The sequence below is a fragment of the Streptomyces sp. NPDC024632 genome (assembly GCF_055559175.1).
Genome location: NZ_JBVHLD010000026.1, coordinates 77081 through 134751 on the forward strand (window position 1 = coordinate 77081; position 57671 = coordinate 134751).

General features: G+C 72.3%; 47 protein-coding genes and 2 pseudogenes (2 of these 49 running past the window's edge). 17 read left to right on the top strand and 32 right to left on the bottom strand.

All coding sequences use genetic code 11. From position 1 onward, the window contains the following. On the top strand, nt 1-332 hold the 3' end of the coding sequence (locus ACZ37P_RS36460; RefSeq protein WP_391051837.1) for a GNAT family N-acetyltransferase. Its footprint begins 622 nt before the window's first position; only the last 332 of its 954 coding nucleotides appear in the window; its start codon lies off the left edge, out of view; the stop codon is at nt 330-332. 123 nt (nt 333-455) lie between these two features. Here the strand turns inward: ACZ37P_RS36460 and ACZ37P_RS36465 are convergent, their stop codons facing one another. Both ACZ37P_RS36465 and ACZ37P_RS36470 read right to left on the bottom strand, forming a co-directional pair. Further along, nucleotides 456-1682, bottom strand: coding sequence for an FG-GAP-like repeat-containing protein (locus ACZ37P_RS36465; protein ID WP_467350738.1), 1227 nt, complete (start codon nt 1680-1682; stop codon nt 456-458). 159 nt (nt 1683-1841) lie between these two features. Beyond that, nucleotides 1842-6131, bottom strand: coding sequence for a glycoside hydrolase family 3 C-terminal domain-containing protein (locus ACZ37P_RS36470; RefSeq protein WP_467350739.1), 4290 nt, complete (start codon nt 6129-6131; stop codon nt 1842-1844). A 451-nt stretch (nt 6132-6582) separates the two neighbouring features. Between ACZ37P_RS36470 and ACZ37P_RS36475 the strand changes: the two are divergent. From ACZ37P_RS36475 to ACZ37P_RS36485, 3 genes and pseudogenes are all read left to right on the top strand, one after another. Beyond that, nucleotides 6583-7032, top strand: a pseudogene (locus ACZ37P_RS36475) (glycoside hydrolase family 78 protein); the annotation flags it as partial. A gap of 579 nt (nt 7033-7611) precedes the next feature. Then, nucleotides 7612-9843: pseudogene (locus ACZ37P_RS36480) on the top strand (family 78 glycoside hydrolase catalytic domain); the annotation flags it as partial. 171 nt (nt 9844-10014) lie between these two features. Beyond that, a complete protein-coding gene (locus ACZ37P_RS36485; protein WP_401314110.1) occupies nt 10015-10317 on the top strand; it encodes a DUF1330 domain-containing protein in 303 nt (100 codons plus the stop codon). Nucleotides 10318-10348: 31 nt separating this feature from the next. On the opposite strand, the gene ACZ37P_RS36490 is transcribed toward ACZ37P_RS36485, so the two are convergent. Then, nucleotides 10349-10888: a hypothetical protein gene (locus ACZ37P_RS36490; RefSeq protein ID WP_467350742.1), complete on the bottom strand. Its 540-nt coding sequence runs from the start codon at nt 10886-10888 to the stop codon at nt 10349-10351. A gap of 124 nt (nt 10889-11012) precedes the next feature. On the opposite strand from ACZ37P_RS36490, the gene ACZ37P_RS36495 reads away from it, so the two are divergent. After that, a complete protein-coding gene (locus tag ACZ37P_RS36495; protein ID WP_391164328.1) occupies nt 11013-12236 on the top strand; it encodes a cytochrome P450 in 1224 nt (407 codons plus the stop codon). Here the strand turns inward: ACZ37P_RS36495 and ACZ37P_RS36500 are convergent. Beyond that, complete coding sequence (locus ACZ37P_RS36500) at nt 12217-14592, bottom strand: FUSC family protein (RefSeq protein ID WP_467350743.1); 2376 nt, start codon at nt 14590-14592, stop codon at nt 12217-12219. The genes ACZ37P_RS36495 and ACZ37P_RS36500 overlap by 20 nt on opposite strands. Nucleotides 14593-14717: 125 nt before the next feature. Between ACZ37P_RS36500 and ACZ37P_RS36505 the strand changes: the two genes are divergently transcribed. Continuing rightward, the gene (locus tag ACZ37P_RS36505; protein ID WP_467350744.1) at nt 14718-15314 is read left to right on the top strand and encodes an HD domain-containing protein; all 597 of its coding nucleotides are present in this window, start codon (nt 14718-14720) and stop codon (nt 15312-15314) included. Between the two features lie 172 nt (nt 15315-15486). After that, the gene (locus tag ACZ37P_RS36510) at nt 15487-16467 is read left to right on the top strand and encodes an AraC-like ligand-binding domain-containing protein (RefSeq protein WP_391051911.1); all 981 of its coding nucleotides are present in this window, start codon (nt 15487-15489) and stop codon (nt 16465-16467) included. A gap of 567 nt (nt 16468-17034) precedes the next feature. Here ACZ37P_RS36510 and ACZ37P_RS36515 read toward each other — a convergent pair. Next, entirely contained in the window at nt 17035-17307 is a 273-nt protein-coding gene (locus ACZ37P_RS36515; RefSeq protein ID WP_401314103.1) for a hypothetical protein, read from the bottom strand. Between the two features lie 10 nt (nt 17308-17317). Between ACZ37P_RS36515 and ACZ37P_RS36520 the strand changes: the two genes are divergently transcribed. Further along, nucleotides 17318-17941: a thaumatin family protein gene (locus ACZ37P_RS36520; RefSeq protein ID WP_467350746.1), complete on the top strand. Its 624-nt coding sequence runs from the start codon at nt 17318-17320 to the stop codon at nt 17939-17941. On the opposite strand, the gene ACZ37P_RS36525 is transcribed toward ACZ37P_RS36520, so the two are convergent. The 4 genes from ACZ37P_RS36525 to ACZ37P_RS36540 form a co-directional block, all read right to left on the bottom strand. After that, nucleotides 17914-18711, bottom strand: coding sequence for an alpha/beta fold hydrolase (locus tag ACZ37P_RS36525; protein ID WP_467350748.1), 798 nt, complete (start codon nt 18709-18711; stop codon nt 17914-17916). The two genes, ACZ37P_RS36520 and ACZ37P_RS36525, sit on opposite strands and share 28 nt — an antisense overlap. A gap of 207 nt (nt 18712-18918) precedes the next feature. Then, nucleotides 18919-20157: an alginate lyase family protein gene (locus ACZ37P_RS36530; RefSeq protein ID WP_467350749.1), complete on the bottom strand. Its 1239-nt coding sequence runs from the start codon at nt 20155-20157 to the stop codon at nt 18919-18921. A gap of 220 nt (nt 20158-20377) precedes the next feature. After that, a complete protein-coding gene (locus tag ACZ37P_RS36535; RefSeq protein WP_467350751.1) occupies nt 20378-21565 on the bottom strand; it encodes a glycoside hydrolase family 88 protein in 1188 nt (395 codons plus the stop codon). Between the two features lie 237 nt (nt 21566-21802). Then, nucleotides 21803-22216, bottom strand: a complete 414-nt coding sequence (locus ACZ37P_RS36540) for a hypothetical protein (protein ID WP_467350753.1) — start codon at nt 22214-22216, stop codon at nt 21803-21805. 214 nt (nt 22217-22430) lie between these two features. On the opposite strand from ACZ37P_RS36540, the gene ACZ37P_RS36545 reads away from it, so the two are divergent. Next, nucleotides 22431-22802 carry a YciI family protein gene (locus ACZ37P_RS36545; RefSeq protein ID WP_391164335.1) on the top strand — a complete coding sequence of 124 codons (372 nt, stop codon included), beginning with the start codon at nt 22431-22433 and terminating at the stop codon, nt 22800-22802. After that, nucleotides 22799-24055 (top strand): RNA polymerase sigma factor, encoded by a 1257-nt coding sequence (locus ACZ37P_RS36550; RefSeq protein ID WP_467350755.1) that lies wholly within the window; start codon nt 22799-22801, stop codon nt 24053-24055. Before ACZ37P_RS36545 ends, ACZ37P_RS36550 begins: the two co-directional genes overlap by 4 nt. Nucleotides 24056-24104: 49 nt before the next feature. Here the strand turns inward: ACZ37P_RS36550 and ACZ37P_RS36555 are convergent, their stop codons facing one another. The 17 genes from ACZ37P_RS36555 to ACZ37P_RS36635 all read right to left on the bottom strand — a co-directional run bounded on the left by ACZ37P_RS36555 (nt 24105) and on the right by ACZ37P_RS36635 (nt 44091). Beyond that, a complete protein-coding gene (locus tag ACZ37P_RS36555) occupies nt 24105-24866 on the bottom strand; it encodes a MerR family transcriptional regulator (protein ID WP_467350756.1) in 762 nt (253 codons plus the stop codon). Between the two features lie 108 nt (nt 24867-24974). Beyond that, complete coding sequence (locus ACZ37P_RS36560) at nt 24975-28082, bottom strand: alpha-mannosidase (protein WP_467350757.1); 3108 nt, start codon at nt 28080-28082, stop codon at nt 24975-24977. A 137-nt stretch (nt 28083-28219) separates the two neighbouring features. Next, nucleotides 28220-28753 (bottom strand): LacI family DNA-binding transcriptional regulator, encoded by a 534-nt coding sequence (locus tag ACZ37P_RS36565; RefSeq protein ID WP_467350758.1) that lies wholly within the window; start codon nt 28751-28753, stop codon nt 28220-28222. A 754-nt stretch (nt 28754-29507) separates the two neighbouring features. Then, complete coding sequence (locus ACZ37P_RS36570; protein ID WP_467350759.1) at nt 29508-31004, bottom strand: class I adenylate-forming enzyme family protein; 1497 nt, start codon at nt 31002-31004, stop codon at nt 29508-29510. A gap of 24 nt (nt 31005-31028) precedes the next feature. After that, the gene (locus tag ACZ37P_RS36575) at nt 31029-31340 is read right to left on the bottom strand and encodes a hypothetical protein (RefSeq protein ID WP_467350760.1); all 312 of its coding nucleotides are present in this window, start codon (nt 31338-31340) and stop codon (nt 31029-31031) included. 109 nt (nt 31341-31449) lie between these two features. After that, nucleotides 31450-32274 carry an enoyl-CoA hydratase/isomerase family protein gene (locus tag ACZ37P_RS36580; protein ID WP_467350762.1) on the bottom strand — a complete coding sequence of 275 codons (825 nt, stop codon included), beginning with the start codon at nt 32272-32274 and terminating at the stop codon, nt 31450-31452. A 74-nt stretch (nt 32275-32348) separates the two neighbouring features. Next, entirely contained in the window at nt 32349-33485 is a 1137-nt protein-coding gene (locus tag ACZ37P_RS36585) for a thiolase C-terminal domain-containing protein (RefSeq protein ID WP_467350763.1), read from the bottom strand. Beyond that, nucleotides 33482-33904, bottom strand: coding sequence for a Zn-ribbon domain-containing OB-fold protein (locus tag ACZ37P_RS36590; protein WP_467350764.1), 423 nt, complete (start codon nt 33902-33904; stop codon nt 33482-33484). The genes ACZ37P_RS36585 and ACZ37P_RS36590 overlap by 4 nt, the downstream gene beginning before the upstream one ends. Then, the gene (locus ACZ37P_RS36595) at nt 33901-34758 is read right to left on the bottom strand and encodes a MaoC family dehydratase (protein ID WP_467350766.1); all 858 of its coding nucleotides are present in this window, start codon (nt 34756-34758) and stop codon (nt 33901-33903) included. The genes ACZ37P_RS36590 and ACZ37P_RS36595 overlap by 4 nt, the downstream gene beginning before the upstream one ends. Before the next feature lies 1 nt (nt 34759). Continuing rightward, nucleotides 34760-35692 (bottom strand): SDR family oxidoreductase, encoded by a 933-nt coding sequence (locus ACZ37P_RS36600; protein ID WP_467350767.1) that lies wholly within the window; start codon nt 35690-35692, stop codon nt 34760-34762. Between the two features lie 65 nt (nt 35693-35757). Continuing rightward, nucleotides 35758-36978, bottom strand: coding sequence for a CaiB/BaiF CoA transferase family protein (locus tag ACZ37P_RS36605; RefSeq protein WP_467350769.1), 1221 nt, complete (start codon nt 36976-36978; stop codon nt 35758-35760). A gap of 141 nt (nt 36979-37119) precedes the next feature. Continuing rightward, complete coding sequence (locus ACZ37P_RS36610; RefSeq protein WP_467350770.1) at nt 37120-38313, bottom strand: thiolase family protein; 1194 nt, start codon at nt 38311-38313, stop codon at nt 37120-37122. Further along, nucleotides 38310-39452, bottom strand: a complete 1143-nt coding sequence (locus ACZ37P_RS36615) for an acyl-CoA dehydrogenase family protein (protein ID WP_467350772.1) — start codon at nt 39450-39452, stop codon at nt 38310-38312. Before ACZ37P_RS36615 ends, ACZ37P_RS36610 begins: the two co-directional genes overlap by 4 nt. Nucleotides 39453-39530: 78 nt before the next feature. Next, nucleotides 39531-40652, bottom strand: a complete 1122-nt coding sequence (locus ACZ37P_RS36620) for an acyl-CoA dehydrogenase family protein (protein ID WP_467350774.1) — start codon at nt 40650-40652, stop codon at nt 39531-39533. Continuing rightward, nucleotides 40652-41674, bottom strand: coding sequence for a DUF2889 domain-containing protein (locus ACZ37P_RS36625; RefSeq protein WP_467350776.1), 1023 nt, complete (start codon nt 41672-41674; stop codon nt 40652-40654). Before ACZ37P_RS36625 ends, ACZ37P_RS36620 begins: the two co-directional genes overlap by 1 nt. A gap of 130 nt (nt 41675-41804) precedes the next feature. Next, nucleotides 41805-42842, bottom strand: coding sequence for an LLM class F420-dependent oxidoreductase (locus tag ACZ37P_RS36630; RefSeq protein WP_467350778.1), 1038 nt, complete (start codon nt 42840-42842; stop codon nt 41805-41807). A 37-nt stretch (nt 42843-42879) separates the two neighbouring features. Beyond that, nucleotides 42880-44091, bottom strand: a complete 1212-nt coding sequence (locus tag ACZ37P_RS36635; RefSeq protein ID WP_467350780.1) for an MFS transporter — start codon at nt 44089-44091, stop codon at nt 42880-42882. 192 nt (nt 44092-44283) lie between these two features. Here ACZ37P_RS36635 and ACZ37P_RS36640 point away from each other — a divergent pair, with 192 nt between their 5' ends. Then, nucleotides 44284-45423, top strand: coding sequence for an MBL fold metallo-hydrolase (locus tag ACZ37P_RS36640; RefSeq protein WP_467350782.1), 1140 nt, complete (start codon nt 44284-44286; stop codon nt 45421-45423). A 282-nt stretch (nt 45424-45705) separates the two neighbouring features. Then, nucleotides 45706-45948: a VOC family protein gene (locus ACZ37P_RS36645; RefSeq protein WP_467350815.1), complete on the top strand. Its 243-nt coding sequence runs from the start codon at nt 45706-45708 to the stop codon at nt 45946-45948. A gap of 105 nt (nt 45949-46053) precedes the next feature. Here ACZ37P_RS36645 and ACZ37P_RS36650 read toward each other — a convergent pair whose 3' ends face one another. From ACZ37P_RS36650 to ACZ37P_RS36670, 5 genes are all read right to left on the bottom strand, one after another. Further along, nucleotides 46054-47103 (bottom strand): enoyl-CoA hydratase/isomerase family protein, encoded by a 1050-nt coding sequence (locus tag ACZ37P_RS36650; protein WP_467350784.1) that lies wholly within the window; start codon nt 47101-47103, stop codon nt 46054-46056. Nucleotides 47104-47118: 15 nt separating this feature from the next. Continuing rightward, entirely contained in the window at nt 47119-47685 is a 567-nt protein-coding gene (locus ACZ37P_RS36655; protein ID WP_467350785.1) for a DoxX family protein, read from the bottom strand. A 98-nt stretch (nt 47686-47783) separates the two neighbouring features. After that, the gene (locus ACZ37P_RS36660) at nt 47784-48935 is read right to left on the bottom strand and encodes an amidohydrolase family protein (protein WP_467350787.1); all 1152 of its coding nucleotides are present in this window, start codon (nt 48933-48935) and stop codon (nt 47784-47786) included. A 171-nt stretch (nt 48936-49106) separates the two neighbouring features. After that, complete coding sequence (locus ACZ37P_RS36665; protein ID WP_467350789.1) at nt 49107-50555, bottom strand: amidohydrolase family protein; 1449 nt, start codon at nt 50553-50555, stop codon at nt 49107-49109. Then, entirely contained in the window at nt 50552-51940 is a 1389-nt protein-coding gene (locus ACZ37P_RS36670; protein ID WP_467350791.1) for a CoA transferase, read from the bottom strand. The genes ACZ37P_RS36665 and ACZ37P_RS36670 overlap by 4 nt, the downstream gene beginning before the upstream one ends. A 210-nt stretch (nt 51941-52150) precedes the next feature. Here ACZ37P_RS36670 and ACZ37P_RS36675 point away from each other — a divergent pair, with 210 nt between their 5' ends. The 5 genes from ACZ37P_RS36675 to ACZ37P_RS36695 all read left to right on the top strand — a co-directional run bounded on the left by ACZ37P_RS36675 (nt 52151) and on the right by ACZ37P_RS36695 (nt 56902). Further along, the gene (locus ACZ37P_RS36675; RefSeq protein WP_467350793.1) at nt 52151-52567 is read left to right on the top strand and encodes a Zn-ribbon domain-containing OB-fold protein; all 417 of its coding nucleotides are present in this window, start codon (nt 52151-52153) and stop codon (nt 52565-52567) included. After that, nucleotides 52564-53718 (top strand): thiolase family protein, encoded by a 1155-nt coding sequence (locus ACZ37P_RS36680; RefSeq protein ID WP_467350795.1) that lies wholly within the window; start codon nt 52564-52566, stop codon nt 53716-53718. Before ACZ37P_RS36675 ends, ACZ37P_RS36680 begins: the two co-directional genes overlap by 4 nt. A 100-nt stretch (nt 53719-53818) precedes the next feature. Then, nucleotides 53819-54724 carry an SDR family oxidoreductase gene (locus ACZ37P_RS36685; RefSeq protein WP_467350796.1) on the top strand — a complete coding sequence of 302 codons (906 nt, stop codon included), beginning with the start codon at nt 53819-53821 and terminating at the stop codon, nt 54722-54724. Nucleotides 54725-54782: 58 nt separating this feature from the next. After that, the gene (locus ACZ37P_RS36690; protein ID WP_467350798.1) at nt 54783-55973 is read left to right on the top strand and encodes a CaiB/BaiF CoA transferase family protein; all 1191 of its coding nucleotides are present in this window, start codon (nt 54783-54785) and stop codon (nt 55971-55973) included. Nucleotides 55974-56173: 200 nt separating this feature from the next. Next, on the top strand, nt 56174-56902 hold the full coding sequence (locus ACZ37P_RS36695) for a TetR family transcriptional regulator (protein WP_467350800.1): 729 nt from the start codon (nt 56174-56176) through the stop codon (nt 56900-56902). 13 nt (nt 56903-56915) lie between these two features. Here the strand turns inward: ACZ37P_RS36695 and ACZ37P_RS36700 are convergent, their stop codons facing one another. Further along, a protein-coding gene (locus ACZ37P_RS36700) for an acyl-CoA dehydrogenase (protein WP_467350801.1) crosses the window boundary here: on the bottom strand, nt 56916-57671 show its 3' end. Its footprint extends 1431 nt past the window's final position; the window shows 756 of its 2187 coding nt (coding positions 1432-2187); its start codon lies beyond the right edge, outside the window; it ends in the stop codon at nt 56916-56918.

Consider the following 57671-nt stretch of genomic DNA (forward strand, 5'->3'; position numbering starts at 1 on the left):
GGCGGGCGACGGGCTACCGCGCGGATCTGCACCTCCTGGTGGAGGCGCCGGACGCGACGATGGCGTCCTCGACCATCATGTGGTTCGACGAGGCGAACGCGACCGTCGAGTTCGAGCCGGTCGGCACCCATCCGGACTACCGGCGTCTGGGGCTGGCCAGGGCGATGCTCCTGCACGGCATGCGTCGCGCGCGGGCCGCCGGGGCCACGCACGCGACCGTCGCCTGCCTGGGCGCGCCGGGCTATCCGGCGGCGCGCGCCCTGTACTACGGCGTCGGATTCCGGGAGTTCTCGCGGGACGCGCCGCTGATCAGGGTCCGCGCCTCCGGCTGAGCGGTCCGCGCCGGGAGTCACCGGACCAGCGCGGCGACCGGCGCACCGACCGCCGCGCGCAGCCTCCTCGACTCCCTGGCGGGCCGTCCGCCGGACGCACCCGTCCGGTGACTCCCGGCGGGATCAGAACAGCGCGTCGCCCTCGGACAGGCTCACGCGCGCCCCGGTGTCGAAGACGCCCTCCGACGTCCCCGCCGAGTACACGCGCATCTGCCCGGTGGTGGCGGCCACGAGATCGGGCAGCAGGTCACCGGTCAGGTCGCCGATGCCGAGGAGCGTGGTGAAGGGCGTCCAGCCGCCGGTGCCCGCCAGGACGCGGGCGCCGAGGCGGCCGTGTCCGTCGCCCGGATAGAGCCACAGCTTGCCCGTGGACAGCTCGGTCACGACGAGGTCGGGGCGGCCGTCGCCGGTCAGGTCGCCGGGGGCGGCGAAGGCGCCCATCACGTTCCAGCCGGGACCGACGAGCAGGCGGGTGCCGAAGGTGCCGTCGCCCCGGCCGGGGTACATCCACAACTGGCCGGTGGTGTCGCGGGCCAGCAGATCGCCCTTGCCGTCGCCGTCGAGGTCTCCGGCGGCGGTGACGGCGGTCATCGTGTTCCAGCCGGGACCCACCAGGAGCCGGGCGCCGAAGGTGCCGCGGCCGGTGCCCGGGTACATCCACAGCCGGCCGGTGGTGTCGCGGGCCAGCAGGTCCTCCGTGCCGTCGCCGTTGAGGTCGCCGTGCCGGGTCAGCGCCGACATGGAGTTCCAGCCGGACCCCTCAAGACCCGCGGTGCCGTCGCCGGGCAGCCGCCACAGCTTTCCGGAGTACGTCCGCAGCAGCAGGTCCTGGCGGCCGTCGCCGTTGAGATCGCCGAACGGTTGGGCGGGGCGTTTGAAGACTCCGTACGGCGCGAACCACGGCAGGTACTCGGGGCCTCCCTGGCACTCCCGCAGGGTGTGCGCCCAGCGCAAGGAGCTGAGGTTGTGGTCGAGGGTGGCGCCCGGGCTGGTGAACCGCGACAGCTCCCAGCGGTCGTCGCCGGTGCCGGTGGTGTCGGCCTCGACGTCGTGGACGGCGTCGAGGTACTGGTAGTCGGCCAGGCTGTACATGCACAGGGCGTGGTAGCCGGTGCGGTTGTAGACCGAGGACGCCTTGTCGTCCCACGCGCCGAGGGTCGGCTGCGCGGCGGTATAGGACGTCATGGTCCCCTGGCCGCCGGGCTGGTCGAACAGGCACAGGGCGCCCTGCGGGCACCGGTCGTAGCCGGTCGCGGCTTGCGCGGGGGCGACTCCCCCGGCCACAAGTCCGAGCGCGACGGCGGTGGTCAATAAGGTGGCGCGCAGTGAGGCGCGCAGTGAGATACGCATGACGGTCCCCCCAAGGAACATCCGGCCCGCCGGGCGGGTGCGGGCCGGGCACACCTTAGTCGTGCCCGGCCCGGCGTGTACGGCACTCGGCGGTACCGTTCCCCGCCCGGGAGGGGTGGACGGGGAACGGCGGTCATGGTCCGGCGGGTCCTGTCGGTCCTAGGTGACGGTCATGCCGAAGACGTGCAGCCGGGTGCCCGCCTGATCGCCGGTGACCGTGGTCGGCAGGGTGACGTACGCCAGCGTCCTGCCCGCGGCCAGCGGGATCTTGGTGGCGTACAGGCTGACGGCGGTGTCGGCCGGATAGCCGCTGTTCGGCGGACGGTTCCAGCGGGGTGCGGTGGCGACGGGTTCGTCCTCGGGGAGCGGGGTGCTCGGGGTCCAGTTGGTGAGGGCGAGGGTGAACGGGGCGGTGCTGCCGTCGGTGTACGTGAGGGTGCCGGTGCCCGATCCGCTGCCGTTGTTCGCGGCGCCGAGGAACCACAGGGCGGATCCGCTCGTGTCCACCGCGATGTGCTGTCCGGCCGCGACCACGTTGTCCGCGCCGCCCGGTGCCGGGTCCGGCCAGGTGAAGGTGGCCGGGCCGTGTGCGACGAGCTGGCCCGGCTTGACGCCGACGTCGGCGAGGGCCTGGGCGGAGTAGCTGAATCCCGCGCCGTCGAAGTCGGCCCCCCCGGGTGCGGTCTCGTCGCCGACCCCGGTGTTGTCGTAGGCGGCGGCGAGTGATCCGTACAGCAGGGGCAGTGCGAGCGATCCGCCGTCGAGCGGGTGGTCGTGGCGGGCCACGGTGGCGGTGCCGGTGAGGTCGAGCGCCGCGGAGGTGGCGTTCGCGCCGACGGTGACGGTCAGCTTGGTGGTGGCGGTGGCGCGGGGGCGCAGGGTCACCCCGGCCCGGGACGGTGTGACGGTGACGCCGGTCGGCGCCTTGATGTCGGCGGCGACGGTGACGGTCTGGTCGGTCGCGTTGCGCAGGGTGAGGGTCGCGGGGAACACTGTGCCGGTGCGTGCCAGCTCGGTGGCGGAGGTCAGTCGCGCGGCCACCAGCGGCGCGGTGGTGACCTGTTGACCGCCGGAGACGCTGAATCCGCCGCTCGCCGTGGCCGTCGCGGTGAGCCGCCACAGGCGGTTCTGCGCGTCGGCGGGCGGGGTCACCAGCCATGAGGTGCGCGGGCGGGTGCGGGGGTCGACACGGTTGAAGGTGGCGGGCGTCAGGGCCCGTACGGTCCATCCGGCGGGTACGTCGAGGCCGAGCCGGACGTGCTGGAGCGTGCGCGTGCCGCCCGCGGTGAGGGTGGTGGTGACCACGTTGCCGTGGACGGGGTCGAGCGCGGCGGGGACCTGCGCGGTGACGGTACGGGCACCGGTGGTCGTGGTGAGGGTGTGGGCGCCGGTCAGCGGCAGATCGCGGGAGGAGTTACCGACGTAGATCCGGTACGTGCCCGGAATCGTCGTCCAGGCATGGGCCTTGGAGTCCCAGGTGCGCAGGTCGTCGGGCGCGAGGGTGAAGGTGACGCGCCGCGACTGTCCGGCCCGGAGGGTGACGCGCTGGAATCCCTTGAGCTGCTTGGGGGGTTCGCCCGCGCCCGCCGGGTCGCCGACGTAGAGCTGAGCGACCTCGGAGGCGGTACGGGTGCCGGTGTTCTTCACCGTCGCGGAGACCTTCACCGGCCCGGTCGTGCCGGTGACGCCCGGTGAGACGGTGAGCCCGCTGAAGGAGAAGGACGAGTAGGTCAGGCCGTAGCCGAACGGGAAGAGCGGGGTGAGGTGGTGGGCGTCGTACCAGCGGTAGCCGACCTCGAGTCCCTCGCTGTAGTGGTAGTCGGTGGTGTTGGTGGCCACATCGACGTTGCCCGGGTAGCGGGACGGGTCGGCGGTCGGCAGTTGCGCCATGCTCGCGGGCCAGGTCTGGGGCAGCTTGCCCGAGGGATTGACGTCGCCGAACAGGACGGAGGCCAGTGCGGCGCCGTTCTGCTGGCCGCCGTACCAGGACTCGAGGACGCCGTCGACCTTGCCGAGCCACGGCATGAGCACGGGCGCGCCGGTGTTGAGGACGACGATCGTGTGCGGGTTGGCCGCGGCGACGGCTTCGACGAGGTCGTCCTGCGCGCCGGGCAGGGTGAGATTCTGCCGGTCGCCGTCCTCGCTCTCGTCGTCGTTGACGACGACCACGGCGACGCTGTCCTGTCGGGCGGCGGCCGCCGCGGCGGCGATGGCCGCGGTGTCGGGCACCTGCCAGCCCAGGGTGACCGAGCCGTTGCCCGGCGGGCTGGTCGGCGTCCCGGCGACCGGTCCCGTGGGGCCGTTGACCGGCTGGTAGTTCTCGACCGTGATCGGGGTCCGCACGCCGCCCTTGAGGCGGATGGCGGACACGCCGGGGCCGTACTGCGCCCAGTCCTGGAAGACCGGCTGCCCGTCGAGGGTCATCCGGATGCCGCCGGTGTTGGCCATCGAGAAGGTGTACGTGCCGGTGACGGGTGCCGTCAGGTAGCCCTTCCACCGCACGGAGAATCCGGCCGGGTTGACACCGGGGCCGGGCGCGGCCGTGTAGTGGTCGTCGACGGTCGGCTCGACGCGGGTGAGCGCGGGAGCGCCGGACAGGTCGAGGTTGTTGAAGTACTGCGTGGTCAGGCCGGGTCGGCCGTCGGCGGTGGTGAAGGTCGCGGCCGGTACGGTCGGCAGCTTGTCGGTCACGCCGGGGACGTCGACTCCGGTTCTGCCGATGGCGGCCTGGGCGCCGGTGCCGTCCGCGCCGAAGGCGGTCAGTTCGGCGATCGACCACCAACTGTCGGCGGTGCCGGTCTGTTCGATCCTGATGTAGCGGGCCTGCCGGGCGGCGAAGGTCGCGGTGACGACCTGTCCGGTGCCGGCGCCCTCGGCGACCGGGTCGCCCCATGTGGCGCCGTCCGCGGAGAGCAAGACGCGGTAACCGCGGGCGTAGTCAGTGCTGTTGCCCGCGTCCAGGGTGACCCGGTCGATGCTGTGCGAGGCGCCCATGTCGACGCTGACCCACTGGCCGTCGGCCATCGGGGTGCCGCTGGACCAGCGGGTGCCTGCCTTGCCGTCGACCATGTTGTGCGGCTGGTCGGAGGGGCCGGCCGAGGAGGACGCCCGGGCGGCCCAGGAGCCGAGGTAGTCGACGCGGCCCTTCGTCCCGAGCCGTTGGGCGATGCCGTCGGCGACGGTGACGACGGACGAGGCGTCCACGGGTACGTGCGAGCTGCCGCCGCCTCCGGTGATCGGCGCGTCCTTGGCGGCGGCGCCGATCACGGCGACCGTGGGCGTCCTGGCGGGGTCGAGCGGGAGCAGCCGGCCCGCGTTCTTCATCAGGACGGTGCCCTGCGCCGCGATGTCGCGCGCGGTGGCGATGTGCGCGGGGGTGGTCGCGGTCGCGGAGGGCGAGCCCGGTGCGGTGTCGAAGAGGCCGTAGGCGAATTCCTCGGTGAGCAGCCGGGCGACCTTGTCGTTGAGCACGGCCATGCCGACCTGCCCGGAGCGGACGGCGTCGGCGAGCGGCTGGCCGAAGTTGCCGGGGGCGGGCATGGTGAGGTCGAGACCGGCGTTGGCGGCCCGGACGGTGCTGCGGGCGCCGTCCCAGTCGGTGACGACGAATCCGTCGAAGCCCCAGTCCTGCTTGGCGGTCCGGTTCAGCAGATACGCGTCCTCGTTGGAGTGGACGCCGTTGACCAGGCTGGTGGCGGCCATGATGGAGGCGGCGTCGCCCTGCTGGACGGCCTGCTTGAACGCCGGGTAGTAGATCTCATTGAGGGTGCGTTCGTCGACGATGGCGTTGCCGTTGTTGCGGTTCTGCTCGGTGTCGTTGGCCGTGAGGTGCTTGAGGTCGGCCATCACGCCCTGGGACTGGACGCCTTGGACGTACTTGGTGGCCATCGCGCCGGACAGGTAGGGGTCTTCACCGGCCATCTCGAAGACGCGTCCGCCGCGCGGGTCGCGCTCCAGGTTCACATCGGGTCCGAGGTTGACGCTGACGCCCTTGGTCTTCGCCTCGGCGCCGACGACCTGTCCGTACGCGGTCTCCACGGCCGGGTCCCAGGTGGCGGCGGCGGCGACCGGAGCGGGCATGGCTGTCGTGCCGCCCATCACCACGCCCGCTCCCCCGTCGTTGAGGTTCAGCGCGGGTACGCAGAGCCGGGACAGGGGGGCCACCACGCCCGCGTAGCCGGGGAGTTGGCTGCCGTGGGTCATCGACAGCTTCTCGTCGGTGGTCATCCGCGCGAGCACCTGCGCGGCCCGCTGTTCCGGGGCGGCCTTGGAGTGCAGCCAGGGGCAGGCGGCCGTGCCACTGTCGGCCGCGGCCTGTCCGGTGACGGCGGGCAGCAGTCCGGTGGCCGAGGTGAGCAGCAGGGCGGCGGTCAACGCCCTTACGAGCCTGGCCGGTCGGGCCCGTGCGGGCCGTCCGCCGTCGGGCTGCGCTGCGGGGTGTGCGGTCATCGGTGTCCCCTCTGGAGTACGTCGCGCGGTGCGCGGCCGTGGTGCGGCGCCACCTGCCCGGTCAATCGATTCATTCCGTCGTCGCGCCGAACGGGCCCGCCTCACAGGGGCGGTGCGGGGCCGGTCGCCGGGCGCGGGCCACGGGGGACGCGCCGTATCCGAAGCGGGGCAGACCGTATAACGATTCAACAGGAGCCGTGGAGAACCTAAGTCCATCTCAGCAGCCGGTCAATAGGCGTGCGCCCGGAATTACCCGAAAGCCCACGACCAGGAAATTGAAACGTCTTTCAATGTCGACAACGATGTCCGATCCGATGGATCGGGTACACACCCCCGGATGGCGGCTGCACGCAACCGGGCCGCGTCAGAAGTATTGACGCCCCGCCGGGCGTTCTCATACGTTTCTCACGCCTCAATGGAGTGAATCGTTTCACTCACCGCAAGGAGTCCGATGTCCGGTTTTGCGCGGGAAAAACTGTCGTACGGGATCACCGTCGCGGTGCTGGTGACGTCGCTGTCCCTGGGCGGCGCGCCCTTCGCTCGCCCCCCGGCCGCGCAGGCCGCGTCCGGCGGAATCTCCGTGGGTGAGCTGACCGCTGACGCCACGACGGATCCGCTGGGCATCGACGATCCGCGTCCCGCGCTCGGCTGGAAACTGCGCGCCGCGGCCAACGGCCAGCGGCAGAGCGCCTATCGGGTGCTGGTGGCGAGCGACCCGGCCCGGCTGAACTCCCCGAAGGCGGATGTCTGGGACAGCGGCCGGGTGGCGACGGGCGATTCGACCGGCGTGCCCTACGGCGGTCCCGCGCTGGAGTCCTCGCGCACCTACTACTGGAAGGTGCAGGTCTGGGACGCCTACGGCCGGGCGTCGGCCTGGAGTCCGGTCGGGCGCTGGGAGATGGGCCTGCTGAACTCGGCGGACTGGAAGGGCGCGCGGTGGATCACCCCGGACACCGGCGGCGCCGACTCCTGGTCGGACTTCACCCTGGACACGGACTTCACCATCAAGGCGGGCGCGGCGAGCGTCCTGTTCCGCGTCAAGGACAGCCGCGACTACTACATGTGGCAGATCAACGCGGCCTCGACGCCCGGCAAGGTGCTGCTGCGCCCGCACGTCAAGAAGGACGGCTCCTTCGCCACCCTCGGTGAGGTCGACCTCAGCCCGGTGGTCACCACGGCGAACGCCGGAGCGCCCCACCACCTGACCGTCCGGGCGGACGGCGCCACGATCACCACCTCGGTCGACGGCACGCGGGTGGACACCCGGACCGACACCGCCTTCACCGCCGGCACCCTGGGCTTCCGCACCTCGACCACCGGCCATGTCGCCGAGGACGCCCTTTACGACAACCTCGTGGTGCGCGGCCTGGACGGGGCCACGCTGTTCTCCGACGACTTCTCCGCCTCGCCCGACCCGTCCTTCCCCGACTCGGCGGTCACCGACGGGCAGCTCGAACCCAAGGGCGACCCGGCACTGCTCGACCCGAACCCCGCGGCGCCCCTGCTCCGCAAGGGCTTCGCCCTCGACGGCCGGAAGAAGGTCACCAGGGCGCGGGCGTACGTCTACGGGCTCGGCTTCTACGAGATGCACCTGAACGGCGCGAAGGTCGGCGACCGGGTGCTCGCACCGGCGAGCACGCCGTACGACCAGCGCGATCTGTACGCCACGTACGACATCACCGGCTCCCTCAAACAGGGCGCCAACTCGGTGGGCCTCTGGCTGGGCAACGGATACGGGCCACGGTTCAGCCCGTACGGCTTCCGCTGGACCGGGCCCAAGCAGGCCGTCGTGCTGCTCGATGTCCGCTACTCCGACGGCACCCGGCAGAGCGTCGTCAGCGACGACTCCTGGAAGTGGTCGACCGGCGCCGTCACCGCCAATGACCTCTACGCGGGTGAGAGCTACAACGCCCGCCTGGACAAGCCGGGTTGGGACCGCGCCGGGTTCGACGACTCCGGCTGGCAGCCGGTGCGGACGGTGGCGGCGCCCTCCGACAAGCTCGTCGCGGACACCATGCCGCCGGTCAGGGTGACGGACACGCTCCGCGCGGTGGAGCTGACGCAGCCTCAGCCCGGCGTCTACGTCTACGACTTCGGGCAGAACATCGCGGGCTGGGAGCGGCTGCGGGTGACGGGTCCCGCCGGGACGACCGTGAGGATGCGGACGGCGGAGGAGGTCGGCGCGGACGGGACGCTGGACACGGCCACCAACAGGTCGGCGGCGTCCACCGATTCCTACACTCTGGCGGGCGCCCGTACGGCGGAGACGTACGAGCCGCGCTTCACCTACCACGGCTTCCGCTATGTCGAGGTCACCGGCTTCCCCGGCAGACCGGCCCTGAGCAGCCTGGACGCGCGCGTGGTGCACGCCGACGTGGCCTCCACGGGCACCTTCTCCTCCTCCGACGCGCTGCTGAACCAGATCTGGCGGAACAACCGGTGGAGCGTCCTCAACAACTCGATGAGCGTCCCGACCGACAATCCGGTCCGCGACGAGCGGACTCCTCCCGGCATGGACGTGCAGGCGTATCACGACGCGTCCACCCGTGAGTTCGGCATGGACCGCTACTACGCCAAGTACCTCCAGGACATGCCGCCCGGCACGGCCCTGCCGAACGACGCGGGCAACGCGCAGCAGCCCGACATGGGCGGCGACCAGATCACGCTGGCGTGGACGCTGTACGAGCAGTACGGCGACCGGGCGACGCTGGCGGCCACGTATCCGGCGATGAAGGCGTTCGTCGACAAGAACGCCGCCGATGTGCCGGGGCACATCTGGCCGAGCGACCGGGGCTTCGGCGACTGGTGTCCGCCGGACCGCGGCGCCAACGCCAACGGCGGTCGCGGCGGGCCGAACGCGGGTGCCTGCACCAGCGAGGTGTCGGTGGTGAACACCGCGCTGTCGTACCTCCAGGCGGTGGATGTCGCCAAGTCGGCGACGGCGCTGGGCCACAGCGCGGACGCCGCCCGTTACGGGACGCTGGCACGGGACATCAAGGACGCGTTCAACGCCGCGTTCCTCAACGCGGCGGGCGACACCTACGGGGACGGGCGGCAGACCACGAGCGTGCTGCCGCTGGCCTTCGGCATGGTGCCCGCGGCGCATGTGGCGGCCGTCGGACGGCAACTGGTCGCCACCATCACCGAGAAGGACGGCGGACACCTCGACACCGGCATCTTCGGCACCCGCTACCTGATGGACGCGCTCGCCGCGATCGACCGGATCGATGTGGCGATGACGGTGCTGGACCAGCGCACCTACCCCGGCTTCGGGTACGAGATCGGCCAGGGCGCGACGAGTTCGTGGGAGCAGTGGACGTACTACTCCAACATGGAGACCCACGACCACGCGATGTTCGCCGGTGTCAACGCCTCGCTCTACACGCGGTTGGCGGGCATCGAGCCGACCGGGCCGGCCTACCGTACGGTGACGGTCGCGCCGCGTATCCCTGCGGGGATGCGGCACGCCGCGGCCTCGATCGCCACCCCGCGCGGCACGGTCGCCAGTTCCTGGACCGTCGCGAACGGCCGGACCACGCTCGACGTCACGGTGCCGGTCGGCTCGACCGCGGCCGTCCATCTGCCGCTGCCCGGCGCACGGCATCCGCGGGTCGAGGCCACGCACGGCGCTCGGCTGCTGCACAGCGACGGCGAGGAGGCGGTCTACGCGATCGGTTCCGGCCACTGGCGGTTCACCGCGGCGGGCCGGTGAACCGATCGCGGACCGGAGCGTGACAGTCACGCCAATTCCCGCACGGCACGGGGACTTTGGGACCATTGCGCGGCCGTCCCGAATTCGGCATGCTGAGCGCCGGATCACATGTGATCCACAGCGTTCCACGTCATGTGACGTATTTCGCAGCCGAATTCGGGGAGACCGCAGATGACCGCGTATGTCCTGCTGGAAATCCAAGTGACCGACATGGCCGCCATGGCGGACTACCGGGAGATCGCCCAGAAGGCGGTGGCCGAATTCGGCGGCGAGTACCTGATGATCAACGCCAGGCCCGAGGCGGTCGAGGGCACGTGGGACGGTGCCAAGGGCCTGACGCTGCTGTCGTTCAGCAGCGTGGAGCAGGCGCGGGCCTGGTACACCTCGGACACCTACGCGCCCGGCATCGAGATCGCCAAGAAGGCGACCGTGCGGCGCCTCGCCATTCTTCCCGGCTTCGGCGAATCGGTCTGACCGGTTCGGCGCTGTATACGGTCGGCGGGGATCAGGGCAGTTCGAGCATCGGCTCGCCGCAGGACTGGCATTCGGCGTACACATCGAGGTCGTTGAGGATTTCGGCGTATTCGCCGTGTCCCTTGAGCGCGGCCGTGGCCGCGAGCAGATAACCCGTGGTGACCTGGTCGTGCTCGCCCGCCACCAGCGTCTCCCCGAGCAGGGCCAGTGCCTCGGGGAGCGCCTGCCGGTACGCCTGCGCGAGGTCGTCGGGCAGGCCGTCCCAGACCTGTCCGTACTCGCCCGAGCACATGGCGACGAGCCCGATCACGTACAGGTAGTCGTCCCTCTCGGCCGCCGGAAGGCCGCGCGCGATGGTGACGATGTGCGGCACGGCGGCGTACGCGGCGGGCCAGGCGGTGCCCTCGGAGCAGAGGTACGGCCACAGGTCGTCGAAGCGTTCGCGGTCGGCGGGGTGGTCGATCAGGTGGCGCAGTTCGTCGGGCACGCAGGGGGCGTCGGAACCGCCCTTGCCGTTCGACCGGTCGCGGTGGTCGAGCGTGGTCCAGCGGGGGTCGTCCAGAGGCAGCATGGCCAGGAGTGTAGAGGTCCGCACAGGGCGCGAAAGCGCCTAGGTGCGGCTGCCCGCCGTGCCCTAGCGTCGTGACCGCCCGCATGCCGTACGCGCCCGTGAGCAGGGAAGCAGAGGACGTATCGTGACCGTCATACCGCAACCGCCAGACATCCTCTCGCCGCAGTTCGCCGCCGACCCGTATCCGGCCTACCGCGTCCTGCGGGAGCACTACCCCGTCGTCTTCCACGAGGGCACCGGCAGTTGGCTGCTGTCGCGGTACGAGGACGTCGAACGGGCCTTCCGCGACCCGGTGTTCACCACCGACAACTACGCCTGGCAGCTCGAACCGGTGCACGGCGGGCGGACCATCGTGCAGATGAGCGGGCGGGAGCACTCCGTCCACCGGGCGCTGGTGGCACCGGCCTTCCGCGGCCGGGAGTTACGGGAGCGGTTCCTGCCGGTGATCGAGCGCAACGCGCGCGATCTGATCGACGCCTTCCGTGACGCCGAACAGGCGGACCTGGTCGATCAGTTCGCGACCCGCTTCCCGGTCAATGTGATCGTCGACATGCTCGGGCTCGACCGCGACGACCACGACCGCTTCCACGCCTGGTACGCCGCCGTGGTCGGCTTCTTCGCCAATCTCGCGCAGGACCCCGAGGTAGCCGAGGCCGGGATGCGCGCGAGCCGGGAGCTGGCCGCGTATCTGGTGCCGATCGTCCACCGGCGGCGGGCCGAGCCGGGCGAGGACCTGCTGTCGTCGCTGTGCACGGCGGAGATCGACGGCACGGTGATGACCGACCAGGACATCACCTCGTTCGTGAGCCTGCTGCTGTCCGCGGGCGGCGAGACCACCGACAAGGCGATCTCCGGGATGTTCCGCAATCTGCTGGCCAACCCCGAGCAGTTGGAGGCCGTGCGGGCCGACCGCGACTTGGTGGCGGCGGCCTTCGCGGAGTCCCTGCGGTTCACTCCCCCGCTCCAGATGATCATGCGGCAGCCGGCCCAGGACGTCACGCTCCACGGCGTCACCATCCCGGCGGGCGCGACGGTCACCTGTCTGATCGGCGCGGCCAACCGGGACGAGCGGCATTACGACAGGCCCGACACCTTCGACATCCACCGCACGGACCTGACCACCGCGAACGCCTTCAGCGCCGCCGCCGACCACCTGGCGTTCGCGCTCGGGCGGCACTTCTGCGTGGGCGCGCTGCTGGCGAAGGCCGAGGTGGAGGTCGGCGCCAACCAACTCCTGGACGCCTTCACCGAGATGGGCTTCGCCGACGGGACGCCGGCCCCGGACAGCGGGGTGTTCGTCCGCGGTCCGCAGCGGCTCGACCTGAGCCTCACGCCCGCGACGACCTGACCCGCAGCGCCGGACGCGGGCCGAACGGGCCGCGGCCCTGTCGCAGGGTCGCGGCGGCCCGCGCCGGGCGCAGGATGCCCGCCTGGAGGCGGCGGGCCGCGTCGGTGTGGTCGAAGGTCCAGATCATCTTGACGGCGGTGGAGGTGCCGCGCCCGTCGTCGGCGGTGAGGTCGCGGCGTACGGCGTCGAGCAGCCGCCCGTCCGCGGCCTCGTCGCGGGCGGCACGGTCGGGGACGGCGCCGGAGCCCGCGAGGGCCCGCGCGGCGGCCTCGTACCAGTCGACCAGCAAGGTGCCCGCGTAGAGGATCTCGCCGCGGGCCGCCGTCCTGTCCTCCTGCGAGGTGACGGTCTCGCGCTCCCACAGGTCGAGGATCGCGTCGGAGGTGAGCCGCAGTGCGGCGACGCCGGTGATGAGGGTCGTCACGTCGGCCAGCGGGATGTGCTTGGTGCCGCGCTCGGCGAGGAAGCCGCGGAAGGCGTCGTCGAGGCGGCGCGAGGCGGCGGCGGCCCGGCGCCGCTCGTCCTGCGGGGTGGCGGGCGCGGGGGCGGCGGCGTCGCAGCGGGCGACGCCGTACTGGATGGCGCCGCGCAGATAGTGGGCGCCTTCCTCGTAGGCGTCGGCCAGTGCCTGGCCGAGGGCGCGTCCTGCCCCGCGTGGCCAGAACAGCGCCCCGGCCACCAGGGAGACCCCGCAGCCGAGGGCGACGTCCTCGACGCGGACGAGCCCGATCTGCCAGCCCGCGGGCTCGATGATGTTGTAGAGGATGAGCAGGACGGTGGTGAATCCGGCCTGTCCGGCGGCGAAGGAGATGGCGGCGGGCGCGAGTCCCGCGAAGGCCACGGCGAAGGGCAGCAGCAGCCACAGGGCGGTGGTGTGGGTGCCGACGCCGTAGACGATGCCGCCGCCGATGACGAAGCCGACGCCCGTGCCGAGCAGGCCGCGCAGCGCGTTCTGGCCGGTGCTCAGGGCGTTGGAGCGCAGCACCGCGAGGGTGCCGAGGACGACCCAGAACGAGTGCTGGACTCCGGTCGACTCGGCGAGCAGGACGGCCAGGGCGAGCGCGATGGCGCCGCGGACGCTGTTGTGCAGCCAGACGGAGTGGCGCTCGACGTGGGCCCCGGCGCGTTCCTGCGCGGAGGACAGGAAGGACGGCACGCCCGAGGGCCCGCGGCCCAGGACGTGGTCCCACCAGCCGCGGCGCAGGGCGGCGACGGTGAGGCCGATGTTGGTGGCCATGGCGGAGATCGCGAAGCTCATCTCCTGGGCGCGGAAGCTCGGTTCGAGGGCGCCGAGGATTCCGGCCATGGCGTCGTCGGCGGCAGGGGTGTCGGGCGCGCCGGACGGGCCCGGCGCGTCGGCGGAGCCTGACTTCGTCGTCCGGGGCCGGTGCAGCGGCAGATCGCCGGTGACGGCCGTCTCCATCGCCTCGCGGGCGGCCTCCAGCCGCCGCAGGTCGCGCTCCAGCTCCGCGGAGCTGTCGGCGACCGACTCCAGGCTGGCCGCGCCGTGTTCGAGCAGGGTCGCGGCGGCCACCTTCACGTCGCAGACGACCGCGTCCGTCGGCCCGGGCTCCTCGTCGAGCGGCATGCGCTCCAGGATCGCGTCGAGCCACACCACCTGGTCGACCAGCCGGACGAGCGTGCGCGCCGACGTGGACAGTCCCGTGGGGCGGTACGGCGTCCCGAAGAACGAGGTGCGCAGCGCGGCGACGGCGGCGCCCGCCTCGTCGGACAGCGCCCGGTACTCGGCCGCGCCGACCGGTCCGAAGCCGCCGCGGACGCAGTCGACCTCGGAGCGCAGCCGCCGGGCCAGCAGCGCGCACGCCGTGGCGGTGGCCAGCCGCAGCGGTTCGCGCCGGGGCGCGGGCCAGAGCAGGCCGACGGCGATCACCGACGCCGCGCCGGCCAGCAGCCAGCCCGCGAGCCGGTCGGGCAGCGCGCTCACCGGGGCGGGCAGCGTCACCGGCAGCACGAAGGCGACCAGCAGCGCGGTCGAGGCGCTGGCCAGCACCGAGCTCACGACCCCGGCGAACAGCACGAGGAAGCCGACGACGAGGGTGACCAGGACGGCCAGCCACGCCGTCCGCGACGCGAGCGTCCCGACGGTGACCAGGACCGCGCCCGCCGCCACCAGACCGGTCTGCGCGGCGAGCCGTTGGCCCATGGCGCCGCTGAAGTCGACGAAGAGCAGGCCGGACAGCGCGCCGAACGAGGCGAAGGTGGCCATGGCCGGGTTGCCGACGACCTTGTCGCACAGGGCGAACAGGGCGGGCATGACGATCGCGGCGCGTCCGGCGCGGCGCAGCGCGGACAGGTCCGCGTCGCGGGTGCGGAGCCAGTTCAGGACGTTCAGCACGGGGGTGCCCCGTGTCGTCGTGCCCGCCGCGCCGCGTCCGGTTCTGTGGTCATCAGCAGAGCATCGCACTCCGTACGGCCGCCCGCGGGCCCCCGGCGCGGGGTGTCGGGTCATACGCTGCGGAAGTGAATCTTCCCACCGCCGAGAGCGTGCGCGCGCTGCACGAGAAGTACGCTCCGACCCGTGAGTCCCTGTCCCTCGTCCGCACCCACTGCGAGATCGTGGCGCGGATCGCCCTCGACCTGGCCGCGCGTTCGCCCGAGCCGGTGGACACCGGGCTCGTCGAGACCGGTGCGCTCCTGCACGACATCGGTGTCTACCGGCTGGGCGACGACGCGTACGTCCGGCACGGTGTGCTCGGCCACGAGCTGCTGCGCGCGGAGGGCCTGCCGGAGGAGCTGTGCCGTTTCGCCTCCCACCACACCGGCGTCGGGCTGACGCGCGCCGACATCGAGCGACAGCGGCTGCCCATCCCGCCCGGTGAGTATGTCGCCGAGTCCGTCGAGGAGCGGCTGGTGATGTACGCGGACAAGTTCCACTCGAAGTCGAGCCCGCCGAAGTTCCTGGACGCCGCCGCGTACGCCGGGAAGGTGGCGCGGTTCGGCCCGGACAAGGTGGTCGCGTTCCGCGCGCTGATCGCCGAATTCGGTGAGCCGGACCTCGACCCACTGATCGCCGAGTACGGGCACCGCGTCCTGCGCGGTGACGCGCGAAGGACCTGACCGGAGGGTGTGCCGGGGCGGCGGCCCGGCCGGGTGCCGTGCGGGGCTCGCCGGGGCGCATGGCAAACTCACCGGGGTCGCCGACGCGGCGCCGTACGTTCCGCTTTCCGGGACGGCCGGGGCGGGCACGACGTCGGCGGCGCGATGTCGCGGTGCGGAAGTGGGTGTGGCGATGCTGGCGGAGACGGTCTTCCGCAGCGAGGACCTGGCGGTCGAGGACCGATTCGACGCCTGGCGCGAGTGCATGAACCGTACGCACGCCCCGATGCGGCTGGAGAGCGAGTGCGCGGCCGACTTCAAGGCGCATCAGCGGCTGATCGGGCTGGGCGCGGTGTCGATCTGGCCCGCGACCTTCGAGCAGCTGGTCTTCCTGCGCACCCCGAAGCTGATCCGGCAGTCCGACCCCGAGGTCTACCACCTCTCGCTCCTGCTGAGCGGTGAGGCCGGGGTGTCGTGGGGCCGGGAGGAGAACTCCTACGGCGCGTTCGACATCCACACCAACGACTCCTCGCGGCCGTACGAGATCTGGACCGGGCACGGCTCGATCTCCTCGGTGGGCGTCGAGATCCCCAAGGTGCTGCTGCCGCTTCCGCAGCACCGGCTGGACAAGGTGATCGGGCGGCACATCACCGGACGCGAGGGCGTGGGCGCGCTGCTCGCGCAGTTCCTCACCCAGCTCGCCGCGGACACCGTGCCGTACGCGCCCTCCGACGGTCCTCGGCTGGGCGCCGTGCTGGTCGACCTGGTGGCGGCGCTCCTCGCGAACGCCCTGGACGCCGAGGCGGCGCTGACACCGGAGACGCGGACCCGGGCGCTCACCTTGCGGGTGAAGTCCTTCATCCGGCAGAATCTCCACGACCCAGAGCTGACGCCTCGTCATATCGCCGCGGTGCACCACATTTCGCGCAGTTACCTGCACCGGCTCTTCCAGGCGGAGGACGAGACGGTCGCCTCGTACATACGCCGCCTGCGGCTGGAGGGCGCACGCCGCGACCTGGCCGATCCGGCGCTGCTGGAGACGCCGATCCATCTCATCGCGGCCCGCTGGGGCTTTCCGCGGGCGGCCGACTTCAGCCGCGCCTACCGCGCCGTCCACGGGGCGGCGCCCACCGACCACCGCCAGCGGTCCGTACGTCCGGGTGCGGGTTCCTAGGGCGGCTCCGGCCGTTGTGGACGCATTGCCAAGTCGTCAGGCGACCGGCTGCTAACGACAGGCAGGTGCCGTGACCGGCAGGCTTGCCCGTGCATGCCCCAGGTCGGACCCGCCACCCGCGGACCCCGGCCACGGGGCGGCCCGTCCGTCGCCCATGAGGGCGGTCCACGGACGGTTCGCCGACAGACAGGAACCGATCATGCACCTCGACACGCCGAAGGCGGCCCGCCGCCGCGCCAACTGGCTCCCGTTCCACGACGACGAGACCTAGCGGAATCCCGGACGGCAGGCGCCGGCCCTTCCTCCGCGCCTCGGCCGGACGGCCGGGGCGCGACGGCGGTTGCGGTCCGAATGACAGGGGCGGGAGCCACGGGGGTGTTCCCGCCCTTCGCCATGCCGTCGCCGGACGGTTTGTGTTATCCGGCCGCGTCCCACGGGGTCTCCGACGTGTACCGATGCACGTGGCACGGCTGGAGGCGGCACGATGGGACGCAGGCGGCGGACGAGATCCGTACGGGGCTGGTGGGGGCTGGTCGTGGCCGCCGTGGTCGCGAGCGGGGTGGTCTACTACTGGCCGTCCTCGCCGGGTGGTGACGGGTCCGCGAGTACGGAGGCGGTGACCCGCCAGGCCGCGGCTTCGGCTCCGGCGGCCCCGACCGTGTCCGGGTCGCCGACGGCGTCCGCGACCGCGACCCGCGCGTCCGCCTCGCCGTCGGCGACCGCGCGCCCGTCGCAGCGGCCGAGTCCCAAGCCGTCGTCGCCGAAGCCGTCCGCGCCGAAGTCAGCGGCGGCCGGGGCCGGTTCGGGCGGCGGGCGGACGATCACCGTCGTCAACCGCACGCAGGAGACGGTGTGGGCGATCGTCACCGGCACCGCCGCGTATCCGAACGGCCGGGAGCTGCGGCCGGGGCAGAGCACGTCCCTCACCGTGGGCAACAAATGGGGCGGCCGGATCTGGGGCCGTACCGGCTGCACGTCCGGCGGTCAGGGCGCGTGCCTGACCGGGGACTGCACGTCGCAGTGCTCGGGCGCCAACCCGCCCACCACACTGGGTGAGTTCACCTTCGACGCGTACGCCGGGCTCGACTTCTACGACGTCAGCATGGTCGACGGCGCGAATCTGCCGATGTACATCAACATCTCGCACACCGTGACCGCCGATCCGGTGAGCGCGACGGGCTGCTACAAGGGCGCGTGCACCAAGCCGGTGGACTGCCCCAGCGCCATGCGGGCCATGTCGGGCGGCCGGGTCGTCGGCTGCAAGCCGCCGTGCGCGGCCTTCGGCGGGGACACCTACTGCTGCCAAGGCTCCTGGGCCGGGCGGGAGAACTGCGTGCCGTCGAAGTGGCCGGTGGACTACACGCAGGTGTTCAAGAAGGCCGCGCCGTACGCCTATTCGTACGCCTTCGACGACGCGGCGACGATGTCGTGCAAGGGGCGGTGCGACTACCGGGTGACCTTCGGCGTCACCTGAGCCGCGCGCGGGTTCTCGCTCCACCGCTCCCCCAGGAAGTCCTTCAGCAGGTGGGTGACGGCGGCGGGCCGTTCCATGCTGGGCAGGTGTCCGGCCCAGGGCAGTTCGAGGTGGTCGGCGTCGGCGAGCAGTCCGGGCAGCCGGGCGGCGATCTGCCGGAAGTCCGCCAGGTCGTGGGCGCCGGAGACGACGAGGGACGGCGCCCGTACCGCCGCGAGGTCGTACGGCGGGCGGAGCTGGTCGAACTCCTCGGCGGCGAGCTGGACTTCGTAGGCGTTCCGCTGCTGGACGCGTACGGCCTGCCGGGTGGCCTCGTCGCCCTCGGGGCCGATCCAGGTCTCGACCATCAGCTCGACGGCGCCCGCGAGGTCGCCCGCCTCCAGCAGCGCCTCCTCGCGTTCGTCCAGCGCGTCGAGTTCGGCGGAAGCTTCGTGCCCGGCCATTCCCGGGCACAGCAGCACCATCGCGCCGACCCGCTCGGGGTGGCGCGCGGCGATCTCCAGCGAGGTCTTGCCGCCGTAGGAGGCGCCGACGAGCGCCGCCTGACCGATCCCGAGCGTGTCGAGGAGTCCGATCACGTCGTCGGCGTTGTTGTACGGCGCGTCCGGCGCGGGGGTCCGGCCGAAGCCGCGCAGGTCGCAACGGATGACGCGGTAACCGGCGTCGGCCAGCGGCTGCCATTGCGGGTCCCACATCCGCCGGTCGCAGACCCCGGCGTGCAGGAATACCAGTGCGGGGCCGTCGCCCGCCGTGTCGTAAGAGAGAGTCATCCGGCAGACGGTACGCACCGCGCCGCGTGATTCCCTCCGGTTTTCGCTCTCGGCGACACTGTCGGCCGCCGCTGCCGGGGCCGAACATCCGGTGTCCGTCAGGCGCTTGCCGGACGCCGTGGCCGCGGGGCTCCGCGCAGAGCGCGCGACGAGGCCGCGCAGCCCGGTGGGGTGCGCGGCCCTCGCGTGATTCGCCGTCCGCGTGGGTCAGTTGGGGTTCTCGGCGTTCGTAAGGGTCTCCCAGGCCACGAAGAGGTTGTTGGAACCGGCGGGGCGGTTGTTCTGCGTGAGGGTCTGCGTGTTGGTCATCGCGACCCCGCGCCGGGTGTGCAGCGCGTTGTAGCCGGTCTCGGTGATCGGGCCGAGGCCGCGGTTGACACTGCCGTTGCACAGCCAGCTCGGCGGCGCCGTACCCAGTTCGTACTTGGACTGGAAGCCGAGCGCCTGCCGCAGCCGCTCGCCGATGTCCGTGCCGTACAGGTCGTCGCCCTGGATGCGGCTGGTCTCGGCGATGTGCGAGATCGCGGAGATGCCGTAGCCGGTGTGCGTGAAGTCGCGGCAGGTCTCCTGGGTCAGCCCGTCGACGAAGGTGGACTGCCCCTGCCAGTAGCTGACGATCTTGGCCTTGGTGTCGAGGTTCTGGCTCGGCACCGTCTTGGGGAGCGCCCCGTCCGCGGCGATGTAGACATAGGCCGCGGCGCGGGTGCGGAACTTGGCCATCGCCTTGTCGTAGTCGGTCTTGTCGTCGAGGAAGACGGAGATGCCGACGGCGGCCTCCATCATCGACAGCTCCCAGTTGCCGTTGCTGTTCGAGCCGTTGATGATCTCGGGCAGGTAGACATTGCGGAGCATGGTGCCGAAGCGCCCGGCGTTCGGCCAGCCGCCGGTGTAGGTCGACTTGATGATGTCGGCGGCCTTGGGCCACGACGAGCCCGCCCAGCCGGTCTGCAACGGGGCGTTGCTGTTGGTGTGCTGGGTGATCGTCGCCGACCACGCGTCCATCAGCTTGATGGACTCCTGCGCGTAGCGCGCGTCACGGGTGAAGTACCAGGCCAGGGCGTCGGTGTAGGCCGCTATCGCGTCCTCGCGCTCGTCCGTGCAGCCGTTGTTGGGGTTGGAGTAGGAGCCGCACTCGACGTTCGCGCGCGGCTTGGGCGTACGGGTCAGCGAGGCGTACGAGCTGGCCATCATCTGGTTGTACGCGCTCTTCCACGGCTCGGCGTTGGCCTGCACCTTGGCACGGGCGAAGTCGAGTTGGGCGGCGGAGACGGTCACTCCGGGGTGGACGAAGGCGGCCGGTGCGGCGCTGGCGCGCTGGGCGCCTCCGGGCCAGGCGGAGAAACCGGTTACAAGGGCCGCGGCCGCACAGGCGGCGGTGACCAGCAGAACGGGGCGCCGTACGCGGCGGCGGTGGCGCGCGGGCGAGGGCGTGGAGGTGCCTGCCATGCGGTGACCATCCGATCTTGAGTGGGGGGCTGTTCGTGAGCGGCGCGCTCCCGGGTGTGCGCTTTGGTGAGCGCGTGTTCCCCGGCGTGCACCGTGGCGTTCCTGAGTGTGAACCGAGCTTGCATTTCTGAACACTTGACTGACCGCAGACCATAGGTACGGACTAATACCCCCGTCAAGCCCCTGCGCGGTGCGGGAGTTGGCCGAACCCGGCTCGCGATCAGGTGGCGAGCGCCGCGAGTTCGGTCCCGGCGAGCAGGAATCCGCCGACGCCGAAGTCGGCCGTGCTGTCGTACGTCACGGGCTGGCTGGAGTCCGGCCGGTCGCCGACCTTCTGGACGTAGCCGAGGGTGCCGTCGGGGTGAACCGCCGTGGCCAGCAGGCCGTTCCAGGCGCGCGCGGCGACCGGCAGATACGTGGCCCGGTCGACGAGTCCCGCGCGTACGGCGTACGCGGTGCCGTAGGCGAAGAAAACGGTTCCACTCGTTTCGGGGCCGGGGAAGTGCGCGGGGTCGGCGAGGTTGACGTTCCAGAAGCCGTCGGTGCGCTGCACCGCGGCGACCGCCCGTACCAACTCCTTGAGCGTGGCGCGGTATTCGGCGGTGTCGGCCTGATCGGCGGGCAGCGCCTTGAGGGTCTTGGCGTGCGCGGCGGCGACCCAGCCGTTGCCGCGCGACCACAGCACGGGCTTGCCCGAGGGCGAGAGGATGCCGCCGGGCAGGAAGTTCTTGTCGCGGTACCACAGCCCGGTGGCCGGGTCGTGGAGACCGGGGCCGCCCTCGGCCGACTTGGTGTGCCGGTACAGGTCGTGCAGCTTGCGGTGGTAGTTCGCGTCGCCGCGCAGCACGCCCAGGCGGGCGAAGGGCGACATCGCCATGTGCAGCGCGTCGTCCCACCACCAGTCGTCGTCCTTGCCGGCCTGGTCGGTGTAGACCATGCGGTGCAGGCAGGTCTCGATCGCGGTCAGCTTCGCCGGGTCGGGTTCGATCTCGTACAGGTCCAGATACACCTGGCCCGCGCACTGGTTGTCCGCGTTGCGGGTGGTCGTGCCGCCGTTGAGGCCGTAGTTGTTCCGCTCGGCCCAGGAGCGCGCGTAGGCCAGATAGCGGGTGTCGGACGTCAGCCGGTACAGGGCGGTCAGGCCGCTGAAGAAGGTGGCGTTGGCCCACTGGTTGTTGCCGGGGTCGGTGTGGGCGCCGATCCAGTGGTCGGCGACGCGGCGCAGTGCGGTGACGACGGCCGCCCTGGTGGGCAGCACCGGGGAGGGCGGGGCGGCGGCAGAGGCCCCGGCGCGGGCGGTGGCGTGCGCGGTGGCGTGCGCGGTGGCGTGCGCGGTGGCGGGGATCGCGGTCGCGGTGGCGGTCGCGGCGAGTGCCGCACCGCCGATCAGGAAGTGGCGTCGGTCCATCGGAGTCTCCAAGTGCCGTGCGTGCTCGGTGCGCTGCGGGCATGGACGGCCGGTGGTGGCGTCGGTACGGCTCGGCTCTCGGCTCTCGATGCGGGTGACGCGCGGGTGGCGCGTACGGGACGCTCACTCACCGGCGAATTCAAGGACATGAACGATGAGTGTCCTTGTGAACTCGATGGAGCTTAGATGACCGCGCCCGCCGTACGTCAACCCCGGTCGCGCTGACTCCGGTGAGGTTCACCCCGGCGGTGAAGGGCGACCTGGCCGTGCGCACCAGCTCGGCGGCCGGACCGGGCGGGAGCCGGTCACTGGCGGCGGTGGCACCGGCGAGCGTACGGCCGGCGGCGGGGCCGCGTCGGGCGGCGCGCCCGACATCCGGTGCTGGACACCGCTCGCGCCGAGGTCGGCGGTCACTCGGGGCAGCGCGAGGAACAGCGAGGTCATGTCCGTCGCCACCAGCAGCGTCGGCAGGGCGAGCAGGGTCGGGCCCAGCCACTCGCGCCGGTCCGCCCGGCGCGCCCGTATCCCCGTTGTCCGGCATGTCCGCTCCTCCGCCGTGTCGGGTCTCTTTCCCGCACCGGTCGGAGCGGCGACGGGCTTCTTGAGGTCCGGCTGGAAGAATTTTTCGGAGCGGGCCGGACCGGGCCGCATTGGAGCGGATCGGCACGGATCGAAACGTATCGGCACGGATCGGAACGGGCCGGAATTCGATGCGCCGCCGATGTCAAGAAGCCGTCCGCGGCTCCGACTGTGTGGTGCACGGACCCGGAAGGGGTTCGGCGTACGGCACACACGTACGACATACGCGCGGGACGTCCGAGCAGGGCATCCGCGGACGGCGTCCACGCGGGACAGAGGAGTAGCGATGAAGTTTCTGCTGATCATGCACATGAACCCGGCGGTGTGGAACGCGCTGACCGAGGAGGAGCGCAACGAGGTCATGGGCGGCCACGACGCCTTCATCAACACGGTCACCGAGTCGGGCGAGATGATCCTCACCCAGGGCCTGGCCGACATCTCGCAGAGCGCCGTCGTGCGGGTCCGCGACGGGCAGCGGGTCGTCACCGACGGGCCGTACCTGGAGACCAAGGAGTACCTCGGCGGCTTCTACCTGGTCGACTGCGAGAACCGCGAGCGCGCTCTGGAGCTCGCCGCGATGATCCCCGACGCGAAGGTGGAGGGGCTGGGCATCGAGGTGCGCCAGGTGATGTTCTCCGGTGGACAATTGGAGATGTGAGCACCGACACCGTGACCGAGGACCTGCTGCGCGAGCTGACGCCGCAGGTCCTCGGTGTGCTGGTCCGCAGGCACGGCCAGTTCGAGGAGTGCGAGGACGCCGTGCAGGAGGCGGTGCTCGCCGCGGCCGTGAAGTGGCCGGCCGACGGTGTGCCGGACCATCCGCGCGGCTGGCTGATCACCGCTGCCTCCCGCCGGCTGATCGACCAGATCCGCAGCGACCACGCCCGCAAGGCGCGGGAGACGGCCGCGGCGGCCCAGTCCCCCGAGCGGGAGGCGGGCGTCAGCCCGGGTCCCGGCGAGGACGGCGCGCCGGAGGGTGACGACACCCTGATACTGCTGTTTCTGTGCTGCCACCCGGCGCTGACGCCCGGCTCGCAGACCGCCCTGACCCTGCGCGCGGTCGGCGGTCTGACCACGGCGGAGATCGCCCACGCGTTCCTGGTGCCTGAGGCCACCATGGCCGTACGGATCAGCCGGGCCAAGCAGCGGATCAAGGCGGCGGGCAGCCGCTTCACCCTGCCCGAGGCACGCGAGCGCGAGGAACGGCTGCGGGTCGTCCTGCACGTGCTGTACCTGATCTTCAACGAGGGCTACACCGCGACTTCCGGGGCCGCGCTGCACCGCGCCGACCTCGCCCGCGAGGCGATCCGGCTGACCCGTGTGGTCGATCGGCTGCTGCCCGACGACGGCGAGGTCGCCGGCCTGCTCGCCCTCATGCTCCTCACCGACGCGCGCCGCGCCGCCAGGACCGGGCCCGGCGGCGACCTGATCCCGCTGGACGAGCAGGACCGTACGCGCTGGGACGCCGACCTGATCGCCGAGGGCACCGCCTTGATCAGTACGGCCATGGCCCGCTCGGCGCTCGGGCCGTATCAGCTCCAGGCCGCCATCGCCGCGACGCACGCCGCCGCGGAGCGCACCGAGGACACCGACTGGCACCAGGTGCACACCCTGTACAAGATCCTGGAGCGGATCGCGCCCAACCCGATGGTCACCCTCAACCGCGCCGTCGCCCTCGCCGAGATCCAGGGGCCGCGGGCCGGGCTCGACCTGCTGGCCACCTTGGACGACGACGCCCGCGTCGAGGGTCACCACCGGCTCCACGTCGTTCGCGCCCATCTCCTGGAGCGCTCCGGCGACCTCCCGGCCGCCCGCGAGCACTATCTTCTGGCCGCCCGCGGCACGGCCAGCCTCACCGAGCGCCGCTTCCTGGAGTCCCGCGCGAGCCGTCTGAAGCCCGGCGCGCGCTGAGCGGGTGACAGCGGCGACGACCGCGTGCCCGACGGGCGTCAGCGGTGGGTCAGCTCAGCCGGGCGTCGGCGTAGACCGCCATCGCGTCGCGCTGGTACTCCGCCAGCCCGGCCGCGATCTTGTCGTACGCCGAACGGAACCGCGGGTCGTCGGTGAACATCTGCCCCAGTCCCTTGTACGCGGTCGCGCCGGGGGTCCAGAATCCGCACAGCCATTGGTAGTGGGCATCCGTCTCGGCCTGCACCGCCGAGTCGGCCACTGGCGTGCCGGCCGCCATGAAATCGGCCATGCGGACCATCCGCGCCGTGATCTCGCGCTGCGTCCGCTCCTGGTCCTCGGCCGTGAGCGGGCCGGCGATCCGCCGGGACCGCTCGTACTCGCGCGGCCACCGCTCGCGCGCCTCGTCCTCGTAGCGCGAGGCGTCGAAGCCCTCGAACAGATTCTCCGGCCTGTTGATCTCCGCCATGTCGTCCCCGTCCTTTCCTTCCTCCAACTCCGCGATGGTGCGGCCGACCGTGCGGACCAGGGTGTCGAGCCGGTTCCGCTCCGCCAGCAGACGCCGGTGGTGCTCCCGGAGCACGGCCACCCGGTCCGCCTGCCTGTCGAGGACCGCCGCGATGTCCCGCAGGCCGAGGCCCAACTCCCGCATCAGCAGGATCTGTTGCAGCCGCAGCAGATCCCGCCGCTCGTAGGAGCGGTGCCCGTTGCGGCCGGTCCCCGCAGGGGGCAGCAGACCGATCTCGTCGTAGTACCGCAGCGTCCGGGACGTCACTCCGGACAGCCGGGCCACGTCCGCGATCGACCAGGCCATCGCCCTGCCTCCCCTCGCCGGCCGGTCGTTCCGGCCACATGGACGACCGTAGAAGTTGACGCGGCGTAAAGCGCAAGTCGACAGCGGGGGGTGCCGACGACGGGCGGGTCAGTGCTCGGCCAGGGGCGGCGCGGTGTCCGTCGAGGGGGTCAGGCGCAGCGTGACGATCTCGAACGGTCGCAGGCGCAGGTCCACGGCACCGTCGCGGATCTCGGCGGGCGGCTGGTCGGTCAGGGGGCGTTCCAGCAGGTCGCAGGGGGTGGCGGTGTGGAGGGCGAAGCCGGGGGTGAGGGTGGTGCGGGTCCGGGCGCCGTTGGCTTCGTAGAGACGTACGACGATGTCGCCGCTCGCGTCGTCGGCGAGCTTCACGGCGCTGACGACGACGCCCTCGTGGCCGACCGTCGCCAGCGGTTCGACCGCGGCGGCGCCGGGCACGCGGCGCTCGGGCAGGTGGATGGCGTACCCCTCGCGGACGGCGTCGCCGATGGACGCGCCGGGAAGCAGGGCGTAGCGGAAACAGTGCACGCCCTGGTCCGTCCGCGGGTCGGGGAAGCGGGGCGCGCGCAGCAGGGACAGGCGCACGGTGACGGCGGCGCCGGGGGCGCTGCCGCTTGTGGAGCGGGTGACGTCGTGGCCGTAGGTGGAGTCGGTGACCAGGGCCACGCCCCAGCCGGGCTCCGCGAGGTGCAGGAACCGGTGGTTGCACGCCTCGAAACGGGCGGCGTCCCAACTGGTGTTGGTGTGGGTGGGCCGGTAGACGTGGCCGAACTGGGTCTCGGCCGCGTAGCGGTCGGCGTGGACGTCCAGCGGGAAGGCCACCTTCAGGAACTTCTCCGTCTCGCGCCAGTCGACCTCGGTGGAGACGTCCAGGCGCTTGTGCCCGGCGGTGAGGGTGAGGTCCTGCACGGCGCGCGAGTGGCCGAACGAGCGCTCGACCCGGACGGTGACGGCGTGGGCCGTCGCGGCGGCCACCTCGACGCGGTCGGCGGCGGTCAGGTCGGTGACGGTGTTGCGGTAGTACGCGTCCACGTCCCAGGCGTCCCACATGGTGGGGAAGTCGGGGTGGAGTTGGAGCAGGTTGGCCGGGCGTCCCTCGGCGAGGGTCTCGCGGTCCGCGGCGAGGTCGTGGACCGACACCACCAGGCCGCGGTCGTCGATCTCGACCCGCAGCAGGCCGTTGTCCAGTACGTGGCCGCCGCCGGGGCGGGCCGAAGCGGTGACCGTCCCGTCGACGCCGGGGTCGGCGACGGGCGCGGCGCCCCCTGCCGGGACACCGCCGCGGGCGTGCGGGGCCGCGTTGAAGACCAGGGTCCCCTCTCCCTCCTCGTCCCCCTCCCCCTCCTCGCCCCCCTCCCGCGACGGCCCACCGGCCAGGGCGAGTTGGGCGGCGTCGATGATCGACCGCAGCTCCACCGCGAGGGCGGCGTACGTCGCCTCTGCCTCGCGGTGCACCCACGCGATGGACGATCCGGGCAGGATGTCGTGGAACTGGTGCAGCAGCACCGTCTTCCAGATCCGGTCCAACTCCTCGTACGGGTAGGGCAGTCCAACCCGTACGGCGGCGGTCGCGGACCACAGCTCCGCCTCGCGCAGCAGGTGCTCGCTGCGGCGGTTGCCCTGCTTGGTGCCGGCCTGGCTGGTGAGCGTGCCGCGATGCAGTTCGAGGTACAACTCCCCGACCCAGACAGGCGGTTCGGGATACTCGGCGCGGGCCTTGGCGAAGAACTCCGCCGGGGACTCCCACTCCACCCGGGCCGAACCCTCCAGGTCGCGCAGCCGGGCGGCCTTGGCGATCATCTCGCGGGTCGTGCCACCGCCGCCGTCGCCCAGCCCGGTCGGCGCCAGCGACCGCCCGGCCATGCCCTTCTCCCTGAAGTTGCGTGCGGCGTGGGCGACTTCGCGGCCTTCCAGGCCCGCGTTGTAGGTGTCCATCGGCGGGAAGTGCGTGAAGACCCGGCTGCCGTCGATGCCCTCCCAGGCGAAGGTGTGGTGCGGGAAGGAGTTGGTGCGGCTCCAGGAGATCTTCTGGGTCAGCAGCGAACTCGACCCGGACGCCCGGATGATCTGCGGCAGCCCGGCCGCGAAGCCGAAGGTGTCCGGCAGCCACACCTCGTCGCTCTCGATGCCGAACTCGTCCAGGAAGAACCTCTTGCCGTGCACGAACTGACGGGCCATCGCCTCGGAGCCGGGCATGTTCGTGTCCGACTCGACCCACATTCCGCCGGTGGGCACGAACCGCCCGTCGGCGACGGCCTGTCGGACCCGGGCGTAGACCTCGGGGCGGTGCTCCTTGATCCAGGCGTACTGCTGCGCCTGGGACATGGTGTAGACGAAGTCGGGCTCGTCCTCGATCAGGGCCGTCATGTTCGCGGTGGTCCGGGCCACCTTGCGGACGGTCTCGCGCAGCGGCCACAGCCACGCGGAGTCGATGTGCGCGTGGCCCACCGCGCTGATCCGGTGGGCCGAGGCGTGCGCGGGCGCGGCCAGCACGTCGGCCAGCAGGGCTCGGGCCGCCTCGGCGGTGCCGCCGACGTCCTGGAGGTCGATCGCGTCGAGCGCCCGTTCCACCGCGCGCAGGATGTCCCAGCGGCGGGCCGAGTCGGCGGGCAGCTCCCGCATCAGCTCGCCCAGCACTTCGAGGTCCTGCACGAGCTCCCAGACCGTGCGGTCCAGCACGGCCAGGTCCATCCGGCCCAGGACGTACTGCGGCGCGCGGCCCGCCGTCGCCTTGTCGCCCAAAGCGGTCGGGCGGAAGGGCGGGTTGTCCAGCACGATCGGGTTGGAGGCGGCCTCGACGTGCAGCAGGATCCGCTCACCGCCGGTGACGGGGTCGCCGACGCGCACCCACTGATTGCGCGGGTTGAGGCCCTTCACCGGGGTGCCGTCCGGTCGGTAGACCAGGCCCTCGCACTGGAAGCCGGGGGTGTCCCGCTCGAAGCCGAGGTCCAGCAGGGCCTCGACGGTGCGGCCCGCCCACTCCTCGGGCACGGTACCGCTGACGGTGAGCCAACTCGTTCCCCACGGCGGACCCCACGGCTCGCCGGGCGCGATCGGCCTGCGGGCCGCGGCGATGCCTTCGGCCACCGGGACCGGCTCGTCGGGCGCGTCCCAGATGCCGACGGTCAGCGGCACCCGCTCCCCGTACACCGCGGGGCGGACGCGCTCGTTGAGGACGCGTTCCAGGCGGGACTCGATGAGGCTGCGGTCGTCGTGCATGTACGGGCTCCGGGGTGTGGTGGGCGGCCGGGTCGAATGGCTGACGGGCGTGGCGCGGTGGAGGCGGGGCTCGGGGACCGCGAGGCTCCGGACGGACAACGCGCCTGCTTCCGGGGCGCGTTGTCCGCGGCGTGCGGCTAGGACACGTCCCGGTCCGGGCCGCGGTCCTCCCCGTGGGCGATGATCGTGGTGCGCACCACGAACCGGCGCGGCGGCAGCGCTCCCGTGCCCTGGCGGGCCAGGCGCTTTCCGAGCAACTGGGCGGCGCGGCGCCCGATCTCGTCGGGGTCGTAGTCCACCACCAGCACCGGCACGCTGAGCACGTCGGCGAAGTCGAAGTCGTCGAACCCCGCGAGCGTCGCGCCGGCGCCGTGGTGCCGCAACGCCCGGTGGGCACCCTGGGTGTTGCGGTTGTTGGTGCAGAAGGGGTTGGCGAGGTTCGTGACGATCAGGCCGATGGTGCCGGTGCCCTGTCCGTGCCGGAAGTTGCGGGCCAGAGCGTTGGGCCGGTAGCCGAGTTGCCGTACCGCGGCCTCGACGCGTGCGCGTCTGTCCGCCGACACCCCAGTGTCGCCGCGCAGGACGCGGGACACGGTCATCGCGCTGGCCTCGGCGAGGGTGGCGACCTGTTTCATGGTCGGTGGTGCGGTGGTGAGCGGCGCGCCGGCCACGGTGGTCTCCCTCTCGGCTCGTTGACTAGAGAATAGAGGCATCGTTGTCTTCCGGAACCTCGGCCGCGTATCGCGCCGCGCCGATCAGCCCGGCTCCGGCCGGCCGGGCCGCGGGCAGCGGCGGCGATATCCCGTACGTCCAGGTCGCGTCCCGGCGCCCGCAGGTAGGCCGCGATCAGGGCCCGCCGGGACACCCGGTCCTCCAGTGGGCCGTGGTGGGTCAGCACGTCGGCGCGGCCTTCCGGCGGTACGGTCGTGCCGTCGTTGACGACCGCGCCGTCGTGCAGGAAGGCCGAGCCGACCGCGCATGCGGGCGATCCGGCGCTGGGTCACGTTCGCGCGGGGCGACACCGCCGTGGGCTGGGCCAGCCATGACGCGCCGCTCCTCCAGCACGGCAACGTCGCCGTCCCGTACGTGCCCTACCCGCCGCCGGTCCCCGGCCACGAGCCGGGGACACTGCACTCCTGGGTCCAGCAATCCTTCGAGCAGCCCGACGCGTTCCTGATCCGCCTCCGGTCCTTCGCCGACCAACCGGTGGCAGCCGCCGTCACCCTGACACCGCCGTACACCACCGCACTGCGCTGCTCCTGCCTCGGCGAGGACGGCGAACCGGTCACCCCGGACCCGGACGGCACGCTCCGCGTACGGCTCGCCGCCAGGGGCACGGCGGCGCTGCTCGTGGTCACCCGATCGTCGCGCGCACCCGGGACCGGATGGGTCCTGAGGTCCCGGCTCCGGGCGCCGGACCGGCGGCTAGGCGGACTGCGTGACGCGGGAGAGGAGTTCGCGGCGCAGCACCTTGCCGGTCGGTGTGTGCGGCAGTTCGTCGAGGAAGTGGACCTCGTCGGGTGTCCTGGACGAGCGCAACCGGCGGCGGACGAAGGCGCGTATCTCGTCCTCGGTGACCGTCGCGCCTTCGGTGAGGACGAGGAACGCGCCGATGCGGTGGCCCCATTCCTCGTCCGCGATGCCGACCACGGCGGCGTCGGCGATCTCCGGGTGGCGCTGGAGCACGGCCTCGATCTCGGCGGGGGCGATGTTCTCGCCGCCCCGGATGATGGTGTCGTCGGCCCGGCCGCGGACGAACAGGTAGCCGCCGGTGTCGAGATGGCCCTCGTCGCGGGTGGCGAACCAGCCGTCGCCGTCGGTGAGAGAGCCGGTCTCCCGGTACTCCCCCGCCACTTGGGCACCCTTGACGTGGATCATGCCCACGGTGCCGGGCGGGCAGGGGCGTCCCTCGGCGTCGCGGATCTGGATGGTCACCGACGGCAGCGGGCGGCCGACGGAGCCCAGTCGCGCCCTGACCTCGGTGTCGTCACTGGTCAGGGCGGCCCGGTGGTCCTCGGGCCCCAGGACGGCCACCGAGGACGACGTCTCGGTCAGGCCGTAGGCATTGACGAATCCAGTGTCGGGCAGCAGCGACAGCGCCCGCTCCAGCACGGTCAGCGGCAGCCGGGCGCCGCCGTAGGACAGTGACCGCAGGGTGGAGGGTGCGGGGCCGCCGCGCTCCATCTCGTCCACGATGCGGGCCAGCATGGTCGGCACGACCATGGCGTGTGTGACGCGCTCGGCGGTGACGGTCTTCAGCCAGGTCCCGGCGGCGAAGTGCTCCAGGTAGACCACACGCCGCCCGGAGTAGAGGTTGGACAGCAGGTTGGCCACCGCGGCGATGTGGTACGGGGGCACGCTGACCAGTACGGCCTCGTCCGCACCGCTGCCGCCGAATTCGACGCTGCCCAGCACGTACGCGGTGAGGTTCCGGTGCCGGAGCACGGCGCTCTTGGCCGCCGCGGTCGTTCCGCTCGTCAGCAGGAGGATGGCCACGTCGTCCGCCGAGGGCTGGACGGGGGCCTCGGTCACCGCGGGCGTCGCGGCGCACACCGCGAGCCATTCGCGCAGGCCGAGGGAGCGTACGACATTGTCCGGCCGGGCCAGTGCCGTGTCGTCGGCGATCAGCAGGGTGCGGCCCTGTTGGGCGACCGCGTGGTGCAACTGCTCTGGCGCCAGGCGGTAGTTGAGCGGAAGCATCGGCACACCCGCCGCGGCGGCGGCGAACAGGGCCAGCGGGAAGGCCGGGCCGTTCTCGCCCATGAAGACGACGGTGTCGACCTCGTGGGACCGCACGAAGGCCGCGCCGGTGTACGCCTGGTCGCGCAGCGCGGCACCGGTCAGACCGGCGCCCGGGGTGCCGAGGGCCAGGCGGTCGCCGTGGCCCTCGGCGACCATGTCCAGCAGGGTCAGGAGGTTCACAACAGACGTCCTTCGCTAATCCGACTAGTCCGAGGCGGGAAGCTGCTTGGCGGCCTTGACCGGGAGCGGTTCGCCGTCGACCGACAGCGCGCCGGGACCCGGCTTCACGCAGAGCAGTTCGAGCCCCGTCTCCTCGTGCACATACCGCTTGCCGAGCAGCGTGGCCGGGCCCGCCGCCTCATGGCCCGCGGTGTTCCCGGGCGCCGGTTCGTCGGGGCCGAGCAACGGCGCTCCGGCGTGCAGGACGTCGATGGTCTTCGACGGTCCTCGCACCACGATGACCTCGACCGGGCCAACGGCGCTGTGCAGATGTGTTCCCACTGCGAGATCTGCCATCGTCACTGCTTTCTGTGCTGCGGGCGACAGGGGCGGCACCCGCCGCCATCCTTATAGTATCAACTACCGTAAGCTTGTCCATATCTCCGGACGACACGGACTCCCCTGCTCAACGGCCCCTGAACCGGGGCGCCCTGCGCTCCTGGAACGAGGCCATGGCCTCCTGACCGTCGTCCCCGATACCCAATCCCAGGAAGGTCACCTCGTTCTTCCACGCCTGGTCGAAGGTGCCGTCGTAGGCGTCGTTGAGCTGGCCCTTGATGTGGCCGAGGCCCACCGTCGGGCCCTCGGCCAGCCGGCGTGCGAAGTCCCCCGCGACCGCGGTCAGTTCCTCATCGGGCACACAGCGGTTGGCCAGGCCCCACTGTTCGGCCTGGCTGCCGGTGACCGGCTCGCCGAGCAGGGCCATCTCCTTGGCGCGTACCGGGCTCACCGACCGGGCGAGCAGATAGGCGCCCGCGGCCTCGACCGGCAGTCCGCGCTTGACGAACACTTCGCTGAAGCGTGCCGACTCGGCGGCGATCACGAGGTCGCACGCCAGCGCGAAGTTGCAGCCGAAGCCGTAGGCGGCCCCGTTCACCGCGGCGACGAAGGGCTTCTCGTTCTCCCGCAGGTCGCGGATCAGCCGCCACCAGCCATAGCGCAGGCCGTCCTCGCGGGCGATGTTGGCCTGCGATCCGCGGCGGCGATCGGGCGCGATCTCGATGTGCTCCCGCTGCGTGAGATCCGCTCCCGAACAGAAGGCCCGGCCGGCCCCGGTGATGACGGCCGCGCGGATCTCCGGGTCGTCACGGACCTCGGCGATGGCGGCGATCAGGGCGTCGCGCAGCGGATGGTGCACCGCGTTGCGCAGGTGCGGCCGGTTCATGGTGATCCAGGCGATGCCGTCGGCGACCGTGAAGTCCAGACCGGCCTCGGCGAAGTCGTCGAGCATGGTGTCCGCCTAACGGTGGGCCCTCGCCGTGTGCGAAGGGCGGGGTCGGATGACGATGGGGGCGGTCGTCGGGCTCAGGAGTTGCCCAGTACGAGGGCGCCCGCGGCGCTGAACATGCCGCCGATGCCCTGCACCAGCGACGTCCTGACGCCTTCGACCTGCGCGGCCGCGTCGCCGCGGAGCTGGCGGACGGCCTCCTGGATGGCGAACATCCCGTACATGCCGGTGTGCGTGTACAGCAGGCCGCCGCCGTTGGTGTTCATCGGCAGGGTGCCGCCGGGCCTAGTGGCACCGCTCTCCAGAAAGGGGACGGCCTCGCCGCGGCCGACGAAGCCCAGGTCCTCCAGGCCGTAGAGCGGAACGTGCGCGTAGGCGTCGTACACCATCAGATGGTCGATGTCGTCGGTGGTCAGCCCGGCTTCCCGCAGGGCCGCGGCCGAGGACTCGCGGAATCCGGCGAAGGTGGTGAGGTCCTCCATGGTGGAGGGCCCGGGCCCCTCGCCCGACTCGCCGGAGCCCAGGACGGTCACCGGCCGGTACCGCGTCGGGAGGTCGGCGGCGCGCTCGGCGGACATGAGCACGAGCGAGCCGCCGCCGTCGGTGAGCGGGCAGCATTCCAGTACGTGGAACGGCCACGCGATCAGCCGCGAGCCGAGCACCGCGTCGGTGTCCAGCGGCTTGTTCCGCAGGGCGCGGGGATTCTGGACGGCCCAGGCCGACTGGGCCACCGGCGCCGCCGCCAGCGCCTCGTGGCCGAGCCCGTACTTGTGCAGGTAGGCCATGGCCGGGAGGGTGAACCAGGAGAAGGTGCCGGACACCCCGTACGGCTGCTCGAACTGGCCGACCGCGCTGGACGGGTTGGGGCTCCAGTCGGGTGCGCCGACCCGGGACCTGCCGGACTCGCCGTGGGCGACGACGACCACCGAGGCGGCGCCGGAGCGGATGGCGGCCACGGCGTGCCGTACGTGCAGCATGTAGGAGCAGCCGCCCACCATGGTGCCGTCCAGCCAGCCGGGCCTGACGCCCAGGTAGTGGGCGAAGTCCACCGGCGGCAGGGTGGTCGCCACCCCGTCGACGTCGGCGGGGGTGAGCCCGCACTGGGCGAGTGCGCCGCGTGCCGACTCGGCGGCCAGGCTGATCGCGGACTGGTCGGGTACGACGCCGATCCGGTCCGACTCGGCTGCCCCCGCGATGACGACCGTGCTCGTCACGAGCGAGCCCCTTCCTCGGCGCTGGGCCGGAATTGCGGCAGGGCGAGGTCCCCGCGCTTTTCGAAGACCACCTCGACCGGCAGACCGACGCGGATGTGCTCCGGGGTCTGCGGGATGTCCAGGAGATTCGCCGTCAGCCGGGGGCCCTCATCGAGCCTGACGAAGGCGATGGCGTACGGCCCCTCGTCCTCGTAGCCGGGCGCGGGCCGGTGGTTGATGACGAAGGACTCGACGACGCCCCGGCCCGACGCCTTGGTCCACCCGACCTCGTCGGAGGCGCAGCGCGGGCAGAAGGCACGCGGGTAGAAGAAGAACTCGCCGCAGGACGCGCACTCGGGCAGCCACAGCTCGCCCTCGGCGGCCTTGTCCCAGTAGGTGCTGGTCTCCGGTGTCGGCACGGGGACGAATCGTTCGCTCATCGGGCACGCTCCGGCTCGACCACGGCGCGGCCCTGCGAGAGCACGGGCGTGCCGTCCTGGGTGCGGGTGGTGAAGAGGACCTCGCCGTGGTCGATCCACAGCGAGGTGGTGAGGGTGTCGCCCGGCATCACCGGCGCGCTGAATCTGGCGTGCAGGGAACGGAAGCGGCCGGGGTCCGATCCGGCGGCCGTGCGCAGGATCGCGCGGCCGACGAAGCCATACGTGCACAGGCCGTGCAGGATCGGCCGCGGAAAGCCGCCGGCGACGGCGAACTTCGGGTCGGAGTGCAGCGGATTGCGGTCGCCCGACAGCCGGTAGAGCAGCGCCTGCCAGGGCGCCGTGCGCTGCTCCACCACCGCGTCGGGTTCGCGGTCCGGCGCCGCCCAGGGGGTGCTCGGACCCCGGTCCCCGCCGAACCCGCCCTCGCCGCGCAGGAACGCGCCGGTCGACATCCGGGCCAGGGGCCTGCCGTCGGGATCGGTGAGCAACGACTCGGTGGTGACCAGGGCGCCGCTGCCCTTGTCGTGGACGCCGGTCACCGTGGAGGAGTACAGGCCGCTGCCCTCGGGGGCCAGAGCGCCGGTCAGTTCGACGGACTGGAAGGCGTGCACCAGGCGGGTCATGTCGATGTCGCCGTAGGACAGCCGCGGCGCGTCGTGGCCGAGGACGACGGGGAAGGTGGGCAGCACTGCCTGCGGGACGCCCTGGGTGTTCTCGGTGGTGAAGGCGAGTTCGGCGGCCGGGTCGTCGCTGCCCGCGCCGACTCCGACGGCGTAGAGCAGCGCCTGCGCCGAGGTCCACCGCACCGGGTGGGGCTCGGTCGCACTGCCGAGGATGGAGAGGTCGAGCGCCATGTCAGCTCCGCTTCGGACCGTACGGGTGGGAGTCGAAGACGCTGAAGTTCCCCGCGGCCTTGCCGAAGACGGCCGGGAACCGCTCGTCGATCGCGTCGAAGGTCAGGGGCCCGTCGACCTGGAGGGACGGGCCGATGCGCCAGCCCTCGGCAACGCCGACATAGCCGCCGACCACGCTGAACACCCGGCCGGTCACGGCGGACGACCGCTCGCTGCCGAGCCACACCACGAACGGGGAGATGTGCTGCGGTGCCAGCGGGTCGAAGCCCTCGTCGATGTCGAGCGGCATACCGGCGGTGGCGGTGAGCCGGGTCTTGGCGACCGGGGCGATGGCGTTGACCGTCACGCCGTAGCGGGCCAGTTCCATGGCCGCGATGACGGTGAGGCTGGCGATGCCGCCCTTCGCGGCGCCGTAGTTGGCCTGCCCGAAGTTGCCGAACAGACCGCTGCCCGACGAGGTGTTGATGACGCGGGCGGTGACCTGCTCGCCCGCCTTGGACTGGTCGCGCCAGAGCCGTCCCGCGGCCTGGGTCATGGCGAAGGTGCCGCGCAGGTGGACTTTGACGACGCTGTCCCAGTCCTCGAAACTCATGTTGAGCAGCGTCTTGTCACGCAGGATGCCCGCGTTGTTCACCAGGACGTGGAGTGCGCCGAACTCCTCGACGGCCTGGGCGACGATGTGTTCCGCGCCCTGCTCGTCGGAGACGTCGTCGCCGTTGGCCACGGCGGCGCCGCCCTCGGAGCGGATGAGGTCGGCGACCTCCTGCGCGGGTCCCGTCGAGGATCCGTTGCCGTCCCCGGTGCCGCCGAGGTCGTTGACGACCACGCTGGCTCCGGCGCGGGCGAACGCCAGGGCGTGTTCGCGGCCGATGCCGCGGCCGCCGCCGGTGACGACGACCACCCGGCCTGTCAGCGGACCGTGTGACTGTGCCATTCCTGGTTTCCTTTCGGTAGCTGCTCCGGCGGACCGCGCGGGCGCAGCCGCGGCGTCGCGGTCGCTCACAGCACGACTCCGGAGTCCTTGGCCTCGGAGATCTCCGCCCAGCCGTAGCCGAACTCCAGCAGGATCTCCTCGGTGTGCTCGCCGTACTCGGGCGAGCGGGCGGGCGCGGGCGGCGCCTGGTCGAACTGGACGGGACTGCCGGCCATCTTGTACTCGACGCCGGCCTCGTCGACGTTGTCGATGAAGTAGTGGTTCGCCACCGCCTGGGGGTCGCTGAGCACATCGCGCGGCGACGCGACGACGGCCCACACGCCGTCCTCGTCGGCGAGCACCTTCGTCCAGTGCTCCAGGTCGTGCTCCGCGAAGAGCGCGTTCAGTTCGGCGGTCGCCTGGTCGGTGTTGGCGACGAGGCGGCTCGCCGGGGTGAACCGCTCGTCCTGCGCCAACTCCGGGCGGCCGACGCGGCGGACGAAGGGCGCCCAGTAGCGATCGGGTTGGAGGAAGACGAGTTGGAGCCAACGCCCATCGCTGGTGCGGTACTTCTGCACCACCGGGTTGGGTGACCTGCTGGAGTCGGTCATCGCGGTGCGCTCGACCCCGAAGAACTCGGCGGCCATGATGTCGGGGCTCATCGTCCACACCGCCTGGGCGAGCAGCGAGACGTCGACGACGCTGGGGACGCCGGTGGCCAGCCTGCGGTAGAGCGCCGCCGCGATGCCGCCCGCCAGGGTCATGCCGCTGGGCAGGTCGCCGAAGGCGGGCGTCTGCGCGATCGGCCGGTCGTTCTCGGGGGGTGTCAGCGCGAAGGCGACGCCGCCGCGGGCCATGTAGCTGGCCGCGTCGAATCCGCCCTGGTGGGCCTGCGGGCCCCGCGGGCCGTGGCCGGAGCCACGGGCGTAGATGACGTCGGGGTTGACGGCGCGGATGTCGTCCACGTCGATCTTCAGCCGACGGCGGGCGTCGGGCAGCCAGTTGGTGAGGAACACGTCGGCGGACGCCACCAGCCGGGCCAGTATTTCGCGGCCCTTGTCGGTGCGCAGGTCGATGCCGATGCTGCGCTTGCCGCGGTTGCCGATCTCCATCATGAAGTCGCGGTCGGCCTTGGCGTTGTCCCGTGTGAGCCCGGAGATGACCAGGCTCCGGCCGGGGTCGCCGCCCCGTACGTCCTCGACCTTGATGACGTCGGCCCCCCAGTCGGCGAGGACCGCGCCGGTGGACGGGACGAAGGTCCACGACGCGATCTCGACGACGCGGACTCCTTGCAGAACGCCTGCCATGTCCCTCATCTCCCTGCCGCTGGCGGAGTCGTACGGCTGAACGTCGTACGACTGGGCGTCGGATGGTTCAACAACCCCACCGTAATGCTTACGGTATAGATATCCATATGGCTCGGCAAGCCCTTGCGCCAGGTGGGAACATCACACGTCCAGCCGTTCCACGACCGTGGCGTTGGCCAGACCGCCCGCCTCGCACATGGTCTGGAGCCCGTAGCGTCCGCCGCCGATCTCCAGCACGTCGAGCAGTGTGGTGAGCAGTCGGGCGCCCGACGCGCCGAGCGGGTGGCCGAGGGCGATGGCGCCGCCGTGCGGATTGACCCGGCGCGGGTCGGCGCCGGTCTCGGCGAGCCAGGCCAGCGGCACGCTGGCGAAGGCTTCGTTCACCTCGAAGGCGTCGATGTCGCCGATGCCGAGACCGGCGCCGCGCAGCGCCTTGGCGGTGGCCGGGACGACGGCCGTCAGCATCATGACCGGGTCGTCGCCGACGACGGCCGAGGACAGGAAGCGGGCCCGCGGGCGCAGGCCGAGCCGCCGCGCCGTCTCCCGGTCGGCCAGCAGCACGGCCCCGGCGCCGTCGCTGATCTGCGACGAATTACCCGCCGTCACACGCCAGTCGATCTGCGGAAAACGTACGGCGTACCGGTCGTCGGTGAACGCGGGCCGCAGCGCGGCCAGTCGGTCCAGGTCGGTGTCGGTACGGATGCCGTTGTCGGCGGTGACCGGCTCCGCGCCGTCCGCGACGGTGATCGGCACGATGCTCCGCCCGAGGTGGCCCGCCGCCCGCGCCTCGGCCGCCAACCGGTGCGAGCGGGCGGCGAATTCGTCCAGCGCGCTCCGGCCGAGGTGCCACTCGGCGGCGACCAGTTCCGCGGAGACACCCTGCGGCACCAGGCCGCCGTACCGGTCGGCGACCGTCGGCCCGTACGGGTCCGCGCCTGCCGCATTGCTGGTCATCGGCACCCGGCTCATCGACTCGACCCCGCAGGCGATGGCCAGGTCGTAGGCGCCCGAGGCGATGCCCTGCGCGGCGAAGGCGACGGCCTGCTGACTCGAACCGCACTGCCGGTCGACCGTCGTGGCGGGGACGGATTCGGGAAAACCGGCGGCCAGTACGGCGCTGCGGGTGATGTTCGTGCTCTGCTCGCCGATCTGGGTCACGCACCCGCCGATCACGTCGTCGACCTCAGCGGGATCGACGCCGGCCCGGCCGACCAGACCGCGGAGCACCTGGGCCAGCAACTCGACCGGGTGGAGGGCGGAAAAGGCGCCGTCCACCCGGCCCCGCACCAAGGGGCTGCGGACCGCCCCCACGATCACCGCTTCGCGTCCCGTCACGCCGTCACCAGGTCCAGGCAGCGGGCCAGCCGGGCGCGATGCTCGCCCGCACCGCCGTACATCACTTCCAGGCTCTTGACGCGCCGAAGATAAAGGTGGGCCGGGTGCTCCCAGGTGAAGCCGATGCCGCCGAGCACCTGCACCAGTGTCTCGGCGATCCGGGGCGCCGCCTGCGAGCAGTAGCTCTTGACCACCGAGGCGGTCTCCCGCAGTTCCGCCGGGTCGCCGTCGGGCGCCGCGCACCGTGCCGCCGCGCTCACCGCCGCCCGCATCTGCTCCACGGCCGCGAGCGAGTCGGCCAGCAGGTGCTTGACCGCCTGGAAGCTGCCGATCGGCTTGCCGAACTGCTCTCGCTCCAGGGCGTACGCGACGCCGATCTCCAGGCATCGGCCCGCGGCTCCGAGGAGTTCCGCCGACGCCATGATCGCGGCCACGTCCAGGGTGCCCGCCAGGCCGTGCGCGAAGTCGTCGTCGAGCAGCAGGGCGGGAGCGTCGGCGAAGTCGACACGGAACTGCCGACGCGTCAGGTCGAGTACGGCCAGCGGCGTGGTCGTGACAGGTGTCCGCGCGGCCTCGACGGCGAAGAGCCGGACCCTGCCGTCGGCCGTCACGGGGACGAGCAGCCAGTCGGCGATGTGCGCGTCCAGTACGCGGGTCCTGGCGCCGTTCAGCCGCCAGCCGTCGGCGGACTCCGAGCCGGTCGCCGGGTGGCCGGGGACGTCCTCATGGGCGAGCGTGCCGACCGCGCCCGCCGCGAGCGCGGCCAGCAGCGGCCCGGTCGGTGCGGGGTCGGTGCAGCGCAGCAGCGCCGTGGTGGCGACGGCGGCGCTGCCGAGGACGGGTGCGCACAGCAGCGAGCGTCCGCACTCCTCCAGCACGACGGCCATTTCCGCGGGGCCCAGCCCCTGGCCTCCCTCGGCGTCCGGGATCAGCACGGCGGGCAGGCCGAGTTCCGCGGTCAGGCGCTGCCAGATCGCGGGGTCGTGGCCGACGGTGTCGGCCATCAGCCGCCGCACGTCTGCCTCGGTCGACCACTGGTCGAGGAAGCCGCGGACCACACGGCGGAACTCCTCGCGCTCTTCATGGGTGGTGGTGGACATGGGCTCCTCCGGGGCGGTCGGCGGCTCGGACTCGGTCACGCGCCGGGGCTCGACGCACGGATACCGGGCACGGCTCAGGACACGGGTTCGGGTGCGGGCTCAGGCACGGGCTCGCGCTCAGTTACGCGGCAGGCCGAGGACGCGTTCGGCCAGGATGTTGCGGACGATCTGCGAGGTACCGGCGGCGATGGTCGCCGACCGGGACGTGAGGTACTCGATCCCGGCGTCGACGCCGTCCTCGGCGGCGGCGCTGTCGGGACCGCCGATCTCGAACCGGAGGGCCGCCAGCCGTTGGAGCGCCTCGCTCCACGCCAGCTTGATGACCGACTGTTCGGGGCCGGGGTCCTGGCCGGCCTCCAGGCGGGACATCATCTGGCGGCTGAGCATCGCCAGCACGCGGGCCTCGGCGTAGAGCCCGGCCAAGCGGTCGACCAGGGCGGGCGGCAGGGTCGCGGCCCTGCCCTCCTTCACCGTCTCGGCGATCAGCTCGCGCACCTGCCGCTCGAACCGGGCGGTGAAGATGGCGACACCGGACCGCTCGTGGCCCAGGGTCGTCCTGGTGACCCGCCATCCGGCGTCCAGCGGCCCGAGCAGGGCGGTAACGGGCACGCGGACGTCGGTGAAGAAGACCTCGGCGAATTCGGCCTCCCCGTTGATCTGCCGGATCGGCCGTACCTCGATCCCCGGGGTGTCCATGGCGACCAGGAGCGCGGAGATGCCCTGGTGCTTCGGCGCGGCCGGGTCGGTGCGGACCAGCAGTTCCATGTGGGTGGCGTGCATGCCGTTGGACGTCCAGACCTTCTGCCCGTTGACGACGAAGTCGTCCCCGTCGCGTTCGGCGCGCGTGCGCAGTCCCGCCAGGTCGGAGCCCGCGCCGGGCTCGCTGAAGCCCTGGCACCACACGTCGTCCGTGGTCAGGATGCGCGGCAGGTGCTTCTTCTGCTCCGCCGTCCCCCAGACCGCGATGGTGGGTCCCACGTTCTTCAGGCCCAGCATCCCGGGGAGCACGGGAAGGCCGCGTTCCGCGGTCGCCTCCTCGATGGCCAGCACCTCCGCGACCCCGGCGCCCCGGCCGCCGTGCTCCTGACTCCAGGCGGGCGCCGCCCACCGACCGGCGGCCATGGTGCGCTGCCAGTCGCAGCGGGCCTCCCACGTGTCGGTGCGGCCCGACCACCGCTCCCGGAATCGGGGCGCCTCGGTCTCCAGGAAGGAGTCGAGTTCTCGCAGAAGTTGCTCCATCAGTTCTCACCTCGTGGCAGGCGGTCGGCGAGCGGCTTCACGAATCGCAGGAAGCGCAGGACGTCGGTCAGGTGGGTGCAGCCCCGGGTGCCGGCGAGCCGGTCCTTGACCGAGGCGTCGATGTCGAGCAGGGATGTGTGCAGCAGCGCCCCCGCGTTGGCCGCGGCCAGCGGACACTCAGGAAAGGGCAGGGCGCGCGGCCGTACGTCGATCGAACGCAGCGTCAGCTCACCGACGGTGGCTTCGGCGCGTACCTCGTACTCGTGCAGCGATCCCTCGCGGCCCGCGGCGTCCGTGTGGCTGTCCCTGAAGTAGGCGTAGATGTCGTAGCGGTGGCCGCGTCGGGTGACCTCCAGGACGCGCCGCCTGCGCAGGGAGCTGGGCGGCGACGCCGTCTCCCGGTGGAAGTCGGCGGGGGCGTCCAGCAGTGAGCGCAGGCCGGGGGCCGCCGGGGCCGGGCCGAGCAGCTTCGCGCCGGACCGGGCGACACGGTCCGCGGTCCCGCCGGACGCCCATCCCCGGCAGACGTCCAGGGTGCCGGCGGGCGGCGGTCCCGGCCTGAGGTCGGTCTCGATCATGCGGCCGTACCCGGCGATCAGCCTGACGGTCGGCAGGTCGTCGAGCAGCGCGGCGTGCAGGGAGTCCGGGGCGAGGTCGCCGGGGGCCAGGGCACGGAGCCGGGCGCGGAATCCGCTCGTGGCCCGGTGACCCACGAGGGCGTCGGCGACAGCGTGCGCGGCGGCCGGTGGCAGATCGGAGGTCAGGCTCCGTACGGCCGAGGAGGTGTCCAGGACGGCGCGTACCCGGGCGGTCGCGGTGGCGGTCAGGGCGCCCGCCGCGTCGACGGCGGCGTCCCGCGCGGAGCCCGTCACCTCCAGGTCGCCGTCCCATCCGGTCGGCGGCACGATCCGCAGGTCCGTGGTGCGCCGCACCGACGAGGGGCGGCGGGCCGGCAGCCGTACGGCCACGTCGCGGACGGTGGACGCGGGCGGCGTCCGAGAGGCGTTCGAGGTCGGTTCCACCGTTGTTCCACCACCGTCCAGGGCCGGTCCCGCGCGCCCTCTCGATCCTTATGGACAGAGATACCGAATTGCTTTCGGTATGCTACATGGGAAGCCTGACGTCGACAACGGTCCGCCGGTCGGTCGACGTTCACATCAGCCGGCGCAGGATCTCGACGGTCTCCACCGGCCCCGCGCCGCCCACGACGTTGACGTCCAGCGTCGTCACCCCGGCCTCGGCGAAGGCCGCGAGGCGCTCGGCGACCCACCCCCGCGGGCCGACGAGGTTGCCGAGTGTCAGCCACTCGGTCGGCACCGCGGCGGCGGCCCGCGCGCGCTCGCCCGCCAGGAAGGAGCGCTGAACGCGCTCCGCCTCCTGTTCCCAACCCATGCGGCGGGCCAGGGTGTTGTAGAAGTTCGAGGTTCTTGAACCCATGCCGCCGACGTAGAGCGCGATGTGCGCGCGGGCCGGGCGGAGCAGTTCCTCGGCGTCCAGCTTCTCGCCGATCGCGACGTCCACCGAGGCGACCACGTCGAGCGGTCCGAGTCCCGCGGCGCGCCGCCGTGTGCCCGCGCGCAGCGCCTCGCCGAACGCGCGGTCGGCGCGTTCCGGCACGAAGAAGAACGGCAGCCAGCCATCGGCCGCCTCGGCCGCGCCCGCCACCGACCGATCACCGAGGGCCGCCCAGTACACCGGGATGTCCGGCCGGTCGGGGCGGTTGACGAGCTTGAGCGGCTTGCCCTGTCCCGTCCCCCGGTCCGGAGGCAACGGGACCGTCACACTGCTCCCCCGGTACGTCAGCGGCTCGCGTCGCCACACCGTCCGGCAGACCTCGATGGTCTCGCGGATCCTGGCCACCGGCTTGCGGTACTCGACGCCGTGGAAGCCCTCGACCACCTGCGGTCCCGAGGCGCCGAGCCCGAGGGCGAAGCGGCCGCCGCTGAGGTGGTCGCAGCCCGCGGCGGTCATCGCGAGCAGCGCGGGGCTGCGGCTGAAGACGTTGAGGATCGCGGTTCCCAGCCTGACCCGGGTGGTGTGCGCGGCGAGGAATCCGATCGCCGACACCGCGTCGAAGCTGTAGCCCTCCTGCACCCACAGGGCGTCGATGCCCGCGGCCTCCAGGTCGCGGATCTCCGGGAGCCGGGCGACGACGTCCTGGGTGTAGTCGAGCGTGACGGACAGGTCCATGAGTGCTCACTCCTCGATCGCCGGGTGTCCGGCACTCTCACGCGCCGGTCCGGGAGGTGGTCCCGGGGGGCGTGCGCCGCCCCCGGCGGGCCGGCCGGGGCAGGACGAACAAGCGCAGGAACAGCAGGGCGAGCAGCGAGCAGACGGCGCAGGCCGCGAAGGCGCTGCGGTTGCCGCCGACGGCGACGACACCGCCGACGAGGAGACCGCCGAGTCCGGTGGAGATGTCGAAGAACATCGTGAAGGTCGAAACCGCCTTGGGCCGCTCCTCCTCCGGCACACGGTTCACGGTCAGCGCGAGCAGTCCCGGGTACTGGAGGGCGATGCCGACGCCGACCGGGATCACGCTGAGATAGATCCCGACGACCGAGGGGGTCGCGGCGATTCCGGCCATGCCCAGGGTGATCAGCCCGGTGGAGATCCAGCCGGTCCTGGCCGGGCCCATGGTGTCGGGCACCCGGCCGCCGACGACGCGCACCAGCAGGACGACGGCCGCGTACAGCAGGAAGATCCACTGGCTGCCCGCGGCCCCGAGGTCGGCGACGAACAGCGGCAGGAAGGCACTCATGGCGACCGAACCCACCGTCCCCAGCGAGAGGACGGCGCCGGGCCAGAGGGCGGCCTTGTGCAGGAGGCGTCTGCGCGCGACGGCGGACGGGCCCGGCACGCGGGTGTTCGGGACGAACAGGATCGGGACCGCCCCGGCCAGCGCGACCAGCCCGGCGATGGCGAACGTCGCCCGGAAGCCCAGGTGTTCATGGAGCGGCTGGCCGAGCACCGGGCCGAGTCCGATGCCGAGGTAGGGGGCCACCGAGAAGTAGCTGATGGCCTCGCCGCGGCGCTCGGGGGGCGCCTCGGCGGTCACCTTGGTGATGGCGGAGACGAGGAGTGTCGCCTGCGCGGCGCCGGTCACCAGGCGCAGACCGCACAGTTGCGCGTTGTCGCCCGCGATGCCGTAGCAGGCGAAGGCCGCGGCGCCGATCAGTCCCGCGATCAGGACCAGACGCGGGGAGCCCCACGTGGCGGTGCGCGAGGCCACCCAGGGCCGGATGAGGACGGACGACAGGGCGACGATGCCGATCACGACGCCCACGACCAGGTCCGAGCCGTGCAGGCGGTCCCGGACGAAGAGGGGAAGGATCGGGATGGTCATCCCGAAGGCGAAGAAGAAGCACATGGCCGCCGCGAGCAGCCCCACGAAGCCGGGTGTGAGCATGCGGTCGGACGGTGCCTGTCGCGTCGTGGTCATCTCCCCCGCCCGGGTCGCAGGTGCGGTCATGGCGCGTCACCGAACGGCGCGCCATACCGTAAGCGTTACGGTATTATGCTCGCCAGATGGTGACAGCCACCTGGAGCGAAGTCAACGGACCGCCGGGATGCCCGCTTCGGGGCCTTCCCCGCGTTCCGCCACGCCCGCACCGCCGTCCGCGAGGAGCCGCGTATGACACCGTCCGCCGGTCCGCCCGAGATCGTCGTCACCGGGAAGTTGCAGCATCAGGCGTGGCAGGACCGGGTGCTGCCACCGGTCGAACAGGTCGGCCGCGGTCTGTGGTCGGTGCCCACGCCGTTCCCCGACAACCCGCTGCGCTATGTCCTGTCCTATGTCTACGAGATCCGCGGCGGCGTGGCGGTCGTCGACACCGGCTGGCCGACCGAACTGGGCTGGGACGGGCTGGTGTCCGGGCTCCGGCGGACGGGCTGGGACGTGAAGGACGTGCGGGCGATCCTCATCACCCATGGCCACGCCGACCACTTCGGGCTGGCCCGCAGGCTCCGCGAGGCGTCCGGCGCGTGGATCGGCATGCACGAGGCCGACGCCCGGTTGACCGGTACGTACGCGGACCCGGGCAGCTATCGCAGGGCCAACTCCGCCTGGCTGCTGCGCCGCGGCGGCGGGCCCGACGACGAGCCGCACCTCACCGGGCCGACGCCGCGCGACGACCTGCTGCCGGAGCGGCTGCCCGCGCCCGACGTGCTGATCGAGGACCGGTCGCGCCCCATCGACGGTCTCGATCTGACGGCAGTGTGGACGCCCGGCCACACCCCCGGCCATCTCTGCTTCCACGACGGCGACCGGGACCTGCTGCTGACGGGGGATCACGTACTGCCGCGGATCACGCCGAACATCAGCCCGTCGCCCTCGGTGCACAGCGACACGCTCGGCGAGTACCTGGACTCGCTCGAACTCCTCACCGCTTTCGACGTCCAGGAGGTGCTGCCGGCGCACGAGTACCGCTTCGCCGGTCTCCACGAACGCGTGCGACAGCTCCGGCTCCACCACGAGGCACGCCTGCGCGAGGTGCTGCGCGCGCTCGACGTGGAGGCGGGGGCCAGTACGGTCGCGGTCGCGCAGCGGCTGACCTGGAGCCGCCCGTGGTCGCAGACGCTCGGCATCATCCGCCGCTCGGCGATCGGCGAGGCGTACGCCCATCTGCTCCATCTCCAGCACCGGGGGCTGGTCGTCAACCGGGGCGCGGACGTCGACGCGTGGTACGCGCTGCGGCCCCTCGGCGACGAGGACGGCGCAGACGGCTGGGACGGCGGGGGACGACCGGGACGTCTCGGGGAGCGCCGCCGATGACTGAACTCGCCGTCGCACCCGGCTACTTCCACCGGCTCGCCATCGCCTGCGACGCGGACGCGCACCTGGACGGCTGACTCGGGAACGTCCTGGGCGCCCGCCCGACGACCCACGCGACGGCGGCGCCCTGCCCGGGATCCCGCGGCCGTTGGTGGACGTCGCCGCCGTCGGCTGGCTGACGGTGACGGTACGCGACGCGCGCGAGGCCGCCGATCACCTCGCGTCCCTGATCGCGGCGGTCCCGCGGGCGACCCGGACCAGGAGACCACCGTCGATCTGCGCATAGGTGACGTCGTCATCCGCCTGGTCGCACCGCGGGACCCGCGCAGCCGCTACGCCGCCGCGCTCGACGCCCACGGCGAGCGGCTGCACTCGATATGCCTGACGGTCGACGACCTCGACGCCACCCTGCCGACGCTGGAGCGGGAGAATCTGGGGGTCCTGGACCGCGAGGGCCGTCGTGCCTGGACCGACCCGGCGAGCACGCACGGGCTGCGGCTGGAGTGGGCCCAGCGAAAGCGGTAGCGGCAACGGCCGCGCGGCGTGGGTAGTCAACCTCACGCCGCCTGCGGCGCCGACGCCCACGACGCCTCGACTCACGATGCCGGAGGGCTGGGCCGCAGGCGATCGTCAGCCCGCTGTCACCTCGTCCACCAGACCCCAGGCGAGCGCGGTCCACGCGTCGAGCGGCGATCCCGACAGGGCGAGCCACGCGGTGCGCCAGCGGCCCGCGCGCCGGGACAGCCCGACCGTGCCGCCCGCGCCCGGAATGAGGCCCATCGCGATCTCGGGCAGCCGGACGACCGTGTCGGGGGCTGCCGTCACGCGTCCGGCGAAAGAGGGCAGTTCGATGCCCGCGCCGACGCAGTGGCCGTGCAGGTGGACCTGCGTCCGGGCGGACAGCCGGGCGAGCAGCGCGGCGGCGGACTGGCCCGTTCTCACCAGGTGCGCGCGGGCCGGGTCGGGGGCGGTGCCGAATTCGGCGAGGTCTCCCCCGCTGCTGAACACCGGCCCGCTGCCGCGCAGTTCGACCCGCAGCGCGGGGTCGGCGACCGCGACGCCGAGCGCCGCCACCAGGGCGTCCCTGGTCGCGGCGGAGTACGCGTTGCGTCGGCCCGGATGATTGAGCGTGATCAACAGGCGGTCACCGGCGCGCTCGACCGTCACGCAGTCCCGCGGCGGTACGGGCGCGCCGCGCGGCCCGCGACCGTCGAGCCAGGCGGCGAACTCCGGACCGCCGAGCAGCGTGGAGTACGCGAAGGACTCCAGCGCGAGCGCGTCGTGGACCGGGAGCCCGGCGCCCGCCCGAAGGACCTGGCGCAGGACGGCGGTCGAGGCCGGACAACGGTCGACAGCCGCCGCGAGCAGCGCGAGATCGCCCTCCACGTCCGAAGAGCCGACCACCCTGCGGTCGGCAACCGGGCCGTCCAGTGGCGCGAGTGTCAAGGTGAGGGCGTCGAGCAAGGCGGCCGGTACCTCGGCCGGCCGCCGGGTCACGCCCACGACCACACCCGCCGCCCGGGCGATCCGGTCGGCCGCCACGGCCGCCGCCCGCTCCGTCGTCCCCGCCGGGGCGTCGAGGTCCACGGCCGTCAGCGGATGCCGTATGTCACCGGTGTCCTCCAGACCGACGGCCCCGGTCTCTTCGAGAAGGTCGTCGGCGATCTGTCGGACCGTCACCCACACGACTTCTCCTCAGAGTTCGGCCGTGGACGGCTCGGCGGCCTCGGCCGCACGCTCCTGCACCGACGGCTGCTTCGCCGACGCCTCGTCGGCCCGCGGGCGCCAGCTCGTGGCGAGCAGCAGCGCCGTACCGCCCAGGCCGCCGCCCACGGCGACCGCCAGGCCGAGGCCGCCGCGAAGGACGAGGTCCATGGCGTGGTCCAGGGAGATCCTTCCGGGACCGGTCAGCGCGACGGCCGCCGCGACGACGGCGATCATCAGGACGTACTCGTATCCGTCGCGGAAGACGAAGAAGCCGTTCCGGCGGTGGGCGACGACCCCGGCGACCGTCATCGTGCCGACCGCGGCGGCGCAGGCCAGCGGGGTGAACAGGCCGAGGATCAGGCCGCATCCGGCCGCCGTCTCCGCGGCCACGCTGGACCAGGCGTGCACGCGCCCCGGCCGCAGACCGAGGCCCTCGAACCAGCCCGCCGTGCCCTGGATCCGGCCGCCGCCGAGCAGGTGGTTCCAGGCGTGCGCCAGCATCGTCGCCCCGAGCACCAGGCGGATGAGCAGCAGCCCGAAGTCGATGGCTGTCATGGTGCCTTCTCCCTGCGGCGCCTCATGGCGTCGCTGACGATGTTCCGGGCCGCCCCGCCGGCCGATGCGGCACGGCGGGGACGCCCGGGGTCGTTCGGTCAGGCTCCGGCGGGCGTGGCGCGCGGGAAGTTGTAGAGCTTGCGCGCGTTCCACTCCACCATCTTGTGCGCCTCCTCGTCGGGGACCTCGGCCAGCGCGTCCTCCAACACCTTGCGGGTGTGCGGCCATTGACTGTCGGAGTGCGGGTAGTCGCTCTCGAACATGATGTTGTCGACGCCGATGAGGTGACGGCCGTGGATGCCCGCGTGGTCGGAGATGAAGCAGCCGAACAGGTGGTCGCGGAAGAGTTCCGACGGGCGCACCTCGCGGTTGACCTGGTTGTACCAGCGGTGTCGCTCCCAGACGTAGTCGATCCGTTCGATCATGTACGGCATCCAGCCGATGCCGCCCTCGGACAGCGCGACCTTCAGGTCGGGGAACTTGTGGAACACCGGTGACAGCAGCAACTCGGCCGTCGCGCTCATCGAGTTCAGACCGAACAGTGAGATGGCGACGGTGAAGTTGGTCGTCGCCGCCTCGGGCGACGACTGCGGCGAGCCGCCGGAGCCGAAGTGCAGCGAGAGCGGGATGCCGGCCTCGGAGGCCGCGGCCAGCACCGGGTCCCAGTGGTCGCTGTGCCAGGACGGCAGCCCCAGCCGGTCGGGCAGTTCGGGGAAGGTGATGGACCTGGCGCCCTTGGCCGCTGTCCGCCCGATCTCCGCGACCGTCGCCTCGACGTCCCAGTACGGCGTCATCATGAGCGGGATCTGCCGCTCGGGCGCACCGGCGCACCACTCGTCGAGAATGAAGTCGTTGTACGCCCTGACGCACTCGGTGGCCAGGGCCATGTCCTTGGACTTCGCGAAGACGCTGCCCGCGAAGCCGCCCATGTTCGGAAAACAGAGCTGGGCCCAGACACCTTCGGTGTCCATGTCCTTGATCCGTTCCCGGAGGTCGTGACAGCCGGGCAGCATGTCGTCGTAGCTCCGCGGATCCATGCCGTAGTCCTTGGGGCTCTTGCCCGCCACGGCGTTGAGCGCGAAGTTGCCCGCGACCTGCCCCTCGTAGATCCAGACGTCGTTGCCGTCCGGGAGTTTGCTGATGCGGGGCGCGACGTCCGCGTACTTGGCCGGGAGCCGGTCGAGCCAGACCCGGGGGTGCTCTATGACGTGGTCGTCGACCGAGATGATCTGTGCGTCCTTGGGAAGCATTTGGGCTCCTCCGAAAGATCGATCCTGCGAGCGGCAGCGCATATAGGAAGCCCTGCGGTAGTGCTTACCGTAGGTACTACCGAGGCAATTGTCATCAGGCCGCAACAAGATTCTTTCCGCGCCGAAACGGCCCGTCGCGTCCAACGGCCGTCGCCACGCGGTCCCTGACGGTCAGCGTGTCCACACCGGCACACCGCCGACGAAGGTGGCCGTGACCAGGTCGGCGGTCAGTTCCCGGCGCGCGGACGCCCATGGCGCGCCGAGCAGGCAGAGGTCCGCGCGGTCGCCGACCGCGGGCGCGCCGCCGGTCGCCGACCCGGGGCGGTCCAGCGGCGAGGTGAACAGTCCAAGGGCGGTCTCGGGGTCCACCGCCTCGCCCGCGCCGAAGGGCGATCCGGCCTCCGTACGGCGCTGGACCGCGGCCCGGATCGCCGCCCAGGGGTCGAGCGGTCCGTACGGCGCGTCGCTGCCCGCGGCCAACGGCACCCCCGCGTCGAGCCAGCCGCGCAGCCGGTACAGCCACGGCAGGTCGGCGGGGTCCACCGTCCGCGCGTAACGGTCGCCGTGGGCGGCGACGAAGCCGGGCTGGGTCACGACCGCGGCCCCCGCTCCGGCGACCGCGGCCACGGCGGGCGGCGGCGCGACAGAGCCGTGCTCGATCCGGTGCCCGCGGCCCCCCGCGGCCGCCAGTGCGGCCACCGCCAGCAGCAGCGCTTCGAGCGTCACGGCGTGCACCGCGGCCGCCCGGGGCCCCGCCGAGCGGATCTCGGCGGCCAGATCGTCCAGCGCGGGCAGGTCGTGCTCCTTCAGCACGATCTTGCGGGGGCCCACGGTGACGAGGCCGGGCGCCGGTCCGTCGTCCGCGCCGAGCGCTTCCCCGATGGCGTCCAGCCCTCGTCCGCCCAGGACTTGGCAGCGCTGGAGCAGCGCTCCGGTGCGGGAGGCACCGCGCAGTGCGGCCAGTTCGGCCGGACCGTTGTGGACACCCGCGTCACTGATCCCGGTGACGCCGTATCCGGCGAGGCGGCGGCTGAGTCCCGACACATCGGGGAACCCGGTGCCGGGGACCGCGCGGAGCAGGTCGTCGGCGTCGAGCAGCACGCCGTCGGGGGGCGCGATGTCCAGCAGCCGCATCGCCGTGGAGTTCAGGATCCACGCGTGTCCGCTGCGGTGCTGGACGCGGACGGCCCGGTCCGCGAGGTCGCCCAGCATCCGGTCGAGCGCCGCCGCGGTGAGCACACCGGTGACGTCCTCGTCGTAGCCGACCGCCCTGACCCAGCCGCCGGGGGCCACGGCCGCGGCGGCCGACCGCAGCGCGTGCCGCGAAGCGGCCCTGTCACGTACGGCGTCCCGTCCCAGCGACAGGGCGTCGGCCGCCGCGGCGGTCGCGAACAGATGCAGGTGGTGGTCGTTGAGCCCGCGCAACAGGGCGCCGCCGCGCCCGTCGACCACGGTGGCGCCGACCCGGTCGGCCCGCGCGAGACAGCCGGTCTCACGGACGGCCGTGATGCGGCCCGCTTCCGCCACCACGCTCCGGCCGGGCCGCCCGCCCACCTCGACGTGGTCGATCACCAGCCGGGAGGCCGCCGAGTCGCCGCTGGTCGCGGCGGCGCCGCTCACAGTTCGGCCGCCAGGCGCGCGGTGTCCGCACCCGGGGCGGCGGCGTGGCCGACCGTGGGGCGCGTCCGCGGTGGGCGCACGGGACCGCGGACTACGGGCGACGGGCCGTCCAGGGTCGCTGCGAGATGGGCGGCGACCTGGAAGAGGCTGATGTCGATGTGGGCCGCCACGCCCGAGGCCAGGCTGGCCAGTGCGGCGACCGCGGCGTGCAGGCCGGTGAGCGGGTCGGCGACGGCGTCCGCGCAGAATTCGGGTGCTTCGCGGGAGCCGCTACGGACTCCGGCGGCGACCGCCGCCTCGTCGCCGAAGGCCACCCAGTCGCGCCGCGGGCCGGTCCAGCCGTAGCCGGTGACGGTCAGCCAGGTCTGGTCGCGGCGGGGGGTCCAGCCGAGCTGTTCCAGCGCGCGGGGCCTGGCGGAGGTGATCACGACGCAGGCCCGTTCCAGGAGCGCGGCCAGCAGCGGCTCGCCCGGTGCGCAGACGACGCTCGCCTTGCCCGCGTTGAGCAGGTCGTAGAAGGCGGCGGGACCGCTGCGCGCCCCGTCGGGCCGCCATGGGGTCTCGACCTTGACGACCCGCGCCCCGGCCCGCAGGAGCAGGCTCGCGGCGAGCGGGCCCGCCCAGAGGGCGGACAGGTCGACGACGAGCGGGGTGGGGGTGTCCGGCAGCCGCCCGGCCTCGGTGATCGTCCAGGGGGCACCCAGCCGCGCGGTCATCCGCTCCGGGTCGAGCACCTCGGCGGCGGACAGGCCGAGGAGTTGGGCGCGTTGGACCAGGGCCCGCGTGGGCTCGGAGGCCGCCCACGCGGCGATGTCGTTCCACCCGCCGGCTCCGTCCCTGCCGATGAGGGCCGGAATCAGCTCCCGGTCCTCGTCCCGCCGCAGGCCGAGCGCCGCCCAGCCGTCGGCGCACCGCAGCATGCGCGTACTGCCACCGGCCGATGCCCCGCGCCGAGCGCGCAGGCCCGCCGCGGCGGCCCGTTCCCCCAGCAGCGCCGCCCCGTCCAGCCGTAGCCGGTGGCCGCGCGCCGCAGCCAGCGCGGTGAGAGCCGCGGCGGCGCCGTCGGCCGCCGTGACCACGTCGACCGACGACACCAATGAAGCGGGGGGCCGCTCGGCGCCGGCCAGCCCGAGCAGTCCGGAAGCCGCCCAGCGCGCGGCGACGGAGGGCTCGGAGCGTCCTTCCTGGGCGGCTTCCCGGAGACCGCCCTCGCGGTCTCCCCGGTGACCGGCCACATGGATGCCGCCGGTCCCGGCGGCCGGCCGCGGTTGCGGCGAGCCGCTTGAGCCCGCCGCACACGCGCCGAGGAGCCGCAGCAGATGCGCCGCCCAGTCGGCGGCCCTGCTCCGGTCGGCGACGGTGAAGCACCGGCCTTGCAGCAGCATGGCGCCGATCCTACGTCCGGGACGCCGCCGACGGGGAGAGTCAGGAACCCGCGTTCTTCCCTGCTCACGACCTATAGACTTTTTTACCGTAAGCAGTACCGTGTTGACGTCGATAACGCCTTCACGGGCCCCGGGCGCCGCAGGATCGCGACGCCTGTCACCGCCGCGGTCGCGTGCGGAGCCACGGCCCGATCCCGAGCGGAGTCACTCATGGGCAAACCCGTCCCGATCCCCGATCAGTTCAGCGCCTTCCATTGGGAGGGCGCCGCACGCGGCGAACTGCTCATCCAGCGCTGCGACCGCTGCCACCGGTTCCAGTACCCGCCGACGGCAGTCTGCGAGGGCTGCCAGGCCCGCGACTTGACGCCGACCAGGGTCAGCGGGCGCGGGTCCCTCTACGCCAGGACGATCCTGCGGCAGGCGTTCCACCCGGACTTCACCGACGCGATCCCCTACACGATCGCGCTGGTCGACCTGGACGACGCGCCCGGCGTACGGCTGCTGACCAACATCGTCGACAGCGACCCGGACGACCTGCGCCCCGGCCAGCCGCTCGAAGTCACCTTCGAACGGCGCGGCGACGGCGCGATCCCGCAATTCCGGCCGATCCGAGGAGAACAGGCGTGAGCGCCGTACGCACGGAACGCACCGCGACCGTGGTGGGGATCGGCTACTCCACCGTGCACCGCGCGCTCGGCGTGGACACCCGGCCGCTGGCCGTGGACGCGTGTCTGACGGCGCTGGACGACGCGGGACTCGCCACCTCCCAGGTCGACGCGATCTTCGAGTACCCCGGCGTCGGCACGCAGAACGCGACGTCGATGCAGCGCCTGCTGGGCATCGAGGATCTCAAGGCGTACGCCGACATCGGCGGCACCGGCCCTTCCGGTCTCGCGGCGGCCCTCGGCGCGGTCGCGGCCGTCGAGTCCGGCGTCTGCGAGACGGCGCTGGTCTACCGGTCGGTGGACCGCGAGTGGGGCCAGCAGTCCGGGACGGTCGTGGCGCCCCCGGCCAGCGGTCCCGCCCAATTCCAGACGCCCTACGGCGACTTCGGCGGGATCATTCCCGCCATCGGCATGAAGAAGTACCGCAGGCTTGCGGAGTACGGCGGCAGCGAGGAGGACTACGGCTGGATCGCCGTCAACGCCCGCAAGTGGGCGGCGATGAACGAGCGGGCGGTGCTCAGGACGTCGCTGACGATGGAGGACTACCTCTCCTCCCGCTTCGTCGCGGAGCCGCTGCGGCTGTACGACTGCGACTACCCGGTGACCGGGGTGTGCGCCACGGTCATCACCACCGCGGAGCGCGCGCGTGACCTGTCGGGCGTCCCGGTGACCGTCGACGCGGTGGCCTTCGGTACCGGTTCACGCCCGGACTGGACCTTCACCGACGACTTCGTCTTCGGCGGCACCATCGGCTGCGCCCGGCACCTGTGGGAGAACTCGTCGGTGACGGCCGCCGATGTCGACGTGGCCGAGCTGTACGACGGGTTCACTCACATCACCATGTCCTGGATCGAGGCCCTGGGCTTCTGCGGGATCGGCGAGTTCGGCGCGTGGGTCGACTCGGGCAAGCGGATCGGGCCCGGCGGCGACCTGCCGCTGAACACCAACGGCGGGCAGCTCGCCGCGGGCCGTCTGCACGGCCTGGCCTTCCTCAACGAAGCGGTCGAGCAGTTGCGCGGCGACGCGGGCGACCGGCAGGTTCCCGACGCCTCGGTCGCCGTGGTCGCCAACGCCCACGGTCCGCAGTGCGGCGCGATGGTCCTCACGCGCTGACGGCGGCCCGTACGCGCCACACGGCGGACGCGGTCCGCGCGGCGCGATGTCACCCACGCGGTGCGAGGGCACTGCGCCGAACGGAGGGATCACGATCACCATGGACGCGCTCAAGGGACGAGTGGCCGTCATCACGGGGGCCGGCCGCGGCATCGGCCGCGAGGAGGCGCTGCTGATGGCGGCCGAGGGCGCCCGCGTCGTCGTCAACGACCTCGGCGGGGCGGGTGACGGACAGGGAGCCGACAACGGTCCGGCCCAGCAGGTCGTCGACGAGATCACGGCGGCGGGCGGCCAGGCGGTGGCCAGCACCGACGACGTCGCCGAGGCGGAGGGTGCCCAACGGCTCGTCGAGACGGCGGTCGACGCCTTCGGCGGGCTGGACATCCTGGTCAACAACGCGGGAATCCTGCGTGACCGGATGCTGGTCAACATGTCGGAGGAGGACTGGGACACGGTCATGCGCGTCCATCTGCGCGGCCACTTCCTCAGCAGCCGGGCCGCGGCCCGCTATTGGCGCGCCGAGTCCAAGGCCGGCAGACAGCGCGCCGCGTCGCTGGTCAACACCTCGTCCACGTCAGGTCTGTTCGGCAACGCGGGACAGGCGAACTACGGCGCCGCCAAGAGCGGCATCGCCAGTTTCACCACCATCGCCCAGGCCGAGTTGGAGCGGTACGGCGTACGGTGCAACGCCGTGGCGCCCGCCGCCCGCACCCGGCTGACGATGACGGTCCCCGGCGCGCGGGAACGGTACGAGGAGCGGGCCGCTGAGGACGCCTTCGACGCGGACGACCCCGCCAACATCGCGCCCTTCGTCGCCTATCTGGCCACCGCCGACTGCCCGTTGGCGGGCCGCACCTTCTTCGTGCACGGCGGCTCGGTCCACCTCTTCCAGCCGTGGGCGATCGTCGACTCCGTCAGCACCGATCACCGCTGGTCGGTGGAGGAGTTGCGCAAGGAGGCCGCGCGCCTGGCCGACGTCGAGTTCACCCTCAACATCCCGTACTGACCGCCGCGTTCAGCCTGCGGCTCCCCGATCGGAGACCCGTGTGAAGCCACTCGCCGGAATGCGTGTCCTGGACCTGACCATGTGGGCGTTCTGCCCGTCCGCGGGCGCGATCCTGGCGGGCTGGGGGGCCGATGTCATCCACATCGAGAACCCCTCCTCGCCCGACCCGATGCGCCTGTTCTCCGGAGGTTCACTCGAACCGGGCGGTGCCCACTGGATGTTCAAGCACTACAACCGCGGCAAGCGCGCCATCGCGCTGAATCTCGCCGACCCGGAGGGCCGCGCCATACTGCTGCGGCTGGCGGAGGACGCGGACGTCTTCCTGACCAGCTTCCTGCCCGCCACCCGGCGCAAGCTCGGCTTCGACGTCGACCAGATCCGGGCCGTCAACCCCCGCGTCATCTACGCCAAGGGCACCGGCAACGGCCCGCTGGGCCCGGAGTCCGGCCGCGGCGGGTACGACGGCGCCACGTGGTGGGGCCGCGGCTCGCTGGCGGCCACGACGATGGGCGTGGCGGGCGTGGACCGGCCCACCGGCATGGTGGGGCACGGCGACGGGATGTCGGGCCTGGTGCTCGCGGGCGGTATCTCGACCGCGCTGCTGCAACGCGAGCGCACCGGCGTGGCCACCGTGGTGGACTCCTCGCTCCTGGGTTCGGCGCTCTGGTTCAACGGCCCCGCGATCATCAGCAGCAAATTCCCGCCCGCCGAGCAGTTCTTCAGCTCACGGCCCGAGCGGGCGGACATTCACTGGGCGAGCAACACCTACGCGACCTCGGACGGCCGTTTCCTGTCCCTGTCGCTGCTGGGCGACCGTCAGGTCGAGTGGACCGACTTCTGCGCGCACACCGGCAGGCCCGATCTCGCCGATGATCCGCGCTTCGCGACCTCGGCCGAACGGGCACGCAACAGCGCGGAACTCGTCGCCGTCCTCGACGGGGTCTTCGCGGGCCGGACCTTCCAGGAGTGGAACGCGGTCCTGCTCACCCTGCGCGGGGTGTGGGCACCGGTGCAGACGCCCCGCGAAATGCACGACGACCCGCAAGTGGTGGCGAACGGGCTCATCGCGGAGGTCGACTACCCGGGTGGCGGCCTCGCGCTGGTGACTCCGCCGGTGATGTTCGACGAGGTCGCCGACCGGCCGGAACGAGCGCCGGAATTCGGTGAACACACCGCTGACGTGCTGGCCGCAGCGGGTTACGACGACGCCGCAATCGCGCGCTACCGCGCCGACGGTGTGATCGCCTGAATCGGTGTAACGGAAAAACGCGCGGGGATTCCCGCCGGAGGCCGGACACGGCTTTCCGGCGGGCGTCCGATATCGGAGGTCGCGACCGGGCATGAGAGGGCTGCGAGGGGCCCGAAGCCGTCGCGTCCGCGCACGCCCGGGAGTGCCGTCTGCGGTAGCATCGATAGCCATACCGTAACGGCCGCAGAACGGAGCCATGCATGGCTACCCAGACGAATCGCCCCGCAGCTCAGCGCCGCAGGCGAGCTCGTGGGTCCATCACCTCGGAGGAAATCCTCAAAGGGGCTTTCGCGCTGTGCGAGGCCGACGGCGTGGACGCGCTGAGCATGCCGAGGCTCGCGCAGCACCTCAGCGTCGGCGTGACCAGTATCTACTGGTACTTCAAGAGCAAAGAAGACCTTATGGACGCCCTCACCGAGGAGGCCTTCACGAGGTTCTACGCGCAGATGTCACCGCTCGAAGGCCGTTCGTGGGACAACGTCCTGCGTACATTCTTCTCGAATTTCCGCTCGATCCTGCGCCGGGACCATGTCCTGTGCGACCTCACCATCATGCGCGGGACGAACTACTCGGACGACACCATCACGCTGACCTGGTCGCGTATTGAAGAGATCCTCGAAGTACTGGTCAAGGCCGGTTTCAGTGAGGAATCCGCGACGTACGCCTACTTCACCCTGTCGATCTACACCCGTGGCTCCCTCATGGTGGAGCGAAGAATGGGATCGCAGGACGAGGCGGGCACACCGCATCCGCGGGCCCATCTGGCCAGCTTGATGCCGGTGGTGTCACGGGAGGTCGAGCGGCACTCGTGGTACATGGTGAGCGACGACGACTTCGCCTTCGGCCTCGAGAACAACATCCGGGGGCTGCGCAGCCTGCTGGCCGCGGACCGCAAGGCCGCCAAGTCCGCCGCACGCGAGGGGACCTGACGGCCGCGGACCGTCAGCGGACGAGCGGGTCACGGGGCAGACCGAGAATCCGTTCGGCGATCACATTGCGGGTGATCTCCGAGGTACCGCCGGCGATGGTCAGGCAGCGGTTGAACAGATAGTCGAAGGCCAGGTCGTCCCGCTGCCCGGCGGGACCGGTCAGGGCCGCGGGACCGGCGATCTCCAGGGCGAGTTCGGTCACCCGCTGCGCGTGCTCCGCGGACAGCAGCTTCGTCACGTTCCCTTCGGGCCCCGGCCCCGAGTCGGCGACCGCGCGGACCACCTGCCGGAGGTTGACCAGCCGCATGGCGTGCTCCTCGGCGATCATCCGGGCGACGCGGCGGCGCGGCTCGGTGTCACCGGGCGGCGCGTACCGCTCGGCGAGCGCGACCAGGGCATAGGCGGACAGTCGCTCCCCCGATCCGCCGCCGATGGTCACCCGCTCGTTCCCGAGCGTCGTACGGGCCACCTTCCAGCCGCCGTTGACCTCGCCGACCACGTCGGCGTCCGGGACGAAGACCTCGTCGAAGAACACCTCGTTGAACAGGGCCTCGCCGGTGATCTCGCGCAGCGGCCTGACCTCGACGCCCGGCGCGTGGATGTCGACGACCATGGCGGTGATGCCCTTGTGCTTGGGCGCCGCCGGGTCGGTGCGTACGGTCGCGAGGCCCCGGTCGCTGTACTGGGCACCGCTCGTCCAGACCTTCTGCCCGGTGACCCGCCATCCGCCGTCCACCTTGACGGCTCTGGTCTGTACGGAGGCGGCGTC

Excerpts from the sequence above, each read along its gene's own strand:
- ACZ37P_RS36465 (WP_467350738.1), bottom strand. The coding sequence starts at position 1,682 with ATGCGTATCTCACTGCGCGCCTCACTGCGCGCCACCTTATTGACCACC.
- ACZ37P_RS36470 (WP_467350739.1), bottom strand. The coding sequence starts at position 6,131 with ATGACCGCACACCCCGCAGCGCAGCCCGACGGCGGACGGCCCGCACGG.
- ACZ37P_RS36485 (WP_401314110.1), top strand. The coding sequence starts at position 10,015 with ATGACCGCGTATGTCCTGCTGGAAATCCAAGTGACCGACATGGCCGCC.
- ACZ37P_RS36490 (WP_467350742.1), bottom strand. The coding sequence starts at position 10,888 with ATGCTGCCTCTGGACGACCCCCGCTGGACCACGCTCGACCACCGCGAC.
- ACZ37P_RS36510 (WP_391051911.1), top strand. The coding sequence starts at position 15,487 with ATGCTGGCGGAGACGGTCTTCCGCAGCGAGGACCTGGCGGTCGAGGAC.
- ACZ37P_RS36525 (WP_467350748.1), bottom strand. The coding sequence starts at position 18,711 with ATGACTCTCTCTTACGACACGGCGGGCGACGGCCCCGCACTGGTATTC.
- ACZ37P_RS36530 (WP_467350749.1), bottom strand. The coding sequence starts at position 20,157 with ATGGCAGGCACCTCCACGCCCTCGCCCGCGCGCCACCGCCGCCGCGTA.
- ACZ37P_RS36535 (WP_467350751.1), bottom strand. The coding sequence starts at position 21,565 with ATGGACCGACGCCACTTCCTGATCGGCGGTGCGGCACTCGCCGCGACC.
- ACZ37P_RS36540 (WP_467350753.1), bottom strand. The coding sequence starts at position 22,216 with ATGCGGCCCGGTCCGGCCCGCTCCGAAAAATTCTTCCAGCCGGACCTC.
- ACZ37P_RS36545 (WP_391164335.1), top strand. The coding sequence starts at position 22,431 with ATGAAGTTTCTGCTGATCATGCACATGAACCCGGCGGTGTGGAACGCG.
- ACZ37P_RS36555 (WP_467350756.1), bottom strand. The coding sequence starts at position 24,866 with ATGGCCTGGTCGATCGCGGACGTGGCCCGGCTGTCCGGAGTGACGTCC.
- ACZ37P_RS36560 (WP_467350757.1), bottom strand. The coding sequence starts at position 28,082 with ATGCACGACGACCGCAGCCTCATCGAGTCCCGCCTGGAACGCGTCCTC.
- ACZ37P_RS36575 (WP_467350760.1), bottom strand. The coding sequence starts at position 31,340 with ATGGCAGATCTCGCAGTGGGAACACATCTGCACAGCGCCGTTGGCCCG.
- ACZ37P_RS36580 (WP_467350762.1), bottom strand. The coding sequence starts at position 32,274 with ATGCTCGACGACTTCGCCGAGGCCGGTCTGGACTTCACGGTCGCCGAC.
- ACZ37P_RS36590 (WP_467350764.1), bottom strand. The coding sequence starts at position 33,904 with ATGAGCGAACGATTCGTCCCCGTGCCGACACCGGAGACCAGCACCTAC.
- ACZ37P_RS36595 (WP_467350766.1), bottom strand. The coding sequence starts at position 34,758 with ATGGCGCTCGACCTCTCCATCCTCGGCAGTGCGACCGAGCCCCACCCG.
- ACZ37P_RS36600 (WP_467350767.1), bottom strand. The coding sequence starts at position 35,692 with ATGGCACAGTCACACGGTCCGCTGACAGGCCGGGTGGTCGTCGTCACC.
- ACZ37P_RS36605 (WP_467350769.1), bottom strand. The coding sequence starts at position 36,978 with ATGGCAGGCGTTCTGCAAGGAGTCCGCGTCGTCGAGATCGCGTCGTGG.
- ACZ37P_RS36620 (WP_467350774.1), bottom strand. The coding sequence starts at position 40,652 with ATGGAGCAACTTCTGCGAGAACTCGACTCCTTCCTGGAGACCGAGGCG.
- ACZ37P_RS36630 (WP_467350778.1), bottom strand. The coding sequence starts at position 42,842 with ATGGACCTGTCCGTCACGCTCGACTACACCCAGGACGTCGTCGCCCGG.
- ACZ37P_RS36635 (WP_467350780.1), bottom strand. The coding sequence starts at position 44,091 with ATGACCACGACGCGACAGGCACCGTCCGACCGCATGCTCACACCCGGC.
- ACZ37P_RS36640 (WP_467350782.1), top strand. The coding sequence starts at position 44,284 with ATGACACCGTCCGCCGGTCCGCCCGAGATCGTCGTCACCGGGAAGTTG.
- ACZ37P_RS36655 (WP_467350785.1), bottom strand. The coding sequence starts at position 47,685 with ATGACAGCCATCGACTTCGGGCTGCTGCTCATCCGCCTGGTGCTCGGG.
- ACZ37P_RS36660 (WP_467350787.1), bottom strand. The coding sequence starts at position 48,935 with ATGCTTCCCAAGGACGCACAGATCATCTCGGTCGACGACCACGTCATA.
- ACZ37P_RS36670 (WP_467350791.1), bottom strand. The coding sequence starts at position 51,940 with ATGCTGCTGCAAGGCCGGTGCTTCACCGTCGCCGACCGGAGCAGGGCC.
- ACZ37P_RS36675 (WP_467350793.1), top strand. The coding sequence starts at position 52,151 with ATGGGCAAACCCGTCCCGATCCCCGATCAGTTCAGCGCCTTCCATTGG.
- ACZ37P_RS36685 (WP_467350796.1), top strand. The coding sequence starts at position 53,819 with ATGGACGCGCTCAAGGGACGAGTGGCCGTCATCACGGGGGCCGGCCGC.
- ACZ37P_RS36690 (WP_467350798.1), top strand. The coding sequence starts at position 54,783 with ATGCGTGTCCTGGACCTGACCATGTGGGCGTTCTGCCCGTCCGCGGGC.
- ACZ37P_RS36695 (WP_467350800.1), top strand. The coding sequence starts at position 56,174 with ATGGCTACCCAGACGAATCGCCCCGCAGCTCAGCGCCGCAGGCGAGCT.